Here is a 57,671-nt window from a genome sequence, read left to right as displayed (position 1 = left end):
TGATAAAGGCAATTTACCATATGGTAATGTACCAGCAAATGCTAATAAAGTAGTGTATGAATGAAGACAAGGTCAAGAAAAACCTTATAAATTTACAACTAAAGTTCGTGATCATAAAGCTAATAACATAACATCAAATAGTAGTATTAATACAACAACACAAAATATAACAATGACTGTTAGTGGTATTAAAAACGATTGAGTTAATAAAAAAGTTCAATTAGTATATACTTCAAATGATGGACATGTTGTTAATAGTAATGAAGTTACAATTACAAAACCAACAAATTACAATAGTAGTAACGATAATAATACAACATCAACATTTAACTTTAGTTTAAATGGATTAAAACACAATCGTGAATATACACTAACTTCAATTAAATTAATTGGACCAAACAACACTAAAGTTGATTTCCCAAAAAATGATGCTTTAACAAATAAATTTAGTGTTAATCCATCACAAGCAATTAGTGCAACAAGCATTGTTGAAACACAAAATCGAAATGCTAATGTACTAACAAGTGCACAAGTTAAAATTGCTTTAACTGATGTTGATGATGTATTAGTAGTTGATGATCAAGCAACAATTGTTTATGATGACAATAAAAATGCAACTGGTAAAATTGTTGTTGAAGGTAATAATAAGTATTTACAAGCAACATTATCTGAATTAGTACTAAATCAAGATGCAGTTATTAAAACAATTACATTTAATACTAAACCAACTAAAGCTCATGCTAATGTTGGATTAAATAATTTAAATAAAATCTTTGATTCAACAACTAATAATAGTCAACAATTAGTAATTAAAAATAACTTTAAAGTTAGTGGACCATTAAGTAATGAAGCATCTAAAACAATGAATGTTGCTTATGACAACAAAAATAATGTAAGCATTAGTTTAGATTTAGATGTTAATGAAAAAATTGTTCCTAACTTAAGATTTATTGCTCGTTTTAAAGATAATAATCAACAAAACAAAGATAGTGTATCAATTGCAAGTTCTGCAATTAAAACAGTAGGTAATAAAAAAGTTATTGAATTTAATTTAAGTAGCTTAGATGCTAACCGTAAATATAGTTTTGATGAACTATATTATTTAGTTGATCAAAACAACAATACTATTAATTCAAATCATAAATTAACTAAAGCTAATAATGTGGTTAAAGAAATTATTGTTGCCCCTGGTAATAGTACAATCACTAAAACTAATGATTCAAACAATGTTGGACCAAATAGTTTTGATTTCAAATTTAAAATTGAAACCCAAGATGGCGATGTTTTAGAAAATAGTCTTCAAGCTAAAGTTAAATTTAAAGGTTCTGATAATACTAATAAAGAACAAACAGTAAATTTAGTTAAAGAAGGAAACAATTGATTCATAAAAGGAACATTAAGTAATTTAAGTCCTGAAATTACTTATACTTTCCAAAGTATAGAATTATTAAATAAACCAACAAAAACACATACCAACCTAAAACTAGTACAACCAACACAACCAATTAGTATTAAAACTAGTCCTGGTGATTTTAAAGTTACAAGTATTACATCAGATGCAACAACTAATGGTACTTCACATAATATAACAGTTAATTTAGATGGTGTAAATGATGGTTGAGTTAATAAAAAACTTAAAGTAACATATAAATCATCTGATGGTCAAGATATTGTTGGTGAAGCTACATTATCAAAAACTAATAAAACCTATACTATTAATTTAAATGGTTTAAAACCAAACCGTGCTTATACATTTAATAAAGTTGAATTAGTAGATGGTAATAATAAAACAACATTTGCTAAAGATAATAGTGTAAGTGATAGTTTTATTACTAATAGTAAACAATATGTAAGTGTTGTTAGTGTTAGTGAATCAACTAATCGAAATACTAATAATTTAAAACAAGCAACTATGCGTTTTGAATTAAGTGATCCAGAAGATGTACTAACAGATAATGAAACTGCAACAATTACATACAAAAACAATCAAGAAGTTGTTGGAACTGTTGTTAGCGAAAAAGGCAAAAAATACTTACAAGCAACAATTAGTGGTTTAGTATTTAATGAAAATCTTGAGATTAATAAAATTGAATTTAAAACTAAACCACAAAAAGCAGGAACTAATATTGGTGCAAACAATAATGTTATTTATGAATTAACAAATAGCACACCACAAAATAATAAATTAATTATTAATAATGACTTTAAAGTTGTAATTCAAAACGATTCACAAACTATTGAACACACACCAAATCAAACTAGTCAATCAATTAAAGTTAAAATCAACAAACACATTAGTAAAAACTTGAAGTTTAAACTAAAATTCACAAATACAAAAGGTGATACTGTTTATAGTGATGTTTTAGATGATACTAAGATTAAGATGAGTGGAAGCGATCAAATTGTTGAATTTAGTTTAAAAAATCTTTTATCAAATCAACAATATATATTTAATGGAATTTACTATTATAGTGATAACAATACAAATGCTACTCCACAAGAAAGCAATAAATTAACACAAGATAATAATGTTGTTAAAAATATTATTACTAAACCAAAAGATACAACAATTAGTAAACATGGCAATTGAACAGTTAGTGAAAATAGTGCTAGTTTTGAATTTACAGTAACTAGTTTAGATGGTAATGATGTTTTAGATAATTTAGAAGCAACAGTTGTATTTAAAAAAGATAATCAAACAAAACAAACTAAAGTTAATATCATCAAACAAGGTAGTCAATACTTAATTAAAGGTAATTTAAGTGGATTAAGTCCAAATAGTCAATACACACTAGAAAGCATTAGTTTAAGCAAACCTACAAAAGTACATAGTGATTTAAAAATTGTTTATAGTAATAAACAAAATATTACATTTACAACAGAAGTTGATGCAACAACATTAGTTTCTGTACAAACTGCTGATTCAATTAACACTAATACACAAACTGTAACTGTTAATGTAAGTGGTGTTAATTCAAAATATGCAGGACGTAAACTAAAATTAACTTATAGAAGTAATTCTGGTGAAGATATTCATGGCGAATTAACTTTAGAGAAAAATAGAACAAGCTATTCACTAACATTAAATAATCTAGTATTAAATCGACAATATTCATTAACTAAAGTTGATGTTCAAAATGGACTTAATGAAGTTGAATACACAAATATTAAAAATAATGTAGTTGATAATTTTGCTACCCAACCTGGTAATTCAAGTATTGAATGAAATGCACAAACAAGTGCTACTGAAATTAGTCCGACTGGAGTAAAAATTAGTTTCAAAGTTAAATCACCTGATAAAGTATTAGAAAATAATCAAACAATTCGATTCTGATTAGCACCTGCTAATAGTGTTAGTGATCAAAATAGTTGAAAAATGTTCTCAACTGCTAAACTTTCTCAAACTAATAATGATAAAACTGAAGCGACTGCATCGCTTGATTTAAGAAGTGGTAATTATTTTGATGAAGAAACAACTTATAAACTAGTTAAAGTTGAATTTGTTAATAAACCAACGAAAGCATACCAAGCTTTAAAATCAACTAATACTAATAACAATATTATTTTTGAAAACCAAAACTCAAGTTATCAATTCACAACTTCAGTTGGTGATCATAAAGTAAGCGATTTAATTTATACAACAACACCTGGTTCTACTTTATCACAAAACATTAACTTAACATTAAGTGGTATTAGAAATGCATGAGTTAATCAAAAAGTAAAATTAACTTATACATCAAGCGATGGTACTAGTGTTAGTTCAAATGAAGTTGTTTTAACTAAGAGTAAAAAATCTTATGATTTTGTAATTAATAGTGGATTAAAACACAATCGAACATATACATTACAAAAGATTGAATTAATTAATCCAAATAATCAAAATGCAGTATCTAACTTACCACAAAATAATGGATTAAATAAAGTATTTACAATTAGTTCAAATAATAAAGTTAGTGTAGTAAATATTGTTGAAACACAAAATCGTGCTGCAACTGCTTTAGGAACTGCTAATGTTGAATTCACATTAAATGATCAAGATGATGTACTAACAAATGGATTAACAGTAACAATTACTTATAATACTAACAAAACTGTAACAGGTACAATTAGTGTTGCTAATGGTCAAAAGAAACTTAGCGCAACATTAACTGACTTAGCATTAAATAGAATAACAACAATTAATAAAATTAAATTTAGTCAAAAACCACCTAAAGCTGCAGTTGCTATCGGTCATAGTAATACTAATAAAATTTATGATAGTACAATTGATACAAACAATGCACTAACAATCAATAACAACTTTAAATTAAGTGGTCCAAGTACTAATGTTCAAATTACTAAAAATGCTAGTGAAAAAGCATCAGTGACAACAACACTTGAATTAGATGTAAATGAAGAAATTATTCATAATCTAAAACTAAAAGCTAAATTCACAGCTACAAATGGCGATGTTGTTGAATCAGAAGTAATTAATGGTAATAGTGTGGTTACAAATGGTAGTCAAAAAACAATTAATGCTGTTTTAAAAAACTTAAAAGCAAATCAACTATATACATTAACTGATCTTTACTACAATTTAAATAACAATGCTATTGTTGAGGCTAATAAAGTAGTTAAATCAAATGATAGTGTTAGTCGAACAATTCTTATTAGTCCAGGAAACACAACAATTGCTAAAGAAGGTAATTGAAGTGAACCAAGTGATACTGAAGCAACATATAAATTTAGTGTAAGCACTGAAGATAATAATGGTACATTGTCTAATGGAATTACTGCGACTGTTAAATTTAAAAATGGATCAAATACAATTGTAAGTGCTGCAAATTTAGCAAAAGAAAGTGATAAATGAACAATTAGTGGTAAATTAACTAATTTAACACCTAATACGAAATATGTATTAGAAGATATTACTTTATCAAAACCAAGCAGTGTTCATGATAACTTTAGAATAAATATTACTAATAAACCAAATATTAGTGTCACAACACAAGTTGGTGATCCTGTATTAAAAACAATTAGTAAGAAATCAGATAATGCTAATAATCAAAAAACAATTAGCATTAGTTTATCTGGTGTTAACTCTAAATTTGCTAATCGTCAAATTCGATTAGTGTATAAAGATAATAATGATCAAGTATATACTAGTGGTACAGTTGATTTAGTTAAAGGTAAAAATGATTATGATCTTGTTTTAAATAATTTAGTTTCAAACCGTGAGTATCGTTTTGATAAAATCGAAGTCAATACAATTCCTAATGGTGCTGAATTTAATTCTTTACAAAAAGAAAATAATGCAACTAATACATTCACTATTAACCCAGGAAATACAAGTATTGAATGAACAGATGCAAGTGCAACAATTGTTGGCACACGTGGTGTAAACTTTAATTTCAAAATTAAATCAGATGATAAAATTTTAGAAAACAATCAAGAAGTAATTGCTTGATTTGCACCAAAAGAAAGTATTGATAATCAAAGTACTTGATTACAATACACACGACCTTTAAGTAATGTAAATACTGATAAAACAGAAGCAACTTGAAGTCATGACTTAAGTAATAGTAATGATTTTAAAGAAGAAACAACTTATCAACTTGTTGAATTACAATTTAAAAATAAACCTACTAAAGCTAAAAATAATGTTAATAATAAAGAAAATAACATTATTATTGATAACATTAATGGTTCAAATTATCAATTTACAACAAAAATTGGTGATCATAAACTAACAAGCATTACATCAACACCATCAATCAATACAACTTCGCAAGATGTTGATTTAGTATTAAGTGGTGTAAAAAAAGCATGAGTTGGTAAACAATTAAAACTAGTATATTCATCAAGTGATTCAAGCGAAACAATTTCAGCAACTATTAATATTGAACAAAATAAAACTAGTTATCGTGCTACATTATCTGGTTTAAAACGTAATCGAACTTATACTTTAACTGGTGTTAATTTAGTTGATGACACAAGTGTAACAACTTTCCCAAAACAAACTAATTTAAAAGATAGTTTTATTACAACAAGAACTGCTGCAGTTAGTGCAGTTAGCATTGAAGAAACAAGCAATCGTGTTGCTAATAATTTAAAATCAACAACAGTTAAGATTGTTTTAAACGATCCTGATAATGTTTTAAAAGCAAATGATCAAGCAACAATTAGATATGGTAATAATCAATCAGTAACAACTAATGTAGTAGTTAGTGGAAATCAAAAATACTTACAAACAACATTAACTAATTTAGAATTTAATACTAATACAAATATTTCAAATATTAGTTTTGCTACAAAACCAAGTGTTGCAGCCCAAAACATTGGAACAAGTGTAGATAATAATATTATTAACAATGGTTCATCACCTACTTTAACAATTAGTAACGACTTTAAATTAACAAGTCCAACAAGTAATATAAGAATTGTTAAAGAAGCAAATCAAAAAAATAATGTTCAAATCAGTTTCCAACTAAAATCAAATCCTAAGATTATCAATAATTTACTTTTCAAAGCTAAATTTAGAGGAACAAATAATGAAATAGTTGAAACAGATGTTGTTAATGGATCTTCTTTAAATAATACTAATGGTGTTTCAACAATTAACTTTGTTTTAAATAATCTAAAAGCAAACCAACTTTATACATTAGTGGATGTTTACTACTTAACTGATGCAAATTCAAATAACATTGTTGATGCTAATATTATTTCAAAAGAAAATAATGTTAGTCGTGAAGTACAAATTAAACCATCAAGTTCAACAATTCAAAAATCAGGTGAATGACCAACAACTGATACTAGTGTAAACTTTAAATTCCTAGTTACAACTAATGATAACGATGGTGAATTAGGAACTGATGCTACTGCTACTGTTACATTTAATAAAAATGGTGGTTCATCAAAAACCACAACTGTTAATCTATCAAAAGAAGGTAATAAATGATTTATTAAAGGTGAATTAACAGGTTTAGATGTTGATTCAACATATAATTTATCAACGATCTCAGTTACAAAATCAAGTAATATTTACACAAACATTAGTGCAACATTGTATGGTGCAAGTTTCAAAACCCAACCTGGTCCAACTGTTTTAAATAGTTTAACTGTAGCAAATGATAATATTAATACTAATAGTCAAACAATTAACGCAGTGGTATCTGGAGTTAATGATAGTTATAACAATCGTCAAATTAGATTGATTTATAAAGATAATAATGATGCAACATATGAAACTAATTGAGTTTCATTAACAAAAAATAATAAAAATTATACTTTTACATTAAATAATTTACCAGCGAATCGTTCATATCGTTTTGATAGCGTAAAAATTAAAAATACAAATGATAATAATTCATCTGATTTACAAAAAGCTAGTGGATTAACTAATACATTTACACGTCAACCATCACAAGCAACTATAGAATATAGTGCACCATCTGCATTGGGTGCAAATAATGTAACATTTAAATTAACAATTAGATCAGATGACCAAGTTTTAGCAAATGGTCAACAAGTAAGTGTTTATTTATTACCTAAAAATAGTAATAGTATTGATCAAAACTTTAAATGAACAAGAACATTAACAAACGTTAATAATAATGGTAGTCAAGGTGATTTAAGTATTGATATTAGTAGTGGATTAAATGAACAAACTGAATATAAAGTTGTTAAAGTTGAATTTACTCAAAAACCACCAAAAGCACACACTAATTTATTAACAAATAATGTAATTTATGAAGATGTAAATTCTACTCATAAATTTAAAACTTTAGCAGGTCCAACTATGCTAAATAGTTTAAGTGTTACAAACCAAAATATTAGTACTGATATACAAACAATTAGTGCAACATTCTCAGGGGTTAATGATCAATTCAAAGATCGTCAAGTAAAATTAGTATATCAAGACAATAATAACCAAACTTATGAAACTGGAACAGTAACATTAGTTAAAGATACTAATACATATAATTTTGTATTAAATAACTTACCTGCTAACCGATCATATCGTTTTGTAAATGTTAAAATTAATGATCGTACGAATAGTGTTAATTTCACTGATTTATCAAAAGCAACAAATGTTAATAACACCTTTAAACGTGTACCTTCAACAACAAGTATTGAATGAACTAATCCAACAAATATTACACACAATGGCGCTAATTTATCACTAAAATTAAAATCAGCAGATCAAGTTTTTGAAACTAATCAAGATGTGGTTGTTTATCTTGTAAAAACAAGTGAACCAAATGGTACACCATTACAATGAACAAGAAAAATTAGCAGTGTAAATCAAAATAAAACTGAAGCTACAATTAATGTTGATATTAGTAGTGGATTAAATGAACAAACAGAGTATAAACTACTTAAAGTAATGTTTACATCAAAACCACGATTAGCGAATGAAAATTTATCACCTGGTAATACAATTCCTAATACTAATGCAAATTATAAATTTACAACAGAAGCTGGACCAACAATATTAAATAGTTTAAGTGTTGATCAAAGTACAATTAGTAATAGTAATCAAACAATTCATGCTGTTTTCTCTGGTGTTAATAATGAATATAATAACCGTAAAGTAAAACTAATTTATCGTGATCAAAACAATGAAAAATACGAAACAGGTTTAATCACATTAACTAAAAATAAAAAGAATTATGATTTTACTATTAATAATTTAGTGGGAAATAGAAATTATACTTTTGAAAAAGTTCAAATTAGTAGTACATCAAACGATAATAGTTTTGTTGATTTAAGTAAAAATAATAGTTTAACTAATATCTTTAAACGTAGTCCATCAGCAACAAGTATTGAATATTCTGCTCCAACAACTTTAGGTGCAACGAATGCAACCTTTAAGTTAACAATTAAATCAGCTGATAAAGTTTTAGCAAACGATCAAGAAGTAAGTGTTTATTTACTAAAACAAGGTCAAACCCAAATTATTCCATCATTTAAATGAACAAAACGATTATCAAATGTTAAATCTGATGGAAGTCAAGCTGATTTAAATATTGATATATCAAGTGGATTAGAAGAACAAACTGAGTATCGTGTTGTTAAGGTTGAGTTTAAACAAAAACCACCCAAAGCTTATGAGAATTTATTAACTAATAACGTTGTATATAATGAAATTAATTCAAATCATAAATTTACAACGATTTCAGGTCCTACAACTATTAGAAGTATTAGTTCAACAAAATCTGAAGTTAAAGAAACAAACCAAACAATTAATGTGGTTGTTTCTGGAGTAAACAATAGTTATGTTGGACGTAAGATTAAATTAGCTTATAAAGACAATAATGGAACTATTGTTTGAACAAATGAAGTGCCATTAGCTGCTAATAACAAAAAAGACTATAGCTTTAATTTAAACAATTTAACAACTAACCGTGAATACACATTCTTTAAAGCACAAATTACTAATACAAACAATTCAAATAATTATAGTGATTTAACAACAACTGGTATTACACATAAATTTGGCGTGACTCCATATAATTCATATCTAACTATTAATAGCTCAAGTTGAGCAACTAATATTAGTGAGAATGGAGCTAATATTAGCGTTGATATTACTTCAACTGATCAAGTATTTGAAAATGATCAACAAGTTGAAGCAACATTTGTTTCAATGAAATCACCACAAGAAACAAAGAAATTTGTTGGTAAATTAAGTGGTGTTAATGTAAACAATAAAAACAACGCAAAAATTACTTGAATCCTAACAGGATTAAAACCAGAAACTGAATATAAATTAACAAACGTTAAATTTGTTAACAAACCACCTTTAGCAAAATGAATGCTAACAGCTAATAAAAACAATGTTGTATTTGGTGGTGCTCAAACATACAAATTCAAAACATTAAATGCTAAACCAACTATTGTAAGTATTGTTCGTGGTGATGTAAATAATCCAGGATTAATTACATTATTTAATCCAAACATGGAATTAGGTAAAGTTGATGTTACTTTATCAAGAGTTGCAAATCAATTCAATAATAAAAATGTACGTATTGTATATTCTTATATAGATAATAACAATGGTCATCGTACAAATTGAGAATCAGATCCAATTAAGTTAACAACTAATAATGCTAATAAACTATATCAATTTAGTTTAAGAAGATTGTTACCTAATAGAAGATATAAATTTGAACGTATTGAAATTCAAAATGGTTCAAGTTGAGAAACATTTATTGATAATACGAATAAACAAAATGAATTTAATTACAAACCATCTCAAACAAGAATTTCAATTCGATCTGGCAAAACATTTAAAAATGATACAAAAGTTAATGAAGCAACAGTGGAATTTGGTATTGATTCACAAGATAAATTCTTTGAAGAAAATCAAGAATATAGATTGATTTTTAGATCAACAAGAGATACATCGCATACAAAAGAATATACAGCAAGAGTAAGTGAAGTTTGAAACAATAATAATTCAGCTAATTTAATACATAAATTAACGAATTTAGATGAGTTAAGAGAATATTACTTAGATAAAGTTATTCTAGTTAATAGACCAAGCAAATTAGCTTATGGTCCAAACGAAAATGCTAATAATGAAATTTTCTCATCATCTGCAAGTAGTGAAAGATATACATTTATGTTATCTGGTAATTACAATGCTACAAAAGAAGGTGTTTGAGAAACGCCAACAACAACTTCTGCAAAATATAAATTTAATATTACAACAACCAATAATGGAACAATGTTAAATACAAATTCTAAATTTGAATTAGTATTTAATAAGGTTGGTGATAATACTAAATCATTTACACAAGTAACTAATTTAGTGCGTGAAGGTTATAAATGAATTCTTAAAGGTGAATTATTTAATTTAGAATCAAATACAGAATATGTTCTATCTTCAATTAGGGTTTCAAGACCAATGGCAAATGGTACATTTGATTTAGTATACAATACTAATATAAATATTATCGAACCAAACAAAGCTAAATTTAAAACACAAGATGTAACGCCTTCAATTGTTTCATTAACTTCAACAAATATTAATGAAACAACACAACAAATTAATTTAAATTTACAAAATGTTGATAGTCGTTATAACAATAGAAAAGTGCGATTAAGCTATGTATATAATGACCAAGGTCAAAAGTCGATAACTAAAGAAATTAGTTTAGTAGGTAGAAGGCAAAATTATGAAATTGAATTTAATAATTTAATTGCTAATCGTGTTTATACATTAAATAAAATTGAACTATTGAATCAAAATAATACAACAGTTCAAGAGCAGTTTGATAAATCAGCACAACAAATTCAAAAATCATTCACTTTAGAACCTAGTCGAACTAGTTTATCAAATTACACTTATGAAAATGACCAAGGATATAAATACTTAATGTTTGAAATTTCAAACAAAGACAAAGCCTTTATTTTAGCTCAAGGGCAAAGTATAATACCAAAAGTTTATATTAAAAATGTAACTAAAAATATAAAATATAATCTTGATTATTTCGCTTCACCTGAAATTACTCAAGACCCTATAACTAAAAAAATTATTATGAAAATCTATATTGGTTCAACTAATGATTTAAGTGAAGAAAACGAATATCAATTAATGAAAGTTTGGCTTAATTCAAAACCTAATAATGATTTAAATAAAAATATTAATAATAGTAATCAACACATTATTTATGAATATAATGCAAAACCTAATGTTAATAAATTATATGAATCTGATGCAGTTTATAAATTCACGCAAAGTAGATTTATTGGAACCTTTAAATCTATAATTAAAAATGAATTTGAAATTACCAACTATCCTGAAAGACATGTTAAATTTGGTGGTTATTTTGAAAACATTTTTAACCCAGGAGATGAACCTGTTTTAAATGCTCGTGTAGTTTATAAAAACCTAAGAGATAATAAATTATATTATTCATCTGAAGGTAAATTAAGTACTGAAGGAAATAACACAATTGGATTTAATGGTTGAAGTGACTTCCGTGTTAATAAACAAAATAAATTCACATCAGGTACATATGTATTTTGAGGAATTAAATATTGAGGTAAAACTGGCGAACAAGATGCTTATATTGCCTACATTGATGGAGTTGTTTCAAATCCAATAGGATTAGCAGAAATTTAATAAATTAAGAAAATAAAAAAACACCTAAGCTAAAGGTGTTTTTTTATTTTTTACCTTAAGTCAATTGAGATAATTGATTTAGCATAACCTGCAGGTGCGATATAAGCGTTTGCTTCACCTAATTTATTAGTTCAATATTTAACTCCATAAATTTCGTATTCACCAGTTGGCCAGTTTTTATTTTGTTTTAATCTAAATTCTGTTTGTTCTGCATAATTGCGATAATTTTGATTATTATATATAATACCTTTTTCAGAATAATATAGTTTTCCATCATTTTTACTACGCAATGCAATTCTTGCAAAAATTGGTGGATTTGCTTCGGTTGAAGTATCGATTTTTAAGTCTTCAAATTTACCAGTAAATGAAATAGCGAATTTGTATAAAATATTTGTATTAGTTTCTTTATCATATTCAATATTTATATATTGACATTAGTTTTTGATCTGTTAATCACGAAATTCCGCAATTATCAAATAAGTTAAAGCTAAAGACTTCATTACTATTATCATCGTATTCATAAACAATATTTTGCGCAGAATTATTAATATTTGTATTTAAGTCATTATGTGGTTTTTTATTAAAATGCACTTTTTCTAGAATAAATTGGTTATGGTCATTAATTATATTATTATTATTATTAATGATGTATTCAACTTTTAATTTGCCATTATCATTAAGTTTTGTAAGAATCCCTTCAACATATGTATTTGTAGTTCTATTTTTAATTTTAACTTCAATATCATAATCATTTGGATTGCCGTTATATCATTGATCATCATTTGAAATATTAAATGAAATTTTTTCAAAACCTTGTACATTAGCAGCTTTAAAGCTTTCGATTCTTGTTCTTGATGGGTTAGTTATGAAAATCTTTTTAATATTAGATGATGAATTAATTTGATAATTAATTGGTTCGTTTGTTAATATCTTAACTTCTTTTAGCGTGTATGAACGATTGTATACTAAATTACTAAAATGAAGTCTATAATCAACCTTATTTGTTTCTAATTTAATAGTTTGACAAATTTGTTATTTGCGACCATTATTTAAATATTCATAAGTTAATGACAAGATTTTATTGTTATATACTGAACTCATATTATCAAATTTTACGTTAATATCAATCTGGTTATTATTAACTGAATCAACATTAGTAATTGAAACAAGTTTTGGTTTACTTATTTGCGTTCTAAACTTAATGTTTTCCGGTTCGATAATGAGCATTATGAACCATATCAAAAGCTCCACAAAATAAAATGATTTTCATAATAAAACTCTCTTTGTTAATTAATAATTAAATGATCGCATATTTTGCAACTTTTAGTCCAACACATTTAGGTAAACGAACGCAAATTTGTTCAGCATTAGCGTTAATAACTAATAATCCCAATCCTGCAATACAAATGTTTGTTTTTTGGTTTTTATTTAATATTATTGTATGATCAATAAATTCGATGTCTTGGTCAACATAGTTAAATTTCGCTAATAAGTAACGATTATTAAAATTTGTTATAAAGTTTTCTAGTTTACAACGATGAATATCTAATTGTTATGAAACATATAGTGTAAATGTCGTTTTTTGGCCTTGTAAATATTGAATACCAACAAGTCCAGAAATCATAATTGCTTGTTGGGGATTAATTTGATAATTAATTGCTTTTGCACCATATGAAATCATGATTTATTTATTATCTTCATCACGCACATAATTTAAAATGTTTTCATCAAAACAAACCCCAGGCGCATCAATTATTTGGTGTTCTAATAAATTGATTTTATTTAAGTTAATTGTTGTGTTAGTATAACTACTAATTGTAAGTTTAGTTTTAATTTTATTTAATGCTAATAAAGCATTAATTAAGCTTGATTTTCCAACATTAGATTTACCTAAAAAAATAGATTTTTGTTTTTTGTTAGTAGCGTTTTTAATACAATCCATAACTTTTTTTAAACTAGTGTTTGAATGTGTTGAAACATAAACAATTTGTTGATTATTAAATTCATGATCTACAAGTGTTTTAATCACATTTTCATTAACTAATTCACTATTGTAACGATGTGGTAATAAATCAATTTTATTGACTAAAAAAATAATTTGTTCTTGATATTTTTTTAGTTCATCAATGATTGTATGTTCTAGATCTAAAATATCTAAAACCATAAAAATTTGTAAATTACTAAAATCTAAATTATCAATTGTATTTTTAATACTTTGGTTTAAATTAGTATGTACTTTTTCAAGTTTATTGTAATGAATTAGTTTAAAACAACGTTGACATAAATTTGTTTTTGTATCATTTAATAGCCAATCTTGTTAATTTCATCATTCAAAAAAGCGCCACAACCCTTACATTTATTATTTGTTATCATTAATCATTTTCTTCTTTCTCATTAATTAATTCTAATTGCAAATCATCTTGCTCTTGATTTTCATTGGTTTTTAATAATTCACTATCAAATTCATTTGCATACATACTAATTTTTTTAAAATCACTTATAACACTATCACTTAAAAAACTATCTTTAACAACATCAGTTATAATAAGATCATTTTCGTATTTATTAATTTTAGAATTTAATTTTATTGGTTTTGGATTTGGTAAATAGTATGGATTTATTTTTTGTTGTTCATCTAATAAATAGAAAACATTTTCATTACCAACTAAAAATGCTGCTAAAACGCTTTGTGCTTTTTTTGTTGGTAAATAAAGTGGTGATGGTGTCATTGCACGTTTTGATAATTTTAGCTCACTAATACTAAAACACTTATTACCTTGATCTAAAAAAAGTTGAATACTATAACCATTATTAGGAACGATTAGAATTGAACTAATTTCATCATTTGGTTTTAATTTCATGATTTTAATCCCTTTTGCTAAACGATTTAAACAATTAATTTCATGAACTAAAAACATTAACACTAACCCTAGTTTAGAAATTGCAACAACAAATTGATTATGATCTTTTTTAATTAAATTAGCACTAATTAAACCATCATTTTCATTTAGTTTCATAATACTAATTTGTTTGCTATTTTTATTTAAATCTAACTCATTTAATTCAATTCTTTTAATTAAATTTAGTTTTGAACCTAAAACTAATTGGTGTTCATCAACTTTAAATTGTTCATTGCATACATAAACTGCTACAACTTTTTCATTAGCATCAAATTTAGCATAATTATTTAAATGTTCACCAACATCTTTTCAACGCATACAACTAATTTTATGTGCAATTAAATTAATTAATTTTGCTTTTGATGTAATAATTAAAATTCGATCATGCGAATTAATTACATTATGATAAAAAAGAAGATCATTAGTTTTTAGTCCTAATTCATCATATTTTGAAGATTCAAATGATTTTTTAGAAACAGTTTTAATATATCCATCACGACTAATAACTAAATTTAAACTTTGTTTTTCAATCATTTGATCTTCATTAACTTCAGCTTTTATAAACTCATCAAATAATTTTGTTTTACGTTGATAACCAAATTCTTTTTTGAATTCAATCATTTTTTGTTTTAAATAATTTTTGCGAACTTGAAGTGATTTAATTCGCTCTTTTAGTGTTTTAGCTTGTTGTTGAAGACTTTCTCATTCATTTCTTAAATCAAATATATCTGTGCGTGTTAAATTATGCAAACGCATCATAATAATTGCTTCAGCTTGATTATTAGTAAAAGCAAATGTTTGAATTAAAGCATTTTTTGCGTCTTGGCGTGAATCACTAGCCCGAATAATTTTAATAATTTCATCGATTAAATCAACACATTTAATTAAACCTTCAACAATTTCAATACGTAATAAAACTTTATTTAAATCATATAAATCAACTTTATTAATAACATCAAGACTATGGTTGATTTGCGCATCTAGATACGTTGATAAACTTACAAGTGTTGGTGTTCGATGAACAATTGCAATAAATTTTGTATTATAACTAATTTCCAAACTAGTTTTTTTGTATAAATAATTTTTAACATTTTCTAAATTAACATCTTTTTTAGTATCAATGATAATGCTAACACCCTTAGCATCTGATTCATCACGAACTTCGATTAAACCAGCAACTTCTTTATTGTAAATAATATCTTCAATTTCTTTAATAATTAAAGCTTTATTTGTTTCATAAGGAATGGAATTAATAATGATTTGATTAATTTTTGCTTCACTTGTTTTAAATTCAATTGAAGCTCGGATTACAAATTTACCTTCACCAGTTTTGTGAGCATTTGCACATCCATTTAAATCATGAATTTCTCCCCCTGTTGGGAAATCTGGCGCTGGACAAATTTTAATTAATTTTTCAATACTACAATCTGGATGATCAATTCGATAAATTAAAGCATCAAAAACTTCATTAGGATTATGAGGTGGAATACTTGTTGCATATCCTGAAGCAATTCCTGTTGCTCCATTAATTAATAAGTTAGGAAAAAGTGATGGTAAAATTGATGGTTCTTTTTCACTATCATCAAAGTTTGGACTAAATTTAACTACATCTTTTTTTAAATTAGTTAGCATTACACTAGCAATTTTTGATAAACGTGTTTCTGTATAACGCATCGCAGCAGCGTTATCACCATCAATCGAACCTTTATTACCATGCATATCTAATAAGCATAAATTATTTTTTCAATCTTGACTCATTCTTACCATAGCTTCATAAATTGATGAATCACCATGAGGGTGGTATTTACCAATTACTTCCCCAACTGTACGTGCTGATTTTTTGTAAGGTTTGTCATGAAAAATTCCTAATTCGCTCATGGCATACAAAATACGTCGTTGAACGGGTTTTAAACCATCACGAATATCTGGTAAAGCACGATCTTGAATAATATATTTTGCATATTTAGCATAACTTTCACCAACAATGTTGTCTAATGGTGTATTAATAATTTTTTGTTGATTTACACTCATAGTTTTTATTTAGACTCCTCATTATTGATTTGTAATTCATCAATGACACTAAAATCAATATTATTATCAATTCATTGTCTTCGAATACTTACATCATTACCCATTAAAGTATTGATTTGACGTTCAGCTTGTAAAATATCATTGATATTAACTCTTAATAATAAACGCTTACTTGGATCCATGGTTGTTTCAAATAGTTGATCAGCATTCATTTCACCAAGTCCTTTATAACGTTGAATTTCATAATTTTTTTGTTCTTTTTTTAATTGGTCTAATTCCACATCATCTCAAGCATAAAAGAACTTTTTAGTGTTTTTATTTGTTAGTTTATAAAGTGGTGGTAAAGCAATATAAATATTGCCATTTTCAATTAATGGACGCATAAAACGATAAAACAATGTTAGTAATAAAACTTGAATATGACTACCATCAGTATCAGCATCAGTCATAATAATAATTTTGTGATATTTTAATTTTTTTAAATCAAATTCAGCACTAATTCCTGTACCTAAACAAGTAAAAATTGAAGCAATTTCTTCATTTTTTAAAACATCGACTAAACGTGCTTTTAAAACATTAAGAACTTTACCTCTCAAAGGTAAAATTGCTTGATATTTCTTATTTATTCCAAGTTTAGCTGATCCACCAGCTGAATCACCCTCTACTAAAAATAGTTCATTTAAAGTTGGATCTTTACTTTGAGCAGGTGTTAGTTTACCACCCATTCCACGTTCTTCTTTAATTTTTTTAACTTTTTTAGTTTCTTCACGAGCACGTTTAGCAGCTAATTTAGCATCTCGTGCAACAATTGCTCGATTAACTAAATCTAAGGCTTGTGTTTTATTTTCTTCTAATCAAAAACTAAAATTATCTTCGATTGTTTTTTTACTGCTTCATTTGCTTCTGGTGTGAACAATTTATTTTTAGTTTGCCCTTCATAACTAATTAAGCTTTCTGGGATTCGTAGTGAAATTACACTAGATAAACCTTCACGAATGTCATCACCTTCTAAGTTTTTATCTTTTTCTTTAAGTAAATTATGTTTTCGTGCGTAATTATTAACAACACTTGTTAAAGCATTTTTAAAAGCGTTTTCATGCACACCACCTTCGCTAGTTTTTACAGAATTAGCGAATGAAACCATGATTTCATTGTTTTGATCACTATATTGAAAAGCAACTTCAACATCGATTTTATTAATGGTATTTTTAAAAAAATAACATCAGAAAATGTTTTTTTGGTTTCATTAATAAATTTAATAAAATCAATTAAACCTTGATCATTAATAAATTCGTATTTTTTATTGTTGATTTTATCTTCAAAACTAATTTTTAAATCTTTTATTAAAAAAGTTGATTCATGCAAACGTTCCTTAATTGTATTTGGATTAAAAAATAAGTTTTTAAAAATTAAAGGATCTGGTAAAAAATGAATTAGCGTTCCTGTTTTTTTGGTTGTACCAATCACTTTTAGTGGTTGATCAATATGTCCCCCATTACTAAATTTTGCTTGATAAATTTTTTGATCACGATACACTTCACAAATTAATCAAGCACTTAAAGCATTAACCACTGATGAACCAACACCATGCAAACCACCTGCGGTTTTATATGCGCTTTCATCAAATTTTCCCCCAGCATGTAAAACTGTTAGTACAGTTTCAACTGTAGAAATTTTTGTTTGAGGATTAATATCAACTGGAATTCCTCGACCATCATCTAAAATACTAATTGAATTGTCTTCATGCAAAACAACGCTAATGTTTTTTGCATTAGCATTCATAACTTCATCAATTGAATTATCAACAATTTCTCAAACTAAATGGTGTAAACCAGCACTACTTGTTGATCCAATATACATTCCAGGACGTTTGCGAACAGCTTCTAATCCTTCTAGAATTTTAATAGCGCTACCATCATATTTGTTTGCCATAAAATTCTATCTTCCAATCTTTACTCAATCAGGTTCTGTATAAAATGGTTGGTCTTGATTAATATTATCGTAGTATAAACCTGCATCTAAATGACCAATTTCATGTTGAATACAAATAGCAATAATTCCACTAAATTCTTTATCAATAAATTGTTCACTAATCAAATCATAGGCTTTAACATGAACTTTTTCATATCTAATTACATATCCAGAACGATCATGATCAACAGATAAACATCCTTCGCCAGGATTTAAATAAGCACGTTGTGATGAACGTTTAGTAATATGTGGATTAATTAATAAATAATGATGTTCTTCATTTCCATCATCAAAATGAATATAAGTTGCACGTTTGTTTCAACCAACTTGGTTTGCAGCAATTGCAATCCCAGCACGAATTTTATATTTTTTAGCCTGGTTGTGATAACAAACATCAATGTATCGAACCATCTTTTTAAGATAATAAATATCATCTTTTGATAATTCATAACCTTGTATATCTTGAGTGACTTCACGTAAAACGGGATGTGGATCTTTAAAGATTCACTGTGGATTTGGTTTTAAATTTGCGTTTAATAAATCTAAAAATTTAACGTTATACATTTGCTTACTTCCTATTTTTTGAAATCAAATTATAATTTGATGGTTATTATTGTTTAAATTAACCTATCTTTATTTTAATAATTATAAATGATATAAAAGTTTACAATGTAATATTATTGATGAACTAATTATCTAAATTTAATTTATCTTGTTTAAAAACGCTTTAATTATGTTAATTAATTATAAATATTCTTTTAATTTCCATATAATAATATAATGTGTTATTAAATTAATGATTAGGTGGGAATAACATGCTTGATAAGCAAGAAATAATAGAATCGATTTTACAAGCAGATGCTACAAAGGGTGGTAATAGTAATTTTTTAATGATTTTAATCATTATTATTCCTATCATACTAGTTGTAGTTTTCATTATGCGTAAAAAACGTAAACAAAATGGTGAAAATCAAGCTAACGTTAACAATAAAGATAAATCAGATACAAACGAAGTTTGAGCCACAATCAAAAAATATTTACGTAGCATTGATGACAAGGGAAAAGAAGTTATTGATTCATATGTTGTTAAACGTGCTGAGCCTCATAATTTAGCTCAAATGACAAAACAACAAAAAATTGATTACAAAAACGAACAAAAAGCTATTAAAGCACTTAAAACAACTAATCCAGAGCAATACAAAATTGAAATGGAGCGAATCAAAAAAGAAAAACGTGCTAAACCTAAAGAATTATATGTTGTTTTATTTACGACAAGAAATGCTAAAACTTTAGTAGTAGATGAACCACGAGCAATTGAATGTGAAGTACGTTTAGTTAAGGTTAATAAAAAAGAAAATCGTCGTGAAATTGATGTTGTACGTGCTTTAGATTATGATGAAGAAATGTTATGAATTGAACCAATTAAAGCTAAAGATGATGAAATTTATAACAAGAGATTAGAAGCTGATAAGAAAAAACAACAAAAAGCAGCAGAACGACGTCAAAAACAATTAGAAAAACAAAAAAGCAAAACGAAATAATAACTCCAATCCTAAAGGAGTTATTTTATTATTTTTATAGTGTTTTTAATGCTATTTAAAAGGAGTTTATTAAAATGAAATACAATGTAATGTTTTTTGGTACGCCAGAGATTGCTAAAATTGTTTTAGAAACATTATTTAATATGCCTGAAGTTAATTTGATTGGTGTTGTAAGTCAACCAGATTCTCATTTTGATCGCAAAAAAAATGTTGTTTACTCACCTGTAAAACAATTTTGTTTAGATCATGATATTAAATTGTTTCAACCACAAAAAATTAAAGAAATTGAAGAAGAAATTCGTAGCCTTGCACCAGATATTATTATTACTTGTGCTTTTGGACAATTTATTAACCAGGGAATTATTGATATTCCTAAATACAAAATTGTTAATGTCCATGCTTCACTTTTGCCAAAATTACGTGGTGGAGCGCCCATTCATTATGCTATTTTAAATGGTGATTTACAAACAGGAATTACTTTAATGCATACGATTAAAAAAATGGATGCAGGTAATATTTTGTTTCAAAGATCTTTAGCGATTAATGAGCAAACTACAACAAAAATACTAACCTTAGAATTAGCTAATCTTGGCGCATTAATGATCAAAGAGCATTTTTTAGAATTAGTAAAATCAGATTTAGTTGGAATTCAACAAGATGAAAACGATGTTAGTTTTGCTTATAATATTCAAAAAAACCAAAACATTATTGATTTTAATAAACCCGCTTTTTTTGTAAATCGTTTTGTTAACGCTATGTATGATAAGCCAATTGCTATTATGGAATATAATGATGTCTTAATTAAGGTTCATCAAATCAAAATTACGAATCAAAAATCAACACAAAAACCAGGCACAATTGCAATTTCTAAACATCAAATTTTTGTAAGCACGCAAGATTTTAATGTAGAACTATTATTAATTCAACTACCAAATAAAAAACCCCTAGCACCAAAAGCTTTATTAAATGGCAAAAACCCTTTTAGTAATTAGAGTTATTAAATTGTTATAATTTAACAATATTAGCGTAGAAAGGATAGTAAATGAATTTAAAGCATTCAAAAACTTCTTGATTTAAAAAACCCTTTCAAACCAATACCCGTTTTAAATCTCCTCTTTTATATAAATTTTTAATTACATCATTTTTTGTTGTCATTCCAATGATTGTTTTCTTTATTTTATATGGCGAGATAAATCTTTTAGGTTTTAATGGAATAGTTGGTGCAAATGGTCGATGATATGGCGAAGGTTTTAAGTTAGATGAACACCAACAATGAGTTGTAGGAGTTAAAGATTTTTATCATTGAAATCCTATTGTATATGATCAACTAAAACCAAAACCAGATGCTTTTATGATTGAAAAAATGCAAGCATTGGTTACTAAAATTACTAACGAAAGAAATCATGGTGTTGAATTTGGAACTAGCATTATTAGTTCATATCCAGTATGAGTAGCGATGTTCTCAACATTAGGATTAGCAATTATTGTATGTAGTATTTTAGCTTTTAGTACTCCAAAAATTCGTTGAGATATTCTTACTCCAGTTGTTTCATGTTGGTTTGGAATGTTTATTTTAATTGTCTCAGGATTTATTCCTAGTCAAATTTGGGGATATTTAGTACGATTTTTAATTTTAGTAGTGGCTTTTGTTTTACCAATCTTTATCATGGCAAAAATTACAAACGCAATTATGAATCGTTCAAAACATTTTGAAACATATGCTGCAGATTTATACAATGAGTTCAAAGATTCAGAACAATACTATAATGAGTTTAACAAAAAACGTTTAGAATTAAAAAAACGTAATAAAGCAAATGAAAAAACAAAATATAAAGTAGAAGATGATTATGAAGGAAAATAAGCATGGCATTCATTGATAAATGTAAGATTGTATTAATTGCTGGCAATGGTGGTGATGGGATTGTTTCATGACGACGTGAGACCCATGTTCCAGAAGGTGGTCCAGCTGGGGGAAATGGTGGTAATGGTGGTTCAATTTGATTTGTTGGAAATCATAATGAAACCTCATTAGAATTTTTAAAATACAAAAAAATTATTCGTGCTAAACACGGCGAAAAAGGCGATATTAAAAATCAACATGGTGCGAATGCTGAAGATGTTTTTATTAATGTGCCATTAGGAACAGTTGTTTATGATGCTATTACAAATGAAATCTTAGCTGATATTAATATTGACCAACAAAAATATTTGGTTGCTCAAGGTGGTTTGGGTGGTCATGGAAACACACATTTTAAATCAGCTTTTAATAAAGCTCCAAATCTTTATGAATTAGGAGAATTGGGCGAAAATATTGAAGTTGTACTAGAATTAAAAACCATTGCTGATATTGGCATTATTGGTTTACCAAATGCTGGAAAATCAACTTTAATTTCTTCTTTTACAAATGCTAAACCTAAAACTGCTAATTACATGTTTACAACACTAAATCCTGTTTTAGGAACAATTTATCGTGATCAAAATCGGATTATTTTTGCTGACATTCCAGGCTTGATTGAAGGAGCGCATACTGGTGTTGGTTTAGGTCATGATTTTTTAAAACACATTGAGCGTTGTTTTTTATTAATTCACTTAATTTCTTTAGATCCAAATGATAACTCTGATATTATTAGTGCTTATGAAACTATTGTTAATGAACTAAAACAATACAAACAAAGTTTAGTTAATAAACCAATTGTTTTAGTTGCTAATAAAATTGATCAAATTGGAGCGTTAGAAAATTTACAAATCCTTAAAGAGCATTTAAAAGATAATCAATATATTAAAGTTATTTCAGCATTAACAAATTTACATGTTGATGCAATGTTAGATGATGTGATAAAAATCTATTTTGATCAAAAAAAGATTTATGAACAACGTTTAAAAGAACATTTACCAGTTGATCAAATTTTAAAATGAGCAAGTGATACTCCTAAAAATAAAGAATTAGATAAAACGATAAAAATCGTCAAAGTTGATGATCATGTTTTTGAAGTTTTTGGTGAATATTTAAAATATTGAGTTCATCGTATTCCTTTAAAAACTCAAGATAATTTAATTCGGTTTAATCAAAAACTTCAAAGTATTAATTTTAACCAACAATTATTACAAGCTGGCGCAATAGCTGGTGATAGTATTAAAATATATGATATTACATTAGAATTTGAAGAGTAAGTAAACTATGAATAATGATTTAGTTAAATATTTACAATGATTAAAAAATGATTTTATTAAGTTTTTAAATGATGCTCAAACTAATAATATTATTTTAGGAATTTCAGGTGGTGTTGATAGTGCATTAACACTAGCTATTTTAAATGATTTAAAAAAAGAGTATGCTTTAAATATCTATGCTTATTTTTTAGATATTCACAATTCAAATTTAGATTATGAATGCGTTAGTGAACTAAAAAAAGTTTATCCTAATATTGAAATAATTAATCTTGTTGATATTTATAATAGTTATCGTTTGTTGATTAATAAAAAAACAAATGATAATTATGTTCTTTATAATTTAAAACCAAAAATTCGCACTAACTACTTATATGCAATGGCAAATGCGTATAGAGGTGTTGTTGTAAGTAATTTAAATTATGATGAATATATTTTAGGTTTTTTTACAAAACATGGTGATAGCGCTGCTGATTATCATATGCTAATTGGTTTATTAAAAAAACACATTTATGAATTAGGTGCTTACTATAGCTTACCAACTAAAATTTTAAATCGTGCTCCAACACCTTCAAACGAAGATGATGAACATCAAACAGATGAGAGTTTTTTTGGTTTTACATACGCTGATCTTGATCAATTTTTACTATATCGTAAAATTGATCCTACAATTGCTGATATGATTAAAAAACGCTATGAAATTAATGCTCATAAACATTTTGTTTTTGATAAGAAAAAATTATTTTTGAATTATAAATTAGGAACTAAACATGAATAATAAAAAAAGCAAAAAATTTTATGATTTTTTAAAAACAATCAAGGGTTTTAAAGTAATTACAATTATTTCATACATCTTTGTTGCTATCTTATTAGCAATACTTATATGATCAGCAGTTCGCTTATCATATTATGTTGAAGATTATTATGCACGAATTGATGATTATAATGAACTAAAACAAAATATTATTAAAATTTTTAAAACAAAAGATTTTCGCTTAGATTCACCTTATAATCAAATTAAAATGTTTAAATATGGTTCGATTATTGGTGTAAGTTCGTTTTTAATCATTATTATTAATATTAATATTTTTGCTTATTGATCATACTCGAATGTTTATATTCCAGAATTAAAAGATAAAAAACTAGTTAAAAACTGGTTCCGTAATTTTCAAAAAAATAATAAAGTTCAAAAAACAGATAAACAAGAACAAGAAGATCTTAAAAAAGAAAGCGAGTAAATATTTATGGATATTGCTAATCTAATTCAAAATTTAAAACAAACCTTACAAAATGCAAGTAATGAACGTCATTTGATTGAACTAAAAAATATTTTTGTAAAACAACATTTATTACCACTATATGATGAACTAAAAAAAAGTGATAACAAAAAAGAAATGGGTTTGTTAATTAATGAATTTAAGCAACAAATTGAATTAATTACAAACCAAGCTTTAGTGGAATTAAACAATAAAAGCGATCAAATTGATTTAAAAAAATGAGCAAATAAAACTTTATTTACTCCCTTTATTAAAAATGGGCATCATCACATTATTAATAACATTATTGATGATATTGCCCAATTTTTTAAAAAACTAAACTTTGAGATTGTAAGTGGCCCAGAAGTTGTTTCACCAGTTTATAATTTTGATCATTTAAATATTGATGAAAATCACCCAGCAAGAGCAACTGCTGATTCTTTTTTTATTAATTCTGTACAAATGTTACGTACTCATTGTACAACCACAACTGCTCAAGTTTTAGAAAACAATCCTCACAAAGACATTCGCATTATGTCTTTTGGTAATGTTTATCGAAAAGATGATGATGATGCAACTCATAGTCATCAATTTAACCAAGTTGATTTTGTATGAGTTAAAGAAGGTTTAACCGTTGCTAATTTAAAATGATTAATTGATAGTTTAATTAAATATTTATTTGGTCAGAATTTAAAAACACGCTATCGCTTAAGTTTTTTTCCATTTACTGAACCTTCGTTTGAGGTTGATGTTCAATGTTTTAAATGCGATTTAAAAGGATGTGCTGTTTGTAAAAAAAGCACATGAATTGAAATCATGGGAACAGGGATGTTACATGAAAACGTTTTAAAAGCTGCTAATATTAATGATATTAAAACAGGAATGGCTTTTGGTGTGGGTATTGATCGGATTGCTATGTTAAAGTATGAAATTGATGATATTCGTTATTTATATTCAAACAACTTTAAATTTAATGCCCAAATTAAATAAATTCCTAAATTCAATGAAAGAGTAAAAAAAAGATGATTTTAAGTTTAAATTTATTGCATAAGATTAGTCCAAAACTAAAAAAGATTTCTTTAAATGAATTATGTACAGCTTTAATGGATTTAGGTTGTGAAGTTGAAACGATTAATACCATTAAACCAAGTACTAATTTAGTTTTTGCTAAAGTATTAGAAAAAACTAAACATCCTAATGCTAATCATTTAAATTTAGTTAAAGTTAAAGCAAATCAAGAAGTTTATGAAATTGTTTGTGGTGCAGATAATTTTAATGTTAACAATTGAGTTGTTTTAGCTAAGATAAATGCTGAATTAGCTAATGGTTTAAAAATTACACCACGTGAACTAAGAGGGTATGTTTCAAATGGAATGTTGTGTGCTTATAGTGAAATTAATCCTGAAGTTGCTCATTTTTTAGGACAAACCGATTTGGATGGAATCTTAGTTTTACATGATAGTTATGATCATTATAAAACACCAAATCAAATTTTTAATTTAGATGATGTTATTTTAGATTTATCAATTCCCTCAAATCGAAATGATTTAAATGGTTATTTTTGAATGGCTAAAGAACTATGTGCTTATTTTGATTTAGAATATGTAATTGATGCGACAATTAACCATCGCTCACATAAAGAGATCGTTAATGTAAGAATTTTATCTGATGATGTTAATTCATATGGAATGATTGAAGTTAAAAATATTCAAAACTATACTTTAAAATGAAATACTAAAAGTGTATTAGTTAATAACCAAATCAAAATTGTTAATAATTTCGCTGATAACATGAATTTTTTAACACTACTAACTGCTAATCCTCTTCATGCTTTTGATGCACATAAGATTAGTGGTCAAATTATTGTTAAAAACGCTGAAGAAGATAGTATTTTATTAGGTTTAGATCAAAAAGAGTATGCAATTAAAAAAGGTGATCTAATTATTGTAGATGATCAAAAGATTTTAGCATTAGCTGGTATTATTGGTTCAAATGATTCTAAAATTGATAATAATACAACAACTGCTTATATTGAATGCGCTAATTTTAATCCCTTATTAATTGCAAACACTGCACGTCGTTTAAAAATTAATACAACAGCAGCAATGCGTTTTAGTAAACCTTTAACTAATTATGTTACTAAAGCTACTTTAAAAAAATTATTAGCACATTTTAAATTAGATGCAAAACTAATTTGTTATTTCAAACATTTAGTTCATAATGTTATTAAAAATAAAATTGATCAAGTAAGTGATTTTGTGGGTACAAAAATTAATTTGGACACTGCACATACTTTTTTAAAACGTTTGGGCTATAAAATCAATAAAACTAATTTAATTACACCAAGTCATCGATATGATGTTTTAAATGAGTTTGATGTTTATGAAGATATTATGAAAAAATTTAGTATCCAACAAATTAAACCCCAACCAATTAATTTTGATATTTTAAGTTTTAAAAACAATATTGCTTATGACTTTGAAAAAAAAGTTAGTGATTTTTTAGTTGATCAAGGATTGTTTGAATGTAAAACTTATAATTTAAAAAGCCAAACACAAGCTTATGAATTTGATTTCTTTAATTTTCAACAAGCTTATGAAATTAATAATCCAATTTCAAATATACGTTCACATCTAAAACTAAATAATCTTAATTCTTTACTTGAAGTATTAGAATACAATCAAAATCAAAAAAATGAATTAGAAAATATCTTTGAAATTTCAAAGATTAATCCAATCAATTCAAATCAACAAACAATTTTATCAATTGTTTTATGTAAACCATTGATTAATGCAAAACTTAATGATTCAATAGTAGTTAATAATTTCGTAACTACAAAAGCTTTATTACACGTTTTATTAACAAAATTAAATATTAGTTATGTATATGATACAAATCATATTGTTAATGAACTATATGAAAATAATCAATTAGCTTTAGTTAATGAAAACAAACAGGTTTTTGGTTTTATTGGTCAATTAAAAAATCAAATCAAAAAAACATATGGTTTAAATAATGATATTTTTGTTATTAATTTAAATTTAACTAGTTATTTAAATCAAGAACAAGCAATTACTAAAGTGATTAAACCAAGTGTATATCATGATATAGTGCGTGATGTTAGTGTTAAATTAGCTTCTAATGTTGATTTAAATGATGTAATGGATAATATTGAAAAAATTAAAAATATTAGAAAAGTTGAAATTAGTGATCTTTATGTAAAAGATGATGAAATCATTTATACTTTTAAATACTATATTAATGATTACTCATCTAATTTAAGTAGCGAGCAAATTGCAGTTATTGAGCAAGAAGTTAATAACTATTTAAAACAATTCTAATTTTATAAATTTTTATTAACAACTAAACACCCTTTAGGGTGTTTTCTTTTTGTTTTGAAAAATTTGTCCTAAAATTGTTATATTTGTTTTTGTAATGTGTTAGAATTTTATTGCATTAATATCAGGAGTAGAAATTAAATATGAAAAAAGTTGATATTGTTAATCTAATTAAATACCATGTTAGTAATGATGAAAATAGTTTTATTAATCAAGCTAATGAAATTGCTAAATATTTTGATGATCATGGTGATAATGAAATTGCGAGTTATATTATGGGACTAATTAGTCGTTCTAATGTTTTTACTCCTCAATCGTTAAAAAGTGAATTAACATCTGATTTTTTTGAAAAAGTTGATTTGCACAAATTTGAACCACTACCAATACCTGAAGCTATTCAAAAAGAAATAGATGGTTTAATAAATGCATATAAAAAGGGATTTGATTTAAATAAATTTTTATTTAAAGGACCACCAGGAACTGGAAAAACTGAATCTGTTAAAAGTCTTGCACGTCTTTTGAAAAAAGAATTATATAAAGTTAATTTATCTTCGATTGTTGATAGTATGTTAGGAAGAACAGCTAAAAATATTAAAGAATTGTTTGATGAAATTAATGCGTTCCCTAATCCAGAAAATGTTCTTATTTTATTAGATGAAATAGATGCTATTACAATGGATCGTATTAATAATAATGATTCACGTGAAATGGGACGAGCAACATCAACAATTTTAACTTGTTTAGATAACTTAAATAAATCAATTTTATTAATTGCAACAACTAATTTACATCAATATTTTGATGATGCACTACTACGTCGATTTGATTATGCTATTGATTTTTCACATTATGAAAAAGAAGATATACAAGATATTGGATGAATTATTTTAGAATACTATTCACAACGAATGGAAAATATTAATAAAAACAAAAATTTGTTTAAGAAAATCATTAAAAATGCCAAAGTTATGCCTTATCCTGGAAAATTAAAAAATCTAATTAAATCATCATTAGCATTTTCTGATCCTAACGATCCTAATGAATATTTAAAACGATTATATTATGATTTGGTTGATAATCATCTAGATATTAATATACTAAAAGAACAAGGTTTTACAGTCAGAGAAATTGAAACCTTAACTGATATTTCAAAAAGTAAAATCGCAAAAGATTTAAAGGAAAATAAAGATTATGAATAATATTTTAGAATTAAAAGGTTCAATATATTCAAAATCAAATCCTAATAAACCAGGGCCACGTAATCTTCCAGCAAAACAAAGTATTAGTTTAGATCATATTAAAAAAATTGTAAAAGATTTGCAAACAAGTTTAGATGAATGAGAATCATATACTGATTATGGAGTTAATCCTATTATAAATATCACTTATAAAAAAATAGTTGCTAAAAGTAATCGTGCTAAAAAAATGTTTTCTTTTGACGAAAACAAAGAATGTGATCCAAATTATTTTGTTATTGGAGAAAGATATGCTGATAAAAATAAAAAACATATCATAACTTATAATATTAGTAAACAAAATTTAAATGAAACAATTGAAAAAATAAAAACTGTTATTTCTATGCTTGAAAATAATTTTAAAACCATTGATATTAATTTTGAAGGCATTAGCTATAGTTTTATTGCAGATATTAATGCGAATAAATATAAAAAGATTTTTGATAATAACAAAATTTCAAAAACAACATTTGTTAGTCTTATTGTTGATTGTTATTATATTGAGAATATTAATTGTAATTACTCTGATGTCTTATTAGAAGATAATGCCATTATTACTTTCTATAAAACCAATAAAAATATTGTAGAAATTTTACAAGAAATTGGGATTAATTTAAATAATAGTAAAATTATTAAAGATGAAAACTTTTATTTGCGAATTGATGAATTAAAAATTGTTAAAGAAAAAATCCCTTATTTAATTTCTATGGGAGTAAAAGATCTAAATCAGATTGATTTAGATCAATCATTAGATTATATTGATGACTCAATAAAAACAACGCTAAAAATTCACAAACCAACAAATGAACCTACAATTGGCGTTATTGATACTATTATTGTTGATCATACACAAGTATATTTTCATGAATGAATAGATTATCATTATGAAAATAGTAAAGAACTTGAACCAATTTTAAAAGAAGAAAACCCAATTCATGGTTTAGAAGTGAGCTCGATTATTGTTAATGGCCCAAGTTTTAATCCTAATTTAGATGATGGATGTGGTTTTTTTAGAGTGCGTCATTTTGGTGTTATGGGTCAAAATTTCACTACATTTGAACTTATTAAAAAGATTCGATCAATTATTGAAAACAATCAAGATATTAAAGTTTGAAATTTATCATTAGGAACAAAATATGAAATAAAGGATAATTTTATATCGATTGAAGCTAGTATTTTAGATGACATTCAAGCTGAATATGATGTGATTTTTGTTGTCTCTGGAACAAACAAAACAAGTAAAGAATCCAAAAATTATAAAATTGGTAGTCCAGCTGATTCAATCAATAGTTTAGTAGTTAATGCTGTTAATGATCAACAAGAACCTGCATTTTATACTCGCAAAGGTATTGTTTTATCTTTTTTTAATAAACCAGATCTTGCTTATTATGGAACTTGTTATGTTTTTGAAAGTAATAATAAAGTTAAAAAAGTTCAAGGAACATCATATGCTGCTGCTTGAATTAGCCGTAAACTTGGATATTTAATTAACATCTTAGGATTTAGTCGCGAAGTTGCTAAAGCTTTATTAATTCATGCTGCAGCTGATTCTATTAAAGAAAATCATGATTTTTCATTTCTTGGATATGGTGTTGTACCTATTAAAATTAATGACATTGTTTATGCAAAAGATAATGAAATCAAATTTTTTATTAATGGTAGTATTAGTGAATATGAAACATATACTCACACAATTCCTATTCCAACTGAAACCAATAAGCATCCTTATTTAGCAAAAGCAACTTTATCATATTTTCCGCAATGTTCACGTAATCAAGGAGTTGATTACACTAACGTTGAATTAGATTTACATTTTGGAAGAATTGACGAAGATAAAAAAAGTATTATTTCAATTAATAATAATTTACAAGATGAAGATAAAATGCTTAATTTATTTGAAGGCGATGCACGAAATTATTTTCGTAAATGAGATAACATTAAATACATTAGTGATTATTCACTAAAAAATGTTAAACCACGTAAAGCTTATGGCGATGGTTTCTGAGGTTTTTCACTCAAAGCAAAAACACGCTCTAATTACAATGTTTATGATAAAAAACTAAAATTTGGATTAGTTTTTAGTTTCTTTGAAATTAATAATAAAAATCGTATTCACGAATTTATTAAATCGTGTTTATTTAATGGTTGATTAGTTAAATCAATCAGTGTTGATGAAAAGATAAACTTATACAATAAATTACAAGAAAAAATAGATATAAAATAAAAAAAATCTATTTTTGCGAAAGGCGGTGATCATACAATCACAAATACCCACAAAAATAAATTCTATACTAATTAATGTGCATTTTGTAATTATGCATATTAATCTACTTTTCAATTAAATATTATAGTATAAAATTTCATTTTTGTCATTATTTTAAAAAAGTTACTTCAAAATAGTAGCAATTTTAATCATTAACATCTTTATAAAAAAAGGAGATAAATTTTTATGACAAAAGATGATTTATTTTTCGCATCAATTCTTAAAGATGCAAAATTTATTACAGACTTAGAAATTCCCTTAATTAAAAGGGAAGAAAAATGTGATTTAAATAACATTGTTTCGTTTAATAGCAAGATAAAAGACCTTCATAATTTAGAAAATTTATTCTTTCATTTCTATGATGTTAATCTAAAATTTGAAGATTATTTAAAACTTTTTAAATATAAAAAGTTTGCAAAAATAAAGTTTTGCAAAGGAATAATCATGCCCAATCTTAATATTAAAGATAATGAAAATATTATTGAATATATTTATAAAATTTACCAAAATCGACAATTAATTTATTTTTTTCAAAAACATGGTTTAATTGTAATCCCAACAATTGATTGATATGATTTTTTGTCAATTAATTATTCACTTATAAGTTTATTTAAATATGGAATTTATGCAATAGATATTCGCAATAAAATCAACAATGATTTAAATATTAAATGTTTTAAAAAATGTATGCGAAAAATTATTTTAAAACTAAAACCTTTATCAATTTGATTTTATGATGATAATAAACAAATTAAAGTAGATATTTTTGCTAATAAAAATAAATTAAATTTTTTAGATATATCAAATTTAGTATTAGGATTTTTTAACAAAAAAATAAAGAACAGGAGCTATACAACAAATGAAAAATAGCAAAAAAATAATTAATATCATAAAAAATAATTCTTATTTTAAATGCAAGGAGCTACCAAACATGAATTTAATTAACTTTATGGTGAAAAGCAAAAATTGAAATATTGACACTATTAAAGCAAACAATACTATCATTCCAATTGATATTGTTCCATTTGAAAAACATCATAAAATTATAGATAAAAAGAAAGTAGTTTTACATTTTTACATGTTTGATAATAGTTTTAAACAAGTAATTAATAATCCAAATAAGTATGTTAGCATTTTAAAACAATTTGGCGGTATTATTTCGTTTGATCTTTCATTATATATTGATATGCCACTTAGCTTACAAATGGTAAATAAGTTTAAAAATCATAAAGTAGCAGCATATTTACAAAAACTTGGCATTAACGTTATTCCAAATGTAAGATGAGGGGATGAACGAAGTTTTAGTTTTTGTTTTGAAGGATTTGAAAAACGAGGTATTTATGCAGTTAGTACACATGGTTGCATTAAAACAAAAATTGAAAAAACAATGTTTGTTAATGGTTTAAGAAAAATGATTGAAGTTTTAGAACCAAAAGTCATTTTAGTGCATGGCCCTATGCCTAAAGAAGTTTTTGATCAATTTAAACGAAAAGTAGTTTTTGTTAACTATTCATCTTGAATAAGTCGTTGTAAAAATAATAATAATAATAAGGAGAATAAATATGAAAATAAATATGAAAAAATTCAAGCAAATAATTAAAAAACGACATCAAGCAGATCGTGATATTAAATTATATTTAGGAGTACAATCAATTTGAGATGCTTTAGTTGCATTTATTTGCAAATCAGAAACAAGTTTTAGTGGATTTATTGAATACATGAAAACCAAAATGACTAGCTACGAATATTTTGTACTATCAGAAATTTCTGATTATTTAGTTGGTATTTATCCTTGGACTTCATTCATAGATGCATATCATTTTTTGGCTAAAAAATATCCAAAACAAACAAGAAAATATGAAATCTTTAATGCTATTTATGAAGCTGAAGAATATGTTAAATCAAGATCAATGATTGATGATGAAAACACTATTTTTAGCATCAAACAATTCAAAGATTTAATAATGGAAAGAAAAATAATTGGAAAATGTCCATGAAATTATTGAGATAGAGATTTAGTTTGAGAAAAATTAGTTAAATTAATTTGTGCCTCAGAAGCGAGTTTTAGCGTATTTATTGAATATATGAAAACTAAAATGACTGCATGTGAATATAGTACTTTAAAAGAAATTTCTGATGACATTGTTGCAATTTTCCCTTGAATTTCATTTATAAAAGAGTATCGATTTTAGAACAAAAATACCCTACAACAACAAAAGAATATAAAATTAAATTATTTATTGATGATGCAGAAGAGTATGTTCTTTCCAAAAATAATTAAAGATTATCTAATAAAACAACTCTAAAAGCAGGAGAACATGTAATAAAATTAAAATGCACTTGATGGAGTAATTATTTATGGCGCTTATCGAGATGTTCGTATTGGTTTAATTAAACGTGATAATAAAATTGTTAGTTTTTTTTAGATGGTATACAAAATTCTAAAATTCAGTGAATGGATGAAGAAAAATACAATAGACCCATGAAAGAAATATAAATAGAAAAAAAGATAAAAAATAACTAAAACTTTATAAAATATTCAATCAATATTAATTAACAAGTTGATTGAATGCATTAATAATTTGATCTAATTTTTCAATATTTCTTACTAAGTAAGAACCACTTACAAAAAAATCAATTGGAATATTAATTTTTTTAATTATCTCTAAAGTAATACCTCCATCAATTTCAATTTTAAAAGTTAAATTATTTTTGATTTTATAATCATATAATTCTTGAAGCTTTAGTAAACTTTCTTCTAAAAATAATTGCCCACCTTTACCTGGAACAACAGACATAAAAGTAATATAATCAACTTCTTTTAAATAAAAAGCGTAATCATTTAGTGATAAGTGTGGATGAATGGCAATGCCAGCAAAAATAGAATGTTTTTTAATTTCGTCAATGATTAATAAATTTGTTTGATAATCATTCATTTCAAAATGAAAAGATATATGAGTTGGTTTATATTTAAAATATTGTTTAATCTTTTGTAATGGATTAATAACCATTAAATGAATGTGGACTAAAAAATTATTTTTTAACAATCATTCTAAATGTTCAGTTTCAAAAGCAGTATTATTAACATATGCTAAATCCATAACATCATAATGAATTGTTTGAAGATGATGTTTTTGAAAGATTTTTAATTGTTCATAAGGTTGTTTTTTATCAAATGCTAAAAGTGATGGTACTAATTGTTTGTTCATTATAAATTATTTATAATTCAACCTTTTAAATTACTATTATTAGCTAAACGTTTATCATAAACTTTAATTTTATGTTCGTTTTCAATTTGACTAAAGGCTTCAACTTTTAGAGTTTGATCATTTAATGCTAAATCAAATAATAAGTTATAAAATTGGTTTTTTGATAAACCTAAATACCCTGTTGCACTTTGATTTAATTCATTGTTAATCACTAAATTTTGAACATCATTTGCATTAAATTGTGACACTAAAAGTACATATTTTAAATTGCTATTATTTTCTTTATTAACTAATGGTGTAGCATTTTTATCTAACTTGTTATAAACTAAATCTAAATCTAATCTTTCAAAAGCAGTTTGAGGAATTTTATTAATTCCCTTAATCATAATAGCTTTTATTTCATTAGTTGCTAAATCAATATTTTTTACTTTATTATCTTTTTGATCACCAGGAATAACTTGTTTTTTATTATCTAAAATTGTTTTAAACTCAGCATTTGCTTCGCTATTAAAATTCAAGTTATAAAGTAATTGAGAAAGTGCTTGATAGTCATGATAAGATGTGAATTTATCTAATATTTTAATTAAATTTTCTTTGCTACCATAACCATATAACGAACCTTTGAATTGAGTGCTTGGATTATTAGCATAAACTAATTTATCAAACAAATTGATTTTTTCAAAAGCTTTACCTAGTTTGTTTTTTTGGTTATTTTGATCAATTAAACCAATAAAGTTATTATAAATTGAACCATCTTTATTAATTGTTGAGTTTCAATAAACTTTATCATCAGTGTAAGTTAGTGCATCTAAAAAGGTTTTTTTGAATTTAACTTCTTGACTAGTTTGATCTAATTCATATACATCTTCTTTTTTTAATTGATATAAATCAAGACCATTATATAAATTTGCTTGATATTTTTTAAAACTAAAATCTTTTTTAGAATCTTTACCAAAATCAGTGATTTTAGTAGTATCATTTAATGCTTTTCAACCAATAAATAAAGGTTGATGATTAGCAGTACGTTTTAGTAGGTAATTAATTAAATTTTGATATGTTGGTTTATTGTTTTTAAAATCTAATAAGTAACTAATAACAGCTAATGTCTCAAATAGTGCTTGATATTTTTGATAATTAATTGATAATTGATTATAAGGTCCATTTTTAGTATAGTTTTCATTTCATAATTTTAAAGCTTGTTCATAAACTTTTTTTAGATCATCAAAACTACTAAAACTATTAGTTTGTTCAGTTTCTAAAACACTTGAGTTTTTAATAATTTGATTAAAGGCAGCTAATATTTCTTGATTTTCAACAAGGTTGTTTTTAAAACTAAAATCTGCAAATTCAAAGAAGTTAGCAACACTTTTTTTAATTTGCTTTTGTTTAATAACATTAGCAAAAACACTATTAATTCCTTTAGTGAAAACTTTATTTATAATATAATCATCAAAAACAATTGATTGTGATTTTTGATTGTTTGCAACAAGATGCTTTTGTACATCAAATGATTCAACATAATTATTAATCATTGTTGATAATTTTTTATTTTCATCAACAAGATTTTTATTGCCAACCAATTTAGTTTTTAGGGTTTGAAATAAACTAATTTGTTGATTTTGGTCTTTATTTAAATAAATTGGTGTGTTAATACCATTATCATATAAGTTATCAACATTAGGTGTAATAAAAGTTTTTTTGTTAAACTTAATTAATTTATCATTTAGTTTGTGTACTAAATTATCATAATGATTTAGTAAATGAATTTCGTTATATTGTTTAATAATATCGGTTGTTTTTTGATCGAATGAAAAAACTTTAGCATGACTTTTTAAATTTGATTTAAACAAGAAGTCTGAATCGTTTTGGTGTGTGGCAATATATGATGCTAACAAACGTTCTTTATTAGTATTAAAATAGTCTTTAATTTTAGCTTTAATATCAAAACCTTGTTTTTTAACACTACTTGATTTTCGTGAATTTAAATATAATGCGCCATTGTATAAAAAATCATTTTTTAGTTCAGTTAATAAGGCATTTAAACCTAATTGAGTTGCTTGTTGTAGTCTTTTAAAATTATTAATTCCTCATAAATCAACACTTTTTTCATTACGCAATAAAGTATATTCATTTTTTAAATCATTAATTTGACGAATAGCTTTAACACCTTTAAAATCATTTAAAAAAGCCGTTTTATCTTTTTTAGCTAAAGGATAAAATAAATTAACACTATCTGAATTTGAAGTACTTTGGTTTTTATTAATGAAATTATTTAAAATGCTTGTTTCATCTAAATTATCTGATTGATGAATACCAAAATTTTGATTACCAAATAATGATAAAAATTTAGCTAATAAACCAATAGCTAATACTGAGTTTGTACTATCTTGTGTAATAAAATCATTTAAATTTAGATTTTTGTTAATATCATTATTGTTATTGAACTTTTTATCAATATTATTAGTGTTATCTTTTTGATCTAAGTACTTATTTTCTTTTAATAATTTAACAACTTCTAAATAATTAGTTGTTGTATTAGTTGACTTGTTATCAGCTGGTTTAGGATCAAATCAAGGGAAATCAAATGATGTTCCTGATGAAGGAACCTTTTTAAAGAATTCTTTATTATAAATATTTTGGTTTTTTAAATCATCATATTTAAATTCAAGATTAGCAAATGATAGGGGTAAATTGTATTTAATGTAATCATCAATTAAAAAATCAAATAAATTAGCATATCCTTTTTGTCAAGGATTATTAGTTTTAGCGACAATTTTATTTCTTTCACCAATGTTAGTTGCTTTAAAAACATTTTCATTTTCTAATAATTTAGTAGCATCATTTGAATAAGCATCAACAAGTTGATTTTGTTCATTTAAAACACTAATTCAATCATTATTATCATCAAACATTGTTGAAGTTATTGTTTTATATGCTTCATCAATAGCTTTGGCTTGTTTTCATAATTTTTCGCTACCACCTTCGCTATCATATAACTCACTTTGTAAAACAGTTTCTCAATCGTTTGGATATGATTTTTTTACATTTTCTTTAATTCTTTTTAGTTGATCATCTAATTGTGTATCATATTCACTAACAGCGCGTGCTAGTTTAGGATCATTGTTATTTTTAGCTCAATCATAAACAACTTTTTTAACGTTTGATAATAAAAATTCATTTTGCCCTTCCATTGAAAATAGGGCATTTTTAAGTGCTTGTTTTGTACTTAAATTACTTGTTAAATTTAAACTATCTAATTTATTTATAACAACTTTGTATTGATTAACTTTTGTTTTTGTTTGTGAACAAGCAGCAACTAAACTTGTAATCGATGCAACACCTAAGATACTTAATGCACTCGTTAAAAGAACTTTTTTAAGTTTCATGAATCTAACTCCATATCATTTTTGTTATGATAATATATTATAATTTTATCGTTTTAAACAATATAATTTTAATATTATACTATATAAGCAAGTTGGTATTTTCACGAAGTTAAAGCTTTAAAAAATATTGAGGGTATTGTTTTTTGCGAATTAAGTCATTACTAATGTCGTGACTAATTAATGCTATTTTTAAAAATATGTAGGGGTGTGTTATGGATAATTACAAACAATTTTTTCCTTGATTTAAAAATAATAAAGATGTTGTTTATTTAGATTCAAGCGCAACTTCACTAAAACCACAAGTAGTAGTTGATGCAATTGTTGATTATTATACAAAATATTCAACTAACCCCCATAATAGTGATTCAAATTTTGCTTTTCATCCACATAAAATCATGTATGAAACAAGGGCTAATGTAGCTAAATTTATCAACGCTGACTTTGAAGAAATTGTTTTTACAAGTGGGGCGACAGAGTCTTTGAATTTAATTGCTAATGGCCTAAGACCATATTTAAAAAAAGATGATGAAATTGTTTTAACTTACGTTGAACACGCTTCTAATTTATTGCCGTGATATAAACTTCGTGATGATCTTGGTATTAAAATTGTTTTTGCTAATCAAAAAAACCAATTTCCTCAACTTAGTGATTTTTTAAATGCAATTTCACCAAAAACTAAAATTGTCTCTTTTGCATCAGGCGGCAATTTAATTGGCAATATTTTAGATGAAAATGTCATTATTAAACATATCAAACAATTAAACCCTAACATTTTAGTATGTGTTGATGCAACGCAAAGTGTTCAACATCGTATGTTTGATGTTGAAAAATGTCAAAGTGATTTTATGGTTTTTTCAGCTCATAAACTACTTGGTCCAACAGGGATTGGTGTAGCTTATATTAAAAATGAGTGGATTAAAAAATTACAACCACTAAAATATGGTGGCGGCATGAATTTTAGTATTGATTTAGATAGTTATCAACTATATGATGATTATATGAAATTTGAAGGTGGCACTCCCCATGTAGCTGGTTTTTATGGTTTTAATGCAGCTTTAAAATTCTTAATGGATATTGGTTATGAGAAAATCCATGATCATGAACTAAAAATTACTCAATACGCACGCGAACAATTAGCTTTAATTCCCCAAATTAAAACATATGTTCAAGATCCAACATCGAGTACAATAACTTTTAGTTATGAAGGTGTTTTTTGTCAAGATTTTGCTAGTTATTTAGGAACAAAAAATATTATTGTTAGAAGTGGATTATCATGTGCAAAAATTATTAATAACATCATTCAAACAGAATGTGCTATTCGTGCTTCGTTTTATATATATAATGATTTTAGTGATGTTGATAAACTAGTTCAAGCAATTAGAGAGTATCAAAAAGGAGATGAATTAAATGGCATCTTATAATATCAATGACAATCTAACATTGCGTAGTATTATTATGAAACATTACGAACGGCCTAAAAATAAAGTTTGCTTTGTACAAAATGAAACTGATTATTTATCATGTCATAATACAACAGAGGGTTGTAGTGATGATATTACAGTTTATGTTAAATTAGTTAATCAAAAAATAGTTGATGTTGTTTTTTTAGGTACTGGTTGCGCAATTTCTACTTCATCGACCGATATTATTTGTGAGCTTGTAAAAAACCAAGATCTTCAGCAAGCTTTAGAATTAATTAATAATTATTTAAATATGATTCAAGGCTTAGAATACAACCAAGATATTATGCAAGAACTAATCGCTTTTCATAATGTAAAAAATCAAATGAATCGAATTCGTTGTGCACGAATTGGAATAAACGCTTTAAAAACATGTTTAGAGCAATATAAACAATAAAATTACATTAAATATTTATTAAAATTAAATATAAAAAAGTAGGAATAAATAGATAAAATGGCTAAGAAATTAGAAAAAATTATAACAAGAAACGAGAATTTTGCTGATTGATACACAAGTATTGTTAATAATGCAAAATTAATTCAATATACAGATATTAAGGGAATGATGGTTTTCCAACCAAATGCTTGAGCAATTTGAGAAGCTATTAAAAATCAAATTGATCTTGAATTTAAAAAACATGGCGTTCGCAATCTTGCTATGCCAACTTTAATTCCATTAAGTGAATTTCAAAAAGAAAAAGATCATATTGAAGGTTTTGCACCTGAATTGTTTATGGTAAACCAAATTGGTGATAAAAAGCTTGACAATCCCTATGCTATACGCCCCACAAGTGAAATTTTATTTTGTAACTATTTTAAAAATATTGTTAATAGTTATAATGACTTACCTATTAAAAACAACCAATGATGTTCAGTGATGCGTGCTGAAAAAACAACACGTCCATTCTTAAGAAATGCTGAATTTCATTGACAAGAGTTACATGCTATTTTTGCAAGTGAACATGAAGCTGATGAGTTTGCTAAAACAATTTTAGATGTATACACTGATTTTGTTCAAAACTATTTATGCATTCCTGTTATTAAAGGTTTAAAAACACCATGAGAACGTTTTGCCGGCGCTCAAAAAACATATACAATCGAAGCAATGATGCAAGATGGGCAAGCCTTGCAATCAGCAACAAGTCATTATCTAGGCCAATTTTTTGCTAAAGCTTATGATATTAAATTTCAAGGCCAAGATAATCAAATGCATTATGTACATCAAATGTCAGCTGGTTTATCAACACGTATTATTGGTGCTTTAATTATGGTTCATGCTGATGATCAAGGTTTAATTTTACCTCCAGATATTGCTTTTAACCAAATCGCTATTTTATCGATCTTTGCTAATAAAAATCCACAATTATTAACAATTAGTGAACAAATTCGTAATGAATTAAGTGATTATCGTTTATTTGAAGATCATAGTGATAAAGGTGTAGGCTATAAATTAGCACAACAAGAAATTGAGGGAACACCAATTTGTATTTTAGTTGGTGTTAAAGAACTTGCTAACCAACAAGTTGTACTTGTTCGTCGTGATACACATGAAAAAATTAATGTTAATTTAATTGATTTAAAATCAACTATTAAAAAATTATTGCTAGATATTAAAACAAATATTTATCAAAAAGCAAAAAAACAATTAGATGAATCAATTGTTTTTGTAAATAGTATTGAAGAACTAAAACAAGTAATTGCTCAAAATAAAATGGCTAAAGCTTTTTTTGATGGTTCAAAAGAAGATGATGAACAAATTAAATTATTAACAAATGCATCAACTCGTTGTATTTTTGATGAAACTCAAAGTGGACAATGTTTTTATACAAATAAAAAAACAAACAAATTAACTTTATTCGCACGAGCTTATTAACATTAATAAAATAGATTAAAAAAGTTTATTTCATATATAATTTAAATTAATTATAGAAGTTTAAAATTTAAAATTAGAAAACAATTAATTTTTGGAGTTAAATTATGGGATTATTTAGTAAAAAGAATAAATTAAATCAAGAATTATCAACAAATCAAAATACAGTAAATGATGAAGTTTCGCACGATGATAAAAGCATTTATCAATTATATGATGAAACTATTGTTACTAAAAAAGTTAAAGTAAGATGTAAAGTTTGTGGTGTTTTTATGTGAGTTGATTACACAAAAACAATTAAAAGCTTACGTAATTTAGCATTAACAAACGTTCAACAAGAAGTAATTACAATAGAAGAACCACAAGTTTTAGAAGATAATAGCGATGTATTATTAACTCCAGTTAATGACCAAGAAGAATTGGTTAGTGAAGAATACGAAAGTGCACCTATTGAATCAATACAAGAAGAACAAATTGTTGAAGATAATGAACCTATTCAAGATGAAAACGAAGAAATTACTCCACCAGTTTATGAAGTTGAAGAACCAACTCTAAAGCGTACATCATTTACTCCTGTAGCTTTTGAATTTGAAGAACCAATTTTTGAAAATATTTATTCAAACCAAAAAGTATATGCTGAAAACTTATTTTTAGAATCAATGTTTTCTGAAAAAGAAAATTTAATTAATGATGATCAAAATGATTTTAGTTGATTATCAAAATATGTTAGTGTTTGAAACAAACGTGATGAAGCAGAATTAGCACAAATGGTTTATGATGAACGTTTATTAGCACCTGAAATTTCAGAATTCACTCACAATGAATATTTCATAGAAGAAGAATACGAACATGCAGATCCAGACAATCATCACAACAAACACAAGGCTCAACGTCATCTTCATGGTCATGATTTAGTTGCTAAAAAGCATGAAAAACAATTGGAAAAAAAGACTAATGAAATTATTGATCAAGCCATAGTTGCTATTGATAGTATGGATGAAGAACAACAAACATCATTAAAAACAATTATAAGTGAAGAAGAATTTAAAGCTAATCCAGTTTTAAAAAAGACATGATGAGAAACTGAATCAGCCAATAAATCTTCAAAATAAAGAGTTTTAATCATTTTTTAGAAGGGAAATTATCCCTTCTATTTTTTTTTAGTTTATTAATAAATTATATAATTTTAATAGTTATAATAAAGGTCTTTAAAAAATGGCAGATAATAATCTTAGTGAAAAAACAAATTTTTGAACCAAAAAAAATATTTGTTTTTTATCAATTGGTTTACTAGTTTGTTTATTAATGATCATTGTTTCAATTTTATTTATTTTAGATATTGATTTTCATAATTTATTTATGAAAATTTCTAATAGCTTAAAAACAATTAAATTAGCTGTTTTATGATTGTTAATTCTTATTGGTTTTAGTTTTTTTAGAGCTTTTATGTTTACAATTATAGCAGTTTTTGATGCTTATAAAAATCAAGTTAAAATAGATTGATGAAAGTGAATTTTATATAGTTTTAGTTTAATTTTTTTAAACGCTGTAACGCCTTTTTCTGTTGGTAGTGAGCCTTTTTCAATTTATTTTTTAAATAAAAATGGATATCATAATTTAAAAAAAGTTTCGGCTTTATTACTTGTTTCTTCAACTTTTTATGAACTAGGACAAGTGATAGTAACGATTCCATCATTTATTTATGTTAATTATGAGTTAATAACTTATGCAGTTGAAAATAAAACAGCTTTACCATTTTATTATTATTTAGCTGTTGTTGGTGTTATTGTTGATTTGTGTATGACTGGTGTTTATTTTATTTTAGGCTTTTCTAAAAAATTACATTTTAATCTAGCATTGGTTTTTAATTGAGTTAAAAAAATTTTAAAATTCAAGTATTTATCAAAAGCTGAATTAATTCAAAAAAGCGATGAAAACACTAGTTTTAAAGCTATTTATTTAATTTATTTTAAAAATTTACGTGTTTCATTAGTTGCATTTATTATTGGGATAGTATATAACGTTGCTATTTATGCGTTAATGTATATTTCATATCGTTTAATTGAATCTAATCCCCACAATGTCTTTTTTGATTTGTTTAATTACACTAACGTTGCAGTAACAGCAACCAATTTCGTTCCTCTACCAGGTTCTGAAGGCTCAATTCAATACATGTTGCGAATTTTTTTAGCAAATGATCAACATCAAATTCGTTATGCAATGAATTATTTATCAACTCAAGATGTTAATAATATTATTTTTATTTGACGAGCGTTTAGTATTTATTTAGGTAGTTTTATTGGCATGTTTGGTTTTGGTTATTTTTTAGTTACTGATTTATATAAATTTATTAAAAAAGCTAAAGTTAATAAAAAAATATCAAAATCATAAATTTTTTACTAACTCTTTAATGAGGTGGTTATAAAATGAACTATTTGGTTTTTAAAGTTATTTATGCGAATGCAAACGTTGTTATTGGTGAACACAATTTTATTGGTTATCAAATTCGTGTGCCAAAAGATTATGAATTAGAAGTCAATAAGTTTTGTAAATTATACTTATATGAGTATGCTAGTATAATGCCTAATAAAAATTTAATTATTAAAGATTTATATGGTTTTCGCACTTATAATGAACGATTATTATTTATTGATTTAATTAGTATTAATTCTATTGGACCAAAAACAGCTATTAATATTTTAAAATATGATATTAACTTAATAATTGATGCGATCGCTACTAAAGATGTTGATTTTTTAGCAACTATTAAAGGTGTTAACCAACGCAGTGCTAATTTAATTTGCGATCAACTAAACTATAAATATATCAATAAAGTTAGTGAGAAAAATCCTTGAGCTAAAGAATTAAGTATTGGTCTTGAAAATTTAGGTTATGATAAAAAAGATATTGAATATGCAATCACTAAAGTTAAAGTTGATACACAGCAAAACATTGATATTAGTGAAATTATAGGATGTGCTATTAAAGAAATTTCTTTACGCCATGAAAACTAATAATGAATTTCGTCCTCAGTATCTAAAAGATTTTATTGGTAAAGACCAATTAAAAAGTAATTTAAAGATTTATTTAAATGCTACTAAACGCTTAAAAAGTAGTTTTGATCATACACTATTACATGGATTAGCTGGAACTGGAAAAACAACTCTAGCAACAATTATTGCTAATGAAATGGGCGTTGATTGTCATATGACACAAGGGAATTTATTAAATAAACCTGTGGATATTATTAATTTACTATCTTTAATTAAAGAAAATGATGTCATTTTTGTTGATGAAATTCACGCATGTGGTTTAGCAGCATTTGAAACACTTTATTCTGTATTAGAAGATTTTTGTATCGATATTAGTATTGGTAAGGATTTTAATGCTAAAATGACAAGATTAAAAGTTCCACATTTTACATTAATTGGTGCAACAACAATGCTTGGAAAAATTCCTAAACCTTTAGAAGAACGTTTTGGTCATGTTTTTTATTTAAGCGAATATGAAACATCTGAGATTGCAGCAATCATTTTAAAAAATAATCAAATCCACTTTCAGATTAATTTAAATGATCAAGAAATCGATTTAATTGCCAATAGTGCTAAAGGTATTCCGCGATTAGCTAACCGCTTATTAAAACGAGTTGTTGATTTTAAAATTAATGGATTTGATAATATTAAAAATATTTTTGAAAAAATTCAAATTTATGATTTTGGATTAGAAGAACAAGATATTAATTATTTAAATGTTTTATACCAACAAGAAAATGAAATTGGTTTAAAATCAATTGCACAAATTTTACGTTTAGATCAATATACAATTGAAACCAAAATTGAACCTTATTTAATTCAACACCATTTTATTAACAAAAATTTAAGAGGTCGTAAAATTACAGCTAAAGGAATTGAGTTTTTAAAAAATAATCAACTAATCAAATAAAAATAATTGTTTTTTAACACTTTCTTTTGGTACTAATTTATTTAATGAAACGCCAATCAAACGTACTAATTCATCTTTATAAACTTTTTTAAATAAATTTTTAATTGCTAAGAAAATAGTTTGATAATCATCAGTATAATAATCTAGTCGTTTTTGCTTGACTTTTGTTTGAAAATTGGGGTATTTAATATTAATACTAATATTATTAGTCATTAAATTATGTTTTTTTAAACGGTTCACAACATTTGAAATTAATTCATTTAATTCATTAGAAATTTCATAAAAATCATTTAAATCTTCATTAAATGTTTTTGAGTGAGAAATAGATTTGTAAATATCATCTTCGATTGTTTTAATTTCGTTTAAACCTTTTAAATCGTTTACTAAATTTTGATACATTGACCCTAAAACTAATGATGCTTTTTGTTTATTGTTAGATGCAATTAATTCTTTAATTTTAAAAATATTGATTGCATATAACTCTTGTGATTTTATTTCGCCAATAAAAGGAATTTTACTAATGTCTAATTCATGAATTAGATTAGTAATTTTATTTTCATCAATAATTGATATACCAAAAGGTTTATTTAATTCAGTGGCCATTTTTGCAATTGTTTTATTAAAAGAAATACCGACTGAAATACTAAGATTTAATTTGTTTTTAACTTCATTTTGAATTTTAGCAGCTAATAAACGAACATTATTGTGATATTTTTTAATAGAATTTGTTGCATCAATAAAACATTCATCAATTGAAGTTATTTCGACTTTATTGCAATATTTATTAACAATTTGAAAAAAATGATTTGAATAAGTTTGATAAATATCATGTTCGCAAGGGAGAATAATTAAATTTGGGCACAATTCTTTTGCTAAAAAGATAGGCATTGCTGATTTAACACCATATGAACGTGCTAAATAATTTGGTGAAGAAATAATACCTGTACGTGAATTTAATGATCCAACAGCAATTGGGAAATTTTTATATTCAGGGTGTAATAATTCACTAACTGTTGCATAAAAAGCATCAATATCAAGATGCATAATAATTTTTTGACAACTACTTTGCATATTTTTGTAAAAATATCATATATTCTTGGTTTTGTTTTTTTTGATCAAAAATATCAGTAGGTGTTAAGTGTTTATATTTAAAACCATAATTATTTGCTAAATTAATTATTTTGTTTATAGCTAATTGTTGTAGGTTTTTATTTTTAATTATCCCTTTATATTTATTAGCAATATCTTTTCCTAATTCAAATTGGGGTTTTATTAACAACAAAAGAAGTGTTTTGCATGAAGAAATTTTTTCAATTGTTGGAAAGATTTGTTCTAAAGAAATAAATGATAAATCACCAACTATTAAGTCTAGTTCTTCTAAAAAGTATGATTTATCTAAATTTTTAACATTAGTTTTTTCATAATTAACAATTTTAGGATGATTTTTTAAGTTAGGATGTAACAAATCAACACCAACATCAATTGCATAAACTTTTTTAGCGCCTAATTGTAAACAACAATCAGTAAATCCGCCTGTTGAACTTCCTAAATCAGCAATTATAAAATCTTTAATTTTTAAATTTAATTCTTGAATAATTTTAAAGAGTTTATATCCACCTTTAGAAACAAAATTATTTTCATTATTTTTAATGTCTACAAAATCATTTTCTTGAACTAAAAATGATGGTTTTAATATTTGTAAATTATTAACAAATACAAAACCACGTTTAATTAAATCAATTGCTTTTGATCGTGTTTCACATTGATTAGTATTTTTTAAATAATGATCTAATCTTTGACTCATTAAAATTCACCTTTTTATATCTATCCTTTAATTATACTTTTAGTTAGTACTAAAACTAATTAAAGATAAAGTTCAATAACAAAATAAAAACCACTTAACCGTGGTTTATTTTAATCATTATTTTATGTTTTAATTTTTCTTTTTGCTAACTTCTTTTTCTAATTCATTTTCTTCGCCATCATTATAAATTAAATTAGTTCTTTCATTTTCTTGAACTTCATTAATTTTATAATCTTTTGGTAGGCTAAAGTCTGTTACAGAAACCTGTGGATATTTTGATTCATTTTTTACGATTATTGATTCAACGCCAAATACGTCTAATAAAATTTCGTGATCAATTGTTTCTTTTAGTTTTCCATAACGAACCATTTCTCCGTTTTTCATGATCATTACTTTGTGAGCGTATTTTAAACCATTGTTAATATCATGAATAACTAAAACAATTGTTTTTTTCATTTCATGGTGTAGTTTATGTAAAAGCTCAATAATTTCTAATTGACTTCTTATGTCTAAATGATTAGTAGGTTCATCTAAAACAATTGTTTCAGTATCTTGAGCAAGAGCTAAAGCAATTAATGCTTTTTGTTTTTGTCCGCCTGATAGATCTTCTAAATTTTTATGACGGAATTCGTAAATACCAACATTTTTTAAAGCTTCGTCAATAATTTGTTTTTCGCGTTCTGTATTTGTATTAATTCCTAAAGCGTTTGAACTTGGGAAACGACCCATTTTAACAAAATCATAAATTGATGTTGCTTCTGGGAAGACAGCTAATTGTGGCACATATGCTAAATTTAAAGCTAATTCTTTTGATTTGTAAGCATGAATTTTCTTGTAATTTTTAATGTGTCAATCAATAGTTTTAATAACTTCTTTACGATCTTTTGTAAATACATTAACAATAGAAGCTCATGCTTTCTCTAATCAAAGCAATGGCAATCAAGGTCTTGATATTAATTTATCTCTATATTTTATATAACCACTTGAAGGATTATTAATACGACATAAACCTTTAATTAATGTTGATTTACCCGAACCATTAGGACCTAGCACAACAATAAAGTCATTACGATGAATTGTTGCTGTTAGATTTTTGATAATCATTTTTTTGCCATAACCTAATGAAACATTGTTAAGTTGAAAAATTGCTTCATTTGAATCAATTTCATCGTCCTTAAACTCTTCACCATCTTCATAGCCCAAAATTTCATCCATGTCTACAACACTAACATGTTTATGTTCTTCTTTTTCTGTATCATTCTTTTTTTTGAAAAAACTCATATTTACTCCTAAATTAAAAATTTTTAATTATGATAACAATCACATCTTTTATAAGCTACTTATCTTGCTTTTTATTAGATTGATATTTTATTAAAATAATAACTACAAAATTAAACTATTTTCTTCGACCTTAATGTTGCATTATCTCTTAACATATTTTTTTGAATTTTATGAATTCTTTATTAAGAATAGCACATTTTTTTATCACAGATGTCCTTGATGTACCCAAAAAAGCAATTTTTCTTATTTTAATGCAACTTTTTGCTTTAAAAGCGTTAAAATAAAATTGCATTATTACTTAATATACAGAATATATTAGAGGTAAATAAATGAATCTATCATTAAGAGAAATCCAAAAGTTATTGGTAACAGTAGCTGCTGACGTTGCAAGAAGACGTTTAGCTAGAGGTTTAAAATTAAACTACTCAGAAGCTGTCGCTTTAATTACTGACCACGTAGTGGAAGGGGCAAGAGATGGTAAGTTAGTTGCTGACTTAATGCAATCTGCTCGTGAAGTATTACGTGTTGATCAAGTTATGGAAGGTGTAGATACAATGGTTGGTATAATCCAAGTTGAAGTTACTTTCCCAGATGGTACTAAACTAGTTTCTGTACACGACCCAATTTACAAATAATTTTTACAATTCGTAAAATCAATTTTAATTTTATAAGGAGATAATGATTATATGTCAGGATCATCAAATCAATTCACTCCAGGTAAATTAGTACCAGGAGCAATTAACTTCGCTGAAGGCGAAATTGTGATGAACGAAGGTAGAGAAGCAAAAGTAATCAGCATTAAAAATACTGGTGACCGTCCTATCCAAGTTGGATCACATTTCCACTTATTTGAAACAAATAGTGCATTAGTATTCTTTGATGAAAAAGGAAACGAAGACAAAGAACGTAAAGTTGCTTATGGACGTCGTTTCGATATTCCATCAGGTACTGCTATTCGTTTTGAACCAGGAGACAAAAAAGAAGTTTCAGTTATTGATTTAGTCGGAACACGTGAAGTTTGAGGTGTAAACGGCTTAGTTAACGGAAAACTTAAAAAATAATCTATTTACAAGTTTCTATATAGACGAAGGGGAACATTATGTTTAAAATTTCAAGAAAAAATTACTCAGATCTATATGGTATCACAACTGGTGATAGCGTTAGATTAGGAGACACAAATCTTTGAGTTAAAGTTGAAAAAGACTTAACTACTTATGGTGAAGAGTCTGTCTTCGGTGGTGGTAAAACTCTACGTGAAGGTATGGGGATGAACTCTACTATGAAGTTAGACGACAAGTTAGGGAATGCTGAAGTAATGGACTTAGTTATTACAAACGCATTAATTCTTGACTACACAGGTATCTACAAAGCTGATATCGGTATTAAAAACGGAAAAATTGCATCTATTGGTAAATCAGGTAACCCTCATTTAACTGATGGAGTAGACATGGTTGTTGGTATTTCAACTGAAGTTTCAGCTGGTGAAGGTAAAATTTATACAGCTGGTGGTTTAGATACTCACGTTCACTGATTAGAACCAGAAATTGTTCCAGTAGCATTAGATGGTGGTATTACAACTGTTATTGCTGGTGGTACAGGTATGAACGATGGTACAAAAGCTACAACTGTTTCACCTGGTAAATTCTGAGTTAAATCTGCTTTACAAGCAGCTGATGGATTACCAATTAACGCAGGTTTCTTAGCTAAAGGTCAAGGTATGGAAGATCCAATCTTTGAACAAATCGTAGCAGGTGCTTGTGGTCTTAAGATTCACGAAGACTGAGGGGCAACAGGAAACGCTATTGACTTAGCATTAACAGTTGCTGAAAAAACTGATGTAGCTGTTGCTATCCATACAGATACATTAAACGAAGCAGGATTTGTTGAACATACAATTGCTGCAATGAAAGGACGTACAATCCACGCTTACCATACAGAAGGTGCTGGTGGTGGACATGCTCCAGATATTCTAGAATCTGTTAAATATGCACATATTTTACCAGCTTCTACAAACCCAACTATTCCATATACAGTAAACACAATTGCAGAACACTTAGATATGTTAATGGTATGTCACCACTTAAATCCTAAGGTTCCAGAAGACGTTGCTTTTGCTGACTCACGTATTCGTAGCCAAACAATTGCAGCTGAAGACTTACTACACGATATGGGTGCAATCTCAATTATGTCATCAGATACATTAGCTATGGGACGTATTGGTGAAGTTGTAACTCGTTCATGACAAATGGCTCACAAAATGAAAGCTCAATTTGGTGCATTAAAAGGGGATAGCGAATTTAACGATAACAACCGTGTAAAACGTTATGTTGCTAAATATACAATTAACCCAGCTATTGCTCATGGTATTGACTCATACGTTGGATCAATCGAAGTAGGAAAATTAGCTGATATTGTTGCATGAGAACCTAAATTCTTTGGTGCAAAACCTTACTATGTTGTAAAAATGGGTGTAATTGCTCGTTGTGTAGCAGGGGATCCAAACGCTTCAATTCCAACATGTGAACCAGTAATTATGCGTGATCAATTTGGAACATATGGACGTTCATTAACTAGCACATCAGTAAGCTTTGTTTCAAAAATTGGTCTAGAAAATGGAATTAAAGAAGAATACAAACTAGAAAAAGAATTATTACCAGTTAAGAATTGCCGTTCAATCAACAAGAAGAGCATGAAATGAAACTCAGCAACTCCAAATCTAGAAGTTGATCCTCAAACATTTGATGCTGCTGTTGACTACAACGACTTAGAAAACTGATTAGAACAACCAGCTGCTGAATTAGCTAAGAAATTAAAGAAAACTGCAAACGGTAAATACGTACTTGATGCAGAACCTCTAACAGAAGCTCCATTAGCACAAAGATACTTCTTATTCTAATTCTTGAATTATTTTGATTTAGTAATTCAATTTCCAACTACATTTAAAAGAAGCGAGGTATAAATCTTGACTGTATTTAAAGAAATTTTAGGTAACATTACTGACATCGAAAATGTTGAAAGTTACCAAATTGAGAACATTCATTTAACAAGCGACGACGTTTTAAAACGTGTGATTATCATTTCATCAGATCAAAATGTTGAATATGGTATTCGTTTAGAAGAGGACAAAAAATTAAGAGATGGCGACATCTTGTATAAAGACGATTATAAATTAGTTGTTATTAGATTAGAACTATCAGATGTGCTTATCATTACAGCACGTACAATTGGTGAAATGGCACAGATTGCGCATAATTTAGGTAATCGTCATATGCCTGCTCAATTTACTGAAACACAAATGATCGTTCCATACGATTATTTAGTAGAACAATACCTTCAAGATAATAAAGCTCTATATGAAAGAGAAAAGATTAAACTTAAAGAAGCATTTAGACACTGTAGTGATGCTAAATAGTGACTATTTAAATTTACTAGACTTGATGCAGATTACTAACGCAAACTTTCCAATTGGGACTTTTAGTCATTCTTTTGGAATTGAAACATACATTAGAAAAGATATTGTTTTTGATGGTGATTCATTAATTAGAGCGTTACTTCTGTATATGAATGAGCAATTGTTACATGGTGATTTATTAGCAATTTATCAAATCTTTAAATTATTACCTAAGCAAAAAATAAATGCTATTTGAGAAATTGATCAAATGATAAACTTTCAAGGTTTAGCAAGAGAGACTCGTGAAGGCCAACGTCGAATTGGCCAACAAATGGTAAAGATATATAATGAGCTTTTTGATTGTGAACTTTTAGTTGAATATGCCCAAAGAATAAAAGATCGAAAATCTTATGGTAATCCAGCTGTTGCGTTTGCTTTATTAGCTATGCATTTAAAGATCGACTTAAAAACTGCTTTATATACTCATCTTTACTCTACAGTTGCTGCGCTAACGCAAAACTGTGTACGTGCAATTCCGCTAGGACAAGTTAAGGGACAAAAAATCATTCATAAACTAAAACATGTTTATTTCGATGACATTATCGATAAAGTCTTTAGTTTAGATTTTAAAACAGATTTTTGTAAGAATATTCCTGGTCTTGAAATTGCACAAATGGAACATGAGGACACACCTGTTCGCTTGTTCATGTCATAATTAAAGTTTTAGTAAATCTTAATCGTAAAAATATCAATTCAATATTTTAAAAAAAGCAAGAGAAAGAGGATTAATTATGAAAAGACCATTAATTATTGGTGTAGGTGGGCCTGTTGGTGCTGGAAAGACAATGTTAATTGAAAGATTAACAAGATACCTTTCAACAAAAGGGTATAGCATGGCAGCGATTACTAATGATATCTACACTAAAGAAGATGCTAGAATTTTATTAAATACTTCTGTTTTACCAGCTGATCGTATTGCTGGTGTTGAAACTGGGGGATGTCCACATACAGCGATTCGTGAAGATGCTTCAATGAACTTTGCTGCAATCGATGAAATGTGTGATAAACACCCTGATTTACAATTATTATTTTTAGAATCTGGTGGAGATAATTTATCAGCAACATTTAGTCCAGATTTAGTAGATTTTTCAATTTACATCATCGACGTTGCCCAAGGGGAAAAAATTCCTCGTAAAGGCGGACAAGGAATGATTAAATCAGATTTATTCATCATCAATAAAGTTGATTTAGCTCCTTATGTTGGTGCTAATGTGGAAGTAATGAAAGCTGATACATTAAAATCACGTGGTAATAAAGATTTCTTTGTAACAAATTTAAAAACAGATGAAGGTCTAAAATCTGTTGCTGATTGAGTTGAAAAACGTTTACAATTAGCTTTACTTGAAGAATAAGACTAACAAATGATTTTAAGTAAAGAAAAAATTAACAATTATGCTGCTTATTTATACATTAAAGTAGCATATGATGAAGCACACAACAAAATGGCGCATACTGTGTATTTCACTAATTTCTATCGTTCATCAAAACCACTATTTTTAGATGAAGAAGACCCAATTAATCCCTGTTTTCAAACTATTAGTATGGGCGGGGGTTATGTATCTGGTGAAGTGTATCGTTCTGATTTTGAAGTTGAAGCAAATGCACGTTGCATTATTACTACGCAATCATCAGCCAAAGCTTATAAAGCAGTTGATGGTAAAACTTCAGAACAACACACAAATATTACATTAGGAAAAAATAGTATTTTAGAATACATAAGTGATAATGTAATTGTGTATGAAGATGGAAAATTTGCCCAATTTAACAATTTTAAAATGGATTCAACTGCTACACTAATTTACACAGAATGTTTTGGTCCTGGTTGATCGCCACATGGATCTGCTTATCAATACGAAAAAATGTATTTAAATACTAAAATATATTATGACAATAAATTGGTTTTATTTGATAATTTAAAATTTCAACCACGTAAAAATGATGAATCAGCATTTGGTATTATGGATGGTTATCACTATTGTGGAACAATGATTGTAATTAACCAAGAAGTTGTTGAAGAAGATGTGATTAAAATTCGTGATTTAGTTAAGGAAAAATATCCCGATATGGATATGATATTTGGGGTATCACGAATGGATATTCCTGGATTAGGATTACGAGTTTTAGCCAATACTTATTACCATGTTGAAAAAATTAATGCTGTTGCACATGATTACTTTAGAAGAAAATTATTCAATAAAAAACCATTAATTTTACGAAAACCATAGAAGATTTAAAAACCTTAAAAACGTACTTGTTTTTAAGGTTTTTTGTTACTAAAAAATTCTTAATAAATTTATAAAATATTTATATAATATATATGAATTTAAACCACAAGGAGGATGATTTTATGGTTAAATCTCAAAAAGTAATTGATGTTTTAAATGCACATTATAACTTAAATTTAGAATTAGGAAGTGTGTATGCTCAATATGCTCATATAGCTGATGATCAATTTAGTATGCCTTTTTTAGCAAAATTTATTAATGATTTAAGTAATGATAAATTAGGTGTTCACAAAGATTTAATTTCAGAATATGCACGTAAAATTGAAATTCCATTACATACTAAATTTAGTGTAGATGTTAGTTTTAAACCTACAGATCCTAAAGAATTAGTAAAACACATCTTAGAAACAGAACAAAAAGTTCGTAAACACGTTGCTAATATGGCTAAGGTATGCTTAGAAGAAGGTGACTTTGAAACTTTTAGTTTCGTTAAATGATTTGTAGATGATGGTATTAAAGATTTTGATGATGTTCGTACAATTCATGATTTCTTTGAAAATGGCAATAATAATTTACAAGTTGAATACGCTATTCGTAAATATTTAAAGCAAATGAAGCTTGAGGAAGAAAAATAATTTAGTTATTTATCTTATATATTAGATAATAAAAAACTATTTGTAAGGTCATAAAAAGACCCATACAAGTGGTTTTTTATATTGTGTTTAAGATGTAAAAGTTTAACTTTTTAGTGAAAAATAATGTTTTTTTGCTACAATGTATACTCGCAAATTTTAAAAATTTAATTGTTGTTATAAAATTATTTTTTATTTTATTTGCTAATACATATCACATCTAAAATATAAATAATTTTTACACAATTAGTATATTTAGGAAATTCTCGTAAATGAAATTATTGAAAAACAAAAAATTTTTTAACAATGTCATTAAGTGGAGTTTTATTAACTACTAGTGTGGTTGCGATTGCATCATCTTATGCTAAAAAACAAACAAAAATTGAAAGTGTTAGGCATAGTTTTTTATTTGCTACTAACTCTGATAAAACAAGTTTTTATGGTGTTTATAATATTACTAATTTTGATAAATTAAGCAAAATAAAAAAAAGATGCATTAAAAAATCTTAATTTTAATGTTGCAATTACTGATAGTAATAAAAAAACAACCCATCAGAGTACAGTTGGTTTAATTAAAGATAACAAAGTTTATATTAAACTACCTCTTGAACTAAAAAAAGGTGAACAATTATCAATCATTAATAAAGAAGGTATTTTAAACCCAATTGGTCAAGTATTAACAATAGAACCAAAATATGAAGTAGCAGATTTAGAAACAAAAGTCGATAATGTAGTTGTTGATAAAATAGAATTTAGTAATCAATCAGATTTTAAAACTAAAGAAGTTAGAGTTAAAGTAAGTTTTAAACATCCATATTTATAAAAATAATTAATAGAATTTTTTTAAAATTTTTGCAAAAATTAATTGACCATATGTTCTTTCTAAAATTTGTAAATTTTGATTTGTATAATCTTTATTTGGTTCATAATCTCGTCTTAAAATATCATAGTTTTTACCGACTAAAAAATTATCAAAACCTATAATTGATTGTACTTCATCATTTGTTAGTTTAGTATTATTACGAATAAAATCAAAACTCGTTAGAAGTGCTGATGTTGTTGGTTGAAAACCTCATAATGAAAAATTGGGTGTGTTTTTGTCTTTAAATAAAACTGCTTTGTTATTTTTAATTGATAAATAATCTCTTAATAAGATATTTTCTCAAGGTGTTTTTGCATCCAAAATAATTGGTTTAAAGATTCCGTTAGTGATTTCTTGAATGTAATCTAATACTTGATTTTGATTATAAATAGGATGTAATTTAAAAAAGTAATTAGCATTAGGATATTTGTTTTTAATTTTTAGTGCTCATTGTTGTAATTCTTGTTTAACAATTTTACGATCTTTTAAAACATTATCTTTAAATAGTGAAGAACCCATAAAAATTAAGTTTTGCTTTTTAGGATCATAATATTGTTTACCATCAACAATAAAATCTAAAAATGTTTTATTATGCATTCTAAATGCATATTCAAAATTTTTTTTAAATTGATTTTTAGCAGTTAATGATAAATTTAGTGAATTTAGCACATTAGCATAATTAGTACGAATTTTATATGATTTAGGCATGAATTCTTTACTAAATTTAAAATAATCACAGTCTACTCAACTCTCATCAATTGCAAAAATTTTAAATAATTTATTTAAAACAAAAACTGTTAATCAATCTTTATTATTATTTAATTTTGAACTAAAATAGTTTTTTGCTTCTTTAAATGATTTCATATTAATGAAATTATGTAAATGATCATCAATCTTTTGTTTTGATAAATGTGGATCTTTACTAATTAAATTCTTAACTGCTTGTGCATAATAATTAGCTACATAATATAATTCAGCATTACCATCTGGGTATAAAATTATTTTATTAGCATGATAAATTAATTTTAAAACAACATCTAAACGATTTTGATCAATTCAATATTGATATAGTCAATGACTTAAATAAAAATCATATTTAATATCTTTAAAAATACTTAAATGATAATCAATATTTTCATTTAATCAATTATTGTTTCTAACAAAGTCTTCTTTTAAATCTTTATTATCTACTTGATATTTAGGTGTTTGTTTTAAATTAGAATAAATTAATAAATCATTAGTAAATGCCATTAAATCATGTTGTTTGTTATTAGTGTATTGACTAATAATAGATGGTCAATTAACTCTTGTATTATCAGAAATTATTTGATTTCCTAAATACTTATTAGAATCAAATTCAACATAAGGAATAAAAGTAATGATTTTATTAGTTTTAGCTTTTGAAAAATCATTACTATTTAAATTATCTTTTTTAGCTTCAAGTTCACCAATAATAGCATTAAATTCTTGTAAATACGCAAATGATGCATTTCATTCATTAATATGAAATGTAGGATTTTTGTTTTTAGCTGAATCAATAATCTCTTTTTCTCATTGTGTTGGTTCTTGTTCACTAAAATCAAACAAATCTGATTTACTAATTTTATTTTGTTGTGCACAACTTACTAATGTACTAATTAAAGTCGTAGTTGAAACTAGTGTTAATGAAATTCATAAAAATCATTTTTTAAATTTTTTAGGCATAAGTTTATCCTTTTTATTTAAAATGTTAAA

Annotated in this window: 39 protein-coding genes and 3 pseudogenes (1 of these 42 cut by a window edge); 30 read left to right on the top strand and 12 right to left on the bottom strand. The window is 25.9% G+C overall.

The window, feature by feature from the left end:
- Nucleotides 1–12,112, top strand: partial view of a DUF1410 domain-containing protein gene (locus UUR8_RS02550; protein WP_004026037.1) — the end only. The gene continues 17,198 nt to the left of window position 1, outside the view; only the last 12,112 of its 29,310 coding nucleotides appear in the window; the start codon falls outside the window, past its left edge; it ends in the stop codon at nucleotides 12,110–12,112.
- Nucleotides 12,113–12,162: 50 nt separating this feature from the next.
- On the opposite strand, the gene UUR8_RS02545 is transcribed toward UUR8_RS02550, so the two are convergent.
- The 6 genes and pseudogenes from UUR8_RS02545 to def all read right to left on the bottom strand — a co-directional run bounded on the left by UUR8_RS02545 (nucleotide 12,163) and on the right by def (nucleotide 19,578).
- On the bottom strand, nucleotides 12,163–12,402 hold the full coding sequence (locus UUR8_RS02545) for a hypothetical protein (protein WP_004025958.1): 240 nt from the start codon (nucleotides 12,400–12,402) through the stop codon (nucleotides 12,163–12,165).
- Between the two features lie 742 nt (nucleotides 12,403–13,144).
- Nucleotides 13,145–13,339 (bottom strand): hypothetical protein, encoded by a 195-nt coding sequence (locus UUR8_RS02540; RefSeq protein ID WP_004026659.1) that lies wholly within the window; start codon nucleotides 13,337–13,339, stop codon nucleotides 13,145–13,147.
- A gap of 70 nt (nucleotides 13,340–13,409) precedes the next feature.
- A pseudogene (yqeH, locus tag UUR8_RS03865) lies at nucleotides 13,410–14,485 on the bottom strand (ribosome biogenesis GTPase YqeH).
- On the bottom strand, nucleotides 14,485–17,043 hold the full coding sequence (gene parC, locus UUR8_RS02530; protein WP_004025968.1) for a DNA topoisomerase IV subunit A: 2,559 nt from the start codon (nucleotides 17,041–17,043) through the stop codon (nucleotides 14,485–14,487). The pseudogene yqeH and the gene parC overlap by 1 nt, the downstream one beginning before the upstream one ends.
- Before the next feature lie 5 nt (nucleotides 17,044–17,048).
- Nucleotides 17,049–18,975 (bottom strand): annotated as a pseudogene (parE, locus tag UUR8_RS02525) (DNA topoisomerase IV subunit B).
- Nucleotides 18,976–18,981: 6 nt separating this feature from the next.
- Nucleotides 18,982–19,578, bottom strand: coding sequence for a peptide deformylase (gene def / locus UUR8_RS02520; protein ID WP_004026226.1), 597 nt, complete (start codon nucleotides 19,576–19,578; stop codon nucleotides 18,982–18,984).
- Between the two features lie 251 nt (nucleotides 19,579–19,829).
- On the opposite strand from def, the gene UUR8_RS02515 reads away from it, so the two are divergent.
- The 13 genes and pseudogenes from UUR8_RS02515 to UUR8_RS02455 all read left to right on the top strand — a co-directional run bounded on the left by UUR8_RS02515 (nucleotide 19,830) and on the right by UUR8_RS02455 (nucleotide 34,096).
- Entirely contained in the window at nucleotides 19,830–20,555 is a 726-nt protein-coding gene (locus tag UUR8_RS02515) for a DUF5385 family protein (RefSeq protein WP_004025912.1), read from the top strand.
- Between the two features lie 74 nt (nucleotides 20,556–20,629).
- Entirely contained in the window at nucleotides 20,630–21,547 is a 918-nt protein-coding gene (gene fmt / locus UUR8_RS02510; protein WP_004025631.1) for a methionyl-tRNA formyltransferase, read from the top strand.
- 167 nt (nucleotides 21,548–21,714) lie between these two features.
- Nucleotides 21,715–22,416: a hypothetical protein gene (locus UUR8_RS02505; RefSeq protein ID WP_004025833.1), complete on the top strand. Its 702-nt coding sequence runs from the start codon at nucleotides 21,715–21,717 to the stop codon at nucleotides 22,414–22,416.
- A 2-nt stretch (nucleotides 22,417–22,418) separates the two neighbouring features.
- On the top strand, nucleotides 22,419–23,726 hold the full coding sequence (gene obgE, locus UUR8_RS02500; RefSeq protein WP_004025744.1) for a GTPase ObgE: 1,308 nt from the start codon (nucleotides 22,419–22,421) through the stop codon (nucleotides 23,724–23,726).
- A 7-nt stretch (nucleotides 23,727–23,733) separates the two neighbouring features.
- Nucleotides 23,734–24,501 (top strand): NAD(+) synthase, encoded by a 768-nt coding sequence (gene nadE, locus UUR8_RS02495; protein WP_004025815.1) that lies wholly within the window; start codon nucleotides 23,734–23,736, stop codon nucleotides 24,499–24,501.
- A complete protein-coding gene (locus UUR8_RS02490; RefSeq protein WP_004025513.1) occupies nucleotides 24,494–24,961 on the top strand; it encodes a hypothetical protein in 468 nt (155 codons plus the stop codon). Before nadE ends, UUR8_RS02490 begins: the two co-directional genes overlap by 8 nt.
- Before the next feature lie 6 nt (nucleotides 24,962–24,967).
- Nucleotides 24,968–25,969, top strand: a complete 1,002-nt coding sequence (locus tag UUR8_RS02485) for a phenylalanine--tRNA ligase subunit alpha (protein ID WP_004025544.1) — start codon at nucleotides 24,968–24,970, stop codon at nucleotides 25,967–25,969.
- Between the two features lie 32 nt (nucleotides 25,970–26,001).
- Nucleotides 26,002–28,320, top strand: coding sequence for a phenylalanine--tRNA ligase subunit beta (gene pheT / locus UUR8_RS02480; protein ID WP_004025799.1), 2,319 nt, complete (start codon nucleotides 26,002–26,004; stop codon nucleotides 28,318–28,320).
- Between the two features lie 140 nt (nucleotides 28,321–28,460).
- Nucleotides 28,461–29,516 carry an ATP-binding protein gene (locus UUR8_RS02475; protein ID WP_004025733.1) on the top strand — a complete coding sequence of 352 codons (1,056 nt, stop codon included), beginning with the start codon at nucleotides 28,461–28,463 and terminating at the stop codon, nucleotides 29,514–29,516.
- Nucleotides 29,509–31,776, top strand: coding sequence for a S8 family peptidase (locus UUR8_RS02470; RefSeq protein ID WP_004026014.1), 2,268 nt, complete (start codon nucleotides 29,509–29,511; stop codon nucleotides 31,774–31,776). The genes UUR8_RS02475 and UUR8_RS02470 overlap by 8 nt, the downstream gene beginning before the upstream one ends.
- Nucleotides 31,777–32,001: 225 nt before the next feature.
- Nucleotides 32,002–32,685: a DUF4417 domain-containing protein gene (locus tag UUR8_RS02465; RefSeq protein WP_004025907.1), complete on the top strand. Its 684-nt coding sequence runs from the start codon at nucleotides 32,002–32,004 to the stop codon at nucleotides 32,683–32,685.
- Nucleotides 32,686–32,746: 61 nt separating this feature from the next.
- A complete protein-coding gene (locus tag UUR8_RS02460) occupies nucleotides 32,747–33,415 on the top strand; it encodes a DUF4417 domain-containing protein (RefSeq protein ID WP_004026169.1) in 669 nt (222 codons plus the stop codon).
- A pseudogene (locus UUR8_RS02455) lies at nucleotides 33,378–34,096 on the top strand (hypothetical protein). The gene UUR8_RS02460 and the pseudogene UUR8_RS02455 overlap by 38 nt, the downstream one beginning before the upstream one ends.
- Before the next feature lie 268 nt (nucleotides 34,097–34,364).
- On the opposite strand, the gene UUR8_RS02450 reads toward UUR8_RS02455, so the two are convergent.
- Both UUR8_RS02450 and UUR8_RS02445 read right to left on the bottom strand, forming a co-directional pair.
- Entirely contained in the window at nucleotides 34,365–35,024 is a 660-nt protein-coding gene (locus UUR8_RS02450) for a ribulose-phosphate 3-epimerase (protein WP_004026029.1), read from the bottom strand.
- Nucleotides 35,024–38,410 (bottom strand): DUF3713 domain-containing protein, encoded by a 3,387-nt coding sequence (locus tag UUR8_RS02445; protein WP_004026147.1) that lies wholly within the window; start codon nucleotides 38,408–38,410, stop codon nucleotides 35,024–35,026. The genes UUR8_RS02450 and UUR8_RS02445 overlap by 1 nt, the downstream gene beginning before the upstream one ends.
- Nucleotides 38,411–38,622: 212 nt before the next feature.
- On the opposite strand from UUR8_RS02445, the gene UUR8_RS02440 reads away from it, so the two are divergent.
- The 7 genes from UUR8_RS02440 (at nucleotide 38,623) to ruvB (ending at nucleotide 45,682) form a co-directional block, all read left to right on the top strand.
- Complete coding sequence (locus UUR8_RS02440; RefSeq protein ID WP_004025870.1) at nucleotides 38,623–39,831, top strand: cysteine desulfurase; 1,209 nt, start codon at nucleotides 38,623–38,625, stop codon at nucleotides 39,829–39,831.
- Nucleotides 39,818–40,267, top strand: a complete 450-nt coding sequence (locus UUR8_RS02435; RefSeq protein WP_004026189.1) for an iron-sulfur cluster assembly scaffold protein — start codon at nucleotides 39,818–39,820, stop codon at nucleotides 40,265–40,267. The genes UUR8_RS02440 and UUR8_RS02435 overlap by 14 nt, the downstream gene beginning before the upstream one ends.
- Nucleotides 40,268–40,324: 57 nt before the next feature.
- The gene (gene proS / locus UUR8_RS02430) at nucleotides 40,325–41,743 is read left to right on the top strand and encodes a proline--tRNA ligase (RefSeq protein WP_004026194.1); all 1,419 of its coding nucleotides are present in this window, start codon (nucleotides 40,325–40,327) and stop codon (nucleotides 41,741–41,743) included.
- 104 nt (nucleotides 41,744–41,847) lie between these two features.
- Nucleotides 41,848–42,852, top strand: a complete 1,005-nt coding sequence (locus UUR8_RS02425; protein WP_004025521.1) for a hypothetical protein — start codon at nucleotides 41,848–41,850, stop codon at nucleotides 42,850–42,852.
- A gap of 103 nt (nucleotides 42,853–42,955) precedes the next feature.
- A complete protein-coding gene (locus UUR8_RS02420; protein ID WP_004025522.1) occupies nucleotides 42,956–44,131 on the top strand; it encodes a lysylphosphatidylglycerol synthase transmembrane domain-containing protein in 1,176 nt (391 codons plus the stop codon).
- Nucleotides 44,132–44,166: 35 nt separating this feature from the next.
- Nucleotides 44,167–44,754, top strand: a complete 588-nt coding sequence (gene ruvA / locus UUR8_RS02415; protein WP_004025753.1) for a Holliday junction branch migration protein RuvA — start codon at nucleotides 44,167–44,169, stop codon at nucleotides 44,752–44,754.
- The gene (ruvB, locus tag UUR8_RS02410) at nucleotides 44,744–45,682 is read left to right on the top strand and encodes a Holliday junction branch migration DNA helicase RuvB (RefSeq protein WP_004025727.1); all 939 of its coding nucleotides are present in this window, start codon (nucleotides 44,744–44,746) and stop codon (nucleotides 45,680–45,682) included. Before ruvA ends, ruvB begins: the two co-directional genes overlap by 11 nt.
- On the opposite strand, the gene dinB is transcribed toward ruvB, so the two are convergent.
- The 3 genes from dinB to UUR8_RS02395 form a co-directional block, all read right to left on the bottom strand.
- Nucleotides 45,671–46,753, bottom strand: a complete 1,083-nt coding sequence (dinB, locus tag UUR8_RS02405; RefSeq protein WP_004025858.1) for a DNA polymerase IV — start codon at nucleotides 46,751–46,753, stop codon at nucleotides 45,671–45,673. The two genes, ruvB and dinB, sit on opposite strands and share 12 nt — an antisense overlap.
- A complete protein-coding gene (locus tag UUR8_RS02400) occupies nucleotides 46,743–47,486 on the bottom strand; it encodes a TlyA family RNA methyltransferase (protein WP_004025828.1) in 744 nt (247 codons plus the stop codon). Before UUR8_RS02400 ends, dinB begins: the two co-directional genes overlap by 11 nt.
- Nucleotides 47,487–47,615: 129 nt before the next feature.
- Nucleotides 47,616–48,767 carry an ABC transporter ATP-binding protein gene (locus UUR8_RS02395; protein WP_004025563.1) on the bottom strand — a complete coding sequence of 384 codons (1,152 nt, stop codon included), beginning with the start codon at nucleotides 48,765–48,767 and terminating at the stop codon, nucleotides 47,616–47,618.
- A 329-nt stretch (nucleotides 48,768–49,096) separates the two neighbouring features.
- Between UUR8_RS02395 and UUR8_RS02390 the strand changes: the two genes are divergently transcribed.
- The 9 genes from UUR8_RS02390 (at nucleotide 49,097) to UUR8_RS02350 (ending at nucleotide 55,585) form a co-directional block, all read left to right on the top strand.
- Nucleotides 49,097–49,402 carry an urease subunit gamma gene (locus UUR8_RS02390; protein WP_004026214.1) on the top strand — a complete coding sequence of 102 codons (306 nt, stop codon included), beginning with the start codon at nucleotides 49,097–49,099 and terminating at the stop codon, nucleotides 49,400–49,402.
- A 51-nt stretch (nucleotides 49,403–49,453) separates the two neighbouring features.
- Entirely contained in the window at nucleotides 49,454–49,828 is a 375-nt protein-coding gene (ureB, locus tag UUR8_RS02385) for an urease subunit beta (RefSeq protein WP_004025930.1), read from the top strand.
- Nucleotides 49,829–49,866: 38 nt separating this feature from the next.
- Nucleotides 49,867–51,663: an urease subunit alpha gene (gene ureC / locus UUR8_RS02380; protein ID WP_004025654.1), complete on the top strand. Its 1,797-nt coding sequence runs from the start codon at nucleotides 49,867–49,869 to the stop codon at nucleotides 51,661–51,663.
- Between the two features lie 66 nt (nucleotides 51,664–51,729).
- Nucleotides 51,730–52,179 carry an urease accessory protein UreE gene (locus UUR8_RS02375; RefSeq protein ID WP_004026116.1) on the top strand — a complete coding sequence of 150 codons (450 nt, stop codon included), beginning with the start codon at nucleotides 51,730–51,732 and terminating at the stop codon, nucleotides 52,177–52,179.
- Nucleotides 52,166–52,873 (top strand): urease accessory protein UreF, encoded by a 708-nt coding sequence (locus UUR8_RS02370; protein ID WP_004025843.1) that lies wholly within the window; start codon nucleotides 52,166–52,168, stop codon nucleotides 52,871–52,873. The genes UUR8_RS02375 and UUR8_RS02370 overlap by 14 nt, the downstream gene beginning before the upstream one ends.
- A 76-nt stretch (nucleotides 52,874–52,949) precedes the next feature.
- On the top strand, nucleotides 52,950–53,570 hold the full coding sequence (ureG, locus tag UUR8_RS02365) for an urease accessory protein UreG (protein WP_004025586.1): 621 nt from the start codon (nucleotides 52,950–52,952) through the stop codon (nucleotides 53,568–53,570).
- Between the two features lie 9 nt (nucleotides 53,571–53,579).
- On the top strand, nucleotides 53,580–54,443 hold the full coding sequence (locus UUR8_RS02360) for an urease accessory protein UreD (RefSeq protein ID WP_004025994.1): 864 nt from the start codon (nucleotides 53,580–53,582) through the stop codon (nucleotides 54,441–54,443).
- 122 nt (nucleotides 54,444–54,565) lie between these two features.
- A complete protein-coding gene (locus tag UUR8_RS02355; RefSeq protein ID WP_004025754.1) occupies nucleotides 54,566–55,078 on the top strand; it encodes a ferritin-like domain-containing protein in 513 nt (170 codons plus the stop codon).
- A 303-nt stretch (nucleotides 55,079–55,381) separates the two neighbouring features.
- Nucleotides 55,382–55,585 carry a hypothetical protein gene (locus UUR8_RS02350; RefSeq protein ID WP_004025707.1) on the top strand — a complete coding sequence of 68 codons (204 nt, stop codon included), beginning with the start codon at nucleotides 55,382–55,384 and terminating at the stop codon, nucleotides 55,583–55,585.
- Between the two features lie 319 nt (nucleotides 55,586–55,904).
- Here the strand turns inward: UUR8_RS02350 and UUR8_RS02345 are convergent, their stop codons facing one another.
- Nucleotides 55,905–57,641, bottom strand: coding sequence for a hypothetical protein (locus UUR8_RS02345; RefSeq protein ID WP_004025640.1), 1,737 nt, complete (start codon nucleotides 57,639–57,641; stop codon nucleotides 55,905–55,907).
- Between the last annotated feature and the right edge of the window lie 30 nt (nucleotides 57,642–57,671).

Origin of the sequence: Ureaplasma urealyticum serovar 8 str. ATCC 27618, assembly GCF_000169535.1 — a bacterium.
Taxonomy (GTDB): Bacteria; Bacillota_I; Bacilli_A; order Mycoplasmatales; family Mycoplasmoidaceae; genus Ureaplasma; species Ureaplasma urealyticum.
This window is presented reverse-complemented; position numbering and strand designations above follow the sequence as displayed.